The sequence below is a fragment of the Paenibacillus sp. PL91 genome, assembly GCF_012935325.2.
Lineage (GTDB): Bacteria > Bacillota > Bacilli > Paenibacillales > Paenibacillaceae > Pristimantibacillus.
Map to the genome: position 1 here is coordinate 1 of NZ_JABBYG020000030.1, position 47,531 is coordinate 47,531.

At 44.7% G+C, this 47,531-nt stretch carries 47 protein-coding genes and 2 pseudogenes; 32 read left to right on the plus strand and 17 right to left on the minus strand.

Annotation, left to right across the window (positions count from 1 at the left end; genetic code table 11):
• Window positions 1-173: 173 nt before the first annotated feature.
• On the plus strand, window positions 174-503 hold the full coding sequence (locus tag HI950_RS33030; protein WP_169086662.1) for a hypothetical protein: 330 nt from the start codon (window positions 174-176) through the stop codon (window positions 501-503).
• Between the two features lie 35 nt (window positions 504-538).
• On the opposite strand, the gene HI950_RS33035 is transcribed toward HI950_RS33030, so the two are convergent.
• Together HI950_RS33035 and HI950_RS33040 are read right to left on the minus strand one after the other, a co-directional pair.
• The gene (locus tag HI950_RS33035; protein WP_169086664.1) at window positions 539-1,171 is read right to left on the minus strand and encodes an NAD(P)H oxidoreductase; all 633 of its coding nucleotides are present in this window, start codon (window positions 1,169-1,171) and stop codon (window positions 539-541) included.
• A 43-nt stretch (window positions 1,172-1,214) separates the two neighbouring features.
• Window positions 1,215-2,204 (minus strand): hypothetical protein, encoded by a 990-nt coding sequence (locus tag HI950_RS33040; protein WP_169086666.1) that lies wholly within the window; start codon window positions 2,202-2,204, stop codon window positions 1,215-1,217.
• Window positions 2,205-2,380: 176 nt separating this feature from the next.
• Here HI950_RS33040 and HI950_RS33045 point away from each other — a divergent pair, with 176 nt between their 5' ends.
• From HI950_RS33045 to HI950_RS33050, 3 genes and pseudogenes are all read left to right on the plus strand, one after another.
• On the plus strand, window positions 2,381-2,722 hold the full coding sequence (locus HI950_RS33045) for a winged helix-turn-helix transcriptional regulator (protein ID WP_169086668.1): 342 nt from the start codon (window positions 2,381-2,383) through the stop codon (window positions 2,720-2,722).
• 158 nt (window positions 2,723-2,880) lie between these two features.
• Window positions 2,881-3,009, plus strand: a pseudogene (locus tag HI950_RS37320) (DUF1569 domain-containing protein); the annotation flags it as partial.
• 204 nt (window positions 3,010-3,213) lie between these two features.
• Complete coding sequence (locus HI950_RS33050; protein ID WP_169086670.1) at window positions 3,214-3,525, plus strand: hypothetical protein; 312 nt, start codon at window positions 3,214-3,216, stop codon at window positions 3,523-3,525.
• Between the two features lie 509 nt (window positions 3,526-4,034).
• On the opposite strand, the gene HI950_RS33055 is transcribed toward HI950_RS33050, so the two are convergent.
• Window positions 4,035-4,919, minus strand: coding sequence for a pyridoxal phosphate-dependent decarboxylase family protein (locus HI950_RS33055; protein ID WP_223285657.1), 885 nt, complete (start codon window positions 4,917-4,919; stop codon window positions 4,035-4,037).
• 1,149 nt (window positions 4,920-6,068) lie between these two features.
• Here HI950_RS33055 and HI950_RS33060 point away from each other — a divergent pair.
• From HI950_RS33060 to HI950_RS33090, 7 genes are all read left to right on the plus strand, one after another.
• On the plus strand, window positions 6,069-6,431 hold the full coding sequence (locus HI950_RS33060) for a GntR family transcriptional regulator (protein ID WP_169086672.1): 363 nt from the start codon (window positions 6,069-6,071) through the stop codon (window positions 6,429-6,431).
• Complete coding sequence (locus tag HI950_RS33065) at window positions 6,431-7,306, plus strand: ABC transporter ATP-binding protein (RefSeq protein ID WP_223285658.1); 876 nt, start codon at window positions 6,431-6,433, stop codon at window positions 7,304-7,306. Before HI950_RS33060 ends, HI950_RS33065 begins: the two co-directional genes overlap by 1 nt.
• Entirely contained in the window at window positions 7,303-8,019 is a 717-nt protein-coding gene (locus tag HI950_RS33070) for a hypothetical protein (protein WP_169086675.1), read from the plus strand. Before HI950_RS33065 ends, HI950_RS33070 begins: the two co-directional genes overlap by 4 nt.
• Before the next feature lie 326 nt (window positions 8,020-8,345).
• Entirely contained in the window at window positions 8,346-8,675 is a 330-nt protein-coding gene (locus tag HI950_RS33075) for a hypothetical protein (RefSeq protein ID WP_169086677.1), read from the plus strand.
• Window positions 8,676-9,249: 574 nt separating this feature from the next.
• On the plus strand, window positions 9,250-9,516 hold the full coding sequence (locus HI950_RS33080; RefSeq protein WP_169086679.1) for a hypothetical protein: 267 nt from the start codon (window positions 9,250-9,252) through the stop codon (window positions 9,514-9,516).
• Between the two features lie 142 nt (window positions 9,517-9,658).
• The gene (locus HI950_RS33085; protein WP_169081375.1) at window positions 9,659-9,868 is read left to right on the plus strand and encodes a hypothetical protein; all 210 of its coding nucleotides are present in this window, start codon (window positions 9,659-9,661) and stop codon (window positions 9,866-9,868) included.
• 319 nt (window positions 9,869-10,187) lie between these two features.
• Window positions 10,188-10,469, plus strand: coding sequence for a YolD-like family protein (locus HI950_RS33090; protein WP_169086681.1), 282 nt, complete (start codon window positions 10,188-10,190; stop codon window positions 10,467-10,469).
• 65 nt (window positions 10,470-10,534) lie between these two features.
• On the opposite strand, the gene HI950_RS33095 is transcribed toward HI950_RS33090, so the two are convergent.
• The 6 genes from HI950_RS33095 to HI950_RS33120 form a co-directional block, all read right to left on the minus strand.
• Entirely contained in the window at window positions 10,535-10,870 is a 336-nt protein-coding gene (locus tag HI950_RS33095) for an SDR family NAD(P)-dependent oxidoreductase (protein ID WP_169086683.1), read from the minus strand.
• A 280-nt stretch (window positions 10,871-11,150) separates the two neighbouring features.
• A complete protein-coding gene (locus HI950_RS33100; RefSeq protein ID WP_223285659.1) occupies window positions 11,151-11,372 on the minus strand; it encodes a hypothetical protein in 222 nt (73 codons plus the stop codon).
• 107 nt (window positions 11,373-11,479) lie between these two features.
• Window positions 11,480-12,133 (minus strand): NADPH-dependent F420 reductase, encoded by a 654-nt coding sequence (locus tag HI950_RS33105; protein WP_169086685.1) that lies wholly within the window; start codon window positions 12,131-12,133, stop codon window positions 11,480-11,482.
• Entirely contained in the window at window positions 12,130-13,107 is a 978-nt protein-coding gene (locus HI950_RS33110) for an SDR family NAD(P)-dependent oxidoreductase (RefSeq protein ID WP_169086687.1), read from the minus strand. The genes HI950_RS33105 and HI950_RS33110 overlap by 4 nt, the downstream gene beginning before the upstream one ends.
• A 32-nt stretch (window positions 13,108-13,139) precedes the next feature.
• Window positions 13,140-13,298 (minus strand): hypothetical protein, encoded by a 159-nt coding sequence (locus HI950_RS33115; protein WP_169086689.1) that lies wholly within the window; start codon window positions 13,296-13,298, stop codon window positions 13,140-13,142.
• A 21-nt stretch (window positions 13,299-13,319) separates the two neighbouring features.
• Window positions 13,320-14,081: an SDR family NAD(P)-dependent oxidoreductase gene (locus HI950_RS33120; RefSeq protein WP_169086691.1), complete on the minus strand. Its 762-nt coding sequence runs from the start codon at window positions 14,079-14,081 to the stop codon at window positions 13,320-13,322.
• A 465-nt stretch (window positions 14,082-14,546) separates the two neighbouring features.
• Here HI950_RS33120 and HI950_RS33125 point away from each other — a divergent pair, with 465 nt between their 5' ends.
• Both HI950_RS33125 and HI950_RS33130 read left to right on the plus strand, forming a co-directional pair.
• Complete coding sequence (locus HI950_RS33125; RefSeq protein ID WP_169086693.1) at window positions 14,547-15,158, plus strand: TetR/AcrR family transcriptional regulator; 612 nt, start codon at window positions 14,547-14,549, stop codon at window positions 15,156-15,158.
• 431 nt (window positions 15,159-15,589) lie between these two features.
• Entirely contained in the window at window positions 15,590-16,225 is a 636-nt protein-coding gene (locus HI950_RS33130; RefSeq protein ID WP_169086695.1) for a hypothetical protein, read from the plus strand.
• Between the two features lie 302 nt (window positions 16,226-16,527).
• Here HI950_RS33130 and HI950_RS33135 read toward each other — a convergent pair whose 3' ends face one another.
• Window positions 16,528-16,989, minus strand: a complete 462-nt coding sequence (locus HI950_RS33135; protein WP_169086697.1) for a MarR family winged helix-turn-helix transcriptional regulator — start codon at window positions 16,987-16,989, stop codon at window positions 16,528-16,530.
• Window positions 16,990-17,141: 152 nt separating this feature from the next.
• On the opposite strand from HI950_RS33135, the gene HI950_RS33140 reads away from it, so the two are divergent.
• From HI950_RS33140 to HI950_RS33150, 3 genes are all read left to right on the plus strand, one after another.
• Complete coding sequence (locus HI950_RS33140; protein ID WP_169086699.1) at window positions 17,142-18,200, plus strand: WD40/YVTN/BNR-like repeat-containing protein; 1,059 nt, start codon at window positions 17,142-17,144, stop codon at window positions 18,198-18,200.
• A gap of 2 nt (window positions 18,201-18,202) precedes the next feature.
• Window positions 18,203-18,967: an SDR family oxidoreductase gene (locus HI950_RS33145; RefSeq protein WP_169086701.1), complete on the plus strand. Its 765-nt coding sequence runs from the start codon at window positions 18,203-18,205 to the stop codon at window positions 18,965-18,967.
• Window positions 18,968-19,459: 492 nt separating this feature from the next.
• Window positions 19,460-20,236 (plus strand): class I SAM-dependent methyltransferase, encoded by a 777-nt coding sequence (locus HI950_RS33150; protein WP_169086703.1) that lies wholly within the window; start codon window positions 19,460-19,462, stop codon window positions 20,234-20,236.
• Between the two features lie 702 nt (window positions 20,237-20,938).
• Here the strand turns inward: HI950_RS33150 and HI950_RS33155 are convergent.
• Complete coding sequence (locus HI950_RS33155; RefSeq protein ID WP_169086705.1) at window positions 20,939-22,249, minus strand: ankyrin repeat domain-containing protein; 1,311 nt, start codon at window positions 22,247-22,249, stop codon at window positions 20,939-20,941.
• Between the two features lie 326 nt (window positions 22,250-22,575).
• On the opposite strand from HI950_RS33155, the gene HI950_RS33160 reads away from it, so the two are divergent.
• Window positions 22,576-23,142: a hypothetical protein gene (locus HI950_RS33160; RefSeq protein WP_169086707.1), complete on the plus strand. Its 567-nt coding sequence runs from the start codon at window positions 22,576-22,578 to the stop codon at window positions 23,140-23,142.
• A gap of 123 nt (window positions 23,143-23,265) precedes the next feature.
• On the plus strand, window positions 23,266-23,616 hold the full coding sequence (locus HI950_RS33165; RefSeq protein WP_169086709.1) for a hypothetical protein: 351 nt from the start codon (window positions 23,266-23,268) through the stop codon (window positions 23,614-23,616).
• Between the two features lie 106 nt (window positions 23,617-23,722).
• Here HI950_RS33165 and HI950_RS33170 read toward each other — a convergent pair whose 3' ends face one another.
• Window positions 23,723-25,516 carry a hybrid sensor histidine kinase/response regulator transcription factor gene (locus HI950_RS33170; protein WP_169086711.1) on the minus strand — a complete coding sequence of 598 codons (1,794 nt, stop codon included), beginning with the start codon at window positions 25,514-25,516 and terminating at the stop codon, window positions 23,723-23,725.
• Window positions 25,517-25,811: 295 nt separating this feature from the next.
• Between HI950_RS33170 and HI950_RS33175 the strand changes: the two genes are divergently transcribed.
• The 8 genes from HI950_RS33175 (at window position 25,812) to HI950_RS33210 (ending at window position 36,928) form a co-directional block, all read left to right on the plus strand.
• Entirely contained in the window at window positions 25,812-27,971 is a 2,160-nt protein-coding gene (locus tag HI950_RS33175; protein WP_169086713.1) for a serine hydrolase domain-containing protein, read from the plus strand.
• A 231-nt stretch (window positions 27,972-28,202) separates the two neighbouring features.
• The gene (locus tag HI950_RS33180) at window positions 28,203-29,984 is read left to right on the plus strand and encodes a cache domain-containing sensor histidine kinase (RefSeq protein ID WP_169086716.1); all 1,782 of its coding nucleotides are present in this window, start codon (window positions 28,203-28,205) and stop codon (window positions 29,982-29,984) included.
• A gap of 4 nt (window positions 29,985-29,988) precedes the next feature.
• Window positions 29,989-31,179, plus strand: a complete 1,191-nt coding sequence (locus HI950_RS33185; RefSeq protein ID WP_169086718.1) for a helix-turn-helix domain-containing protein — start codon at window positions 29,989-29,991, stop codon at window positions 31,177-31,179.
• Window positions 31,180-31,205: 26 nt separating this feature from the next.
• On the plus strand, window positions 31,206-32,486 hold the full coding sequence (locus HI950_RS33190; protein WP_169086721.1) for an ABC transporter substrate-binding protein: 1,281 nt from the start codon (window positions 31,206-31,208) through the stop codon (window positions 32,484-32,486).
• Between the two features lie 168 nt (window positions 32,487-32,654).
• Entirely contained in the window at window positions 32,655-34,121 is a 1,467-nt protein-coding gene (locus HI950_RS33195) for a glycoside hydrolase family 68 protein (protein WP_169086723.1), read from the plus strand.
• Between the two features lie 171 nt (window positions 34,122-34,292).
• The gene (locus tag HI950_RS33200; protein ID WP_169087058.1) at window positions 34,293-35,789 is read left to right on the plus strand and encodes a glycoside hydrolase family 32 protein; all 1,497 of its coding nucleotides are present in this window, start codon (window positions 34,293-34,295) and stop codon (window positions 35,787-35,789) included.
• Between the two features lie 183 nt (window positions 35,790-35,972).
• Complete coding sequence (locus HI950_RS33205; protein ID WP_169086725.1) at window positions 35,973-36,233, plus strand: aldo/keto reductase; 261 nt, start codon at window positions 35,973-35,975, stop codon at window positions 36,231-36,233.
• A 158-nt stretch (window positions 36,234-36,391) separates the two neighbouring features.
• On the plus strand, window positions 36,392-36,928 hold the full coding sequence (locus HI950_RS33210; protein ID WP_169086727.1) for an AAA family ATPase: 537 nt from the start codon (window positions 36,392-36,394) through the stop codon (window positions 36,926-36,928).
• 180 nt (window positions 36,929-37,108) lie between these two features.
• Here the strand turns inward: HI950_RS33210 and HI950_RS33215 are convergent, their stop codons facing one another.
• Window positions 37,109-37,852: an MBL fold metallo-hydrolase gene (locus tag HI950_RS33215; RefSeq protein ID WP_169086729.1), complete on the minus strand. Its 744-nt coding sequence runs from the start codon at window positions 37,850-37,852 to the stop codon at window positions 37,109-37,111.
• A gap of 106 nt (window positions 37,853-37,958) precedes the next feature.
• On the opposite strand from HI950_RS33215, the gene HI950_RS33220 reads away from it, so the two are divergent.
• Window positions 37,959-38,834 (plus strand): LysR family transcriptional regulator, encoded by an 876-nt coding sequence (locus HI950_RS33220; RefSeq protein WP_169086732.1) that lies wholly within the window; start codon window positions 37,959-37,961, stop codon window positions 38,832-38,834.
• 339 nt (window positions 38,835-39,173) lie between these two features.
• Here the strand turns inward: HI950_RS33220 and HI950_RS33225 are convergent, their stop codons facing one another.
• The gene (locus tag HI950_RS33225) at window positions 39,174-39,377 is read right to left on the minus strand and encodes a hypothetical protein (RefSeq protein ID WP_169086734.1); all 204 of its coding nucleotides are present in this window, start codon (window positions 39,375-39,377) and stop codon (window positions 39,174-39,176) included.
• A gap of 63 nt (window positions 39,378-39,440) precedes the next feature.
• Here HI950_RS33225 and HI950_RS33230 point away from each other — a divergent pair.
• The 3 genes and pseudogenes from HI950_RS33230 to HI950_RS33240 form a co-directional block, all read left to right on the plus strand.
• Window positions 39,441-39,784, plus strand: a pseudogene (locus HI950_RS33230) (DUF1569 domain-containing protein); the annotation flags it as partial.
• Between the two features lie 241 nt (window positions 39,785-40,025).
• Entirely contained in the window at window positions 40,026-40,421 is a 396-nt protein-coding gene (locus HI950_RS33235; protein ID WP_169086736.1) for a VOC family protein, read from the plus strand.
• Between the two features lie 210 nt (window positions 40,422-40,631).
• Entirely contained in the window at window positions 40,632-41,024 is a 393-nt protein-coding gene (locus tag HI950_RS33240; protein ID WP_169086739.1) for a DoxX family protein, read from the plus strand.
• A 231-nt stretch (window positions 41,025-41,255) separates the two neighbouring features.
• Here HI950_RS33240 and HI950_RS33245 read toward each other — a convergent pair whose 3' ends face one another.
• On the minus strand, window positions 41,256-41,888 hold the full coding sequence (locus HI950_RS33245; protein ID WP_169086741.1) for a TetR/AcrR family transcriptional regulator: 633 nt from the start codon (window positions 41,886-41,888) through the stop codon (window positions 41,256-41,258).
• A gap of 123 nt (window positions 41,889-42,011) precedes the next feature.
• Between HI950_RS33245 and HI950_RS33250 the strand changes: the two genes are divergently transcribed.
• Window positions 42,012-43,217 (plus strand): MFS transporter, encoded by a 1,206-nt coding sequence (locus HI950_RS33250; RefSeq protein WP_169086743.1) that lies wholly within the window; start codon window positions 42,012-42,014, stop codon window positions 43,215-43,217.
• 540 nt (window positions 43,218-43,757) lie between these two features.
• Here HI950_RS33250 and HI950_RS33255 read toward each other — a convergent pair.
• Window positions 43,758-45,068: an amidohydrolase family protein gene (locus HI950_RS33255; RefSeq protein ID WP_169086745.1), complete on the minus strand. Its 1,311-nt coding sequence runs from the start codon at window positions 45,066-45,068 to the stop codon at window positions 43,758-43,760.
• A 157-nt stretch (window positions 45,069-45,225) separates the two neighbouring features.
• On the opposite strand from HI950_RS33255, the gene HI950_RS33260 reads away from it, so the two are divergent.
• Window positions 45,226-45,654 carry a MarR family winged helix-turn-helix transcriptional regulator gene (locus HI950_RS33260; RefSeq protein ID WP_169086747.1) on the plus strand — a complete coding sequence of 143 codons (429 nt, stop codon included), beginning with the start codon at window positions 45,226-45,228 and terminating at the stop codon, window positions 45,652-45,654.
• A 540-nt stretch (window positions 45,655-46,194) separates the two neighbouring features.
• Here the strand turns inward: HI950_RS33260 and HI950_RS33265 are convergent.
• Entirely contained in the window at window positions 46,195-46,809 is a 615-nt protein-coding gene (locus tag HI950_RS33265; RefSeq protein ID WP_223285660.1) for a helicase-related protein, read from the minus strand.
• Window positions 46,810-47,531: the final 722 nt, after the last annotated feature.

Below are 47,531 nucleotides of genomic sequence, written 5' to 3' on the forward strand. Positions count from 1 at the left end.
TTCATTGGACATCTGACGATTACGCTAACGGGGAACGATAGTTCAATAAAAACACGGAAGCAGCCGACCACAATGATTGGCTGCTTCATTACGCTAACGGGCAGTATAGAGCAACTTATCAAGGAATTTTCCCGCCATATATATGGTAAAATCTGCATATAGGAGGGGGGTCCATGAGAAAAGCTCAAATTACGGGTTTTCTTCTGTTTTTAATGATTACTTTAGTGTCTTGTGACCAAAATAAACCATCTTTTGAGCAAAATCTTAATTTACATTTTAGCAAGCCTGAAGGTCAGGGCTGCTCAATTTATAAGAAGATTGAAGATAAAGAAACAGTAAATTTGGTATTGGGTATTTTTAAAAATGCATCCTGGGAAAACGCAAAAGTATCAATGTCACGGCAACCTGATTATAAAATTCTAACTGTCAATATAGAACCAACAGTTTCCTATGAACCAGTAACTTATGCTCTGTTTGGCTATCACCAAACAAAGAAACTTTAGAAGTTTTAGCGTGAGCTACAGACCCTTTCGATACTTTATTGCTCGTACATCTTAGCAGACTGGGATTCGTTTTCTTCATTAGAAACGTCTCCTTTCAGCTGTGTATAATGTAGTCCCAGATCATACGCATGTGACAGTAACTTATCCAAATTCCCCTGATTAGCATCAAGGGTGTCATACAAGATCTCAACCTTGGTATTTAATATTCCAGCGTAATTAGCCATTCCTACGTTGAGGTGATGTGCGAGCATCTTGTCATAGTTCCTTTTCTCAAAATGTCCTAATGAAGCGCCTGCGAGACCAAGCCACAATACCTGCCTATGATGAAGCTTGCTGGATCCGTATGCAAAGCCATTGTTCCATACACGGTCGATATACCCCTTTAGCATGGCTGGCATACTGTACCACCAAATCGGGAAAATATAGGCCAGTGCATCGTGCTTCTTCATTCTATTGATTTCCGTCATCACTTCGGGTGAATAGCTTTTATGATCATCTGACCAGTTCGGCTCGTCTTCTTCCCACAAGACAGGGTCAAACCCGCTTCGATGTAAGTCCAGCACCTCGGTCTCATGTCCAGCATCATGAAGACCTTGTACGAACCGGTCGGCAATTGCAAAGGTTAAAGAATTTGTTCTTGGGTGGGTCACAACGGTTAATACTTTCATCTTGGAATCCCCTACTTTCCTTATTTTAATGAGAGCTGATCGTTCAAGAATGGTCAAATATTCGTACACCGAACTGCTCGAAACGTGCGATAGCCTCATCCACTGACACCAACGTCTCAGGCAGATACACCCCACCCGCTGCGGCGGGCTTGCCGTCCAAACCAAGAATACGCTCAATCGAGACCAGCACGCCGAGGGCGGTAAGGTGCGCTTGACCCTTCGGATCGGATACTACCGTTCGGCGCTTGCCCGGTTGGCCTGATTTAAGAATGCCCTCAATCTCGATGTAAAGATCCTGGGAGGCCTGACCTCCAGCACGAGTCCCAATGGATTCCCCCTGTATAAAATCAAACCGAACGTTTGGTGCGCCAGTGGAAGCTGCTAAGCTGGGTACATCGAGCAATCCCATCGGAAGTCCCTCCAAAGTGCTTCCATCGGTAATCTGGACATGTCTCGGGTGTTTAATCGCGTCGATCCAGATCCATTTCCCGACTTTTCGAACGAGTGCGCGGTCAATGAAGCTATCTGAATCGCCAACCGTCATTGGCCCCATCTCTTCACAATCATCGTAGAGACCCGCCAGTTCTATCGAATCAATCTGGCTGAAGGATTCAGCGGTTTTTAAGGCAACGAGCGTCATGACCCCGGATTGCGAATGACCTAGCGGGACAATCGGACGCTTCGGAGGAGTCCTCAGCGCAGCAAAGGTAAAAGGTGCAACTTCGTCGGCAAGCTTTGTTATGCCGATATGGGCAATTCCCTTCTCCAATGCGAGTTGAATCAAGTTGTCGGCAGGATCCTGCAAGGCAGCGACGATGAGATCGATCTCCCCCAGATTGTCTAATCCATTGAGATTCTCCAAGTCCAAGTAGGCTGTATTGGCATTTCCCAGTTCTTTAGCGAGCGCGGAACCACGATCCGGATTACGTCCTGCAAGCACGATTTTTACATCCTTGTTGATTCTACGGACATGCTGAGCGATGGCGCTGCCGACAATACCGTATCCACCGGCGATTAATAGGCGTTGTGTCATTTTGTACCCCTCCACTTTATTAGTTTCAATACTGGTTTATAGAGATTATGTCGCATATAATGGCAATAAGGAAGAACGCACTTTTTTGTACCATTAACACCAAAAAGTTATATAGGTACCAAAAAGTACCTATTTTCAAGTTGAAAACCACGTTAATCGACAGTAGGAGTGATCCCATGGAAGCACGACCAAAGCATACGTACAACATCCCGGCTGAAGCCACGCTCGATGTCATCGGAGGCAAATGGAAAACGCTGATTCTATGTCACTTGTCATATGGACCCAAACGAACGAGTGAACTTAAGAAAGCAATGCCGGGCATTACTCAAAAAATGTTAACACAGCAACTTAGAGAATTAGAGGACGACGAAATTATCTTAAGAACAGTCTATAATCAAGTACCACCGAAAGTGGTCTATGAATTGACTGAAATAGGAGAGTCGCTCAAAGCGATCTTAGATCAGCTGTGCGAGTGGGGAGAAAAATTCATTCAGGGGCAATTTCACCGCACTAATTAATTGAGCATGTTGTTGATACTCCTTTTGTGTGACAGATTGATTCCAAGAAGAGAACTTTATTTTCCTTGAACATCCGTACTCCTGTAACCTTATCCGACGAGAGGAATGTCAGAAGCCGTGTTGAAATGTGTTGAAAGAAAATATAGACGTAGACTGCGTTCCAGAACAATGGCCCAGAAAAATGTACCTCCTATCCACACCTTTTTTTTGGGAAACTCAATCCTGAGCAATGGGGCAAAGGACTATATAAGCATCTAGACCATCATTTAATGCAGTTTGGTGTGTAGTCATTAACTTGAGTACAAAGGTCTGCCATGATGGCAACCCTTTATTGCGCTAACGGAGAACGATAGTTCAATAAATAAGGAGCAGTTTGCTACGGCAGCTGCTCCTTTCTTCGTTAAACTAACGGGCAGTTATGTGGAAGAAGAAATGTGTTAATTTTTTGTGATAAAGTTAGGATATACACTGTTTAAATTTAGGGCGATAACATGAAGAAACCAGTTCTAATTATATTGATTTTTACATTAAGTTTTATGTTAACAGGATGTAATTTCATCGAAGAACAGAAAGCGGAAGGTATTATCAAAGATTATTATCAAGCTATTATAGATGAAGATTATGAAAAAGCGTTTGAACAGTTACAGCTATATGATTATGATGCTGAGACTGGAGATGGTCATTTTACTGAAGGAACTACATTATCTCATGAAGAAGCTAAGGCGTTCTATTTAAAGAAAATAAATGTCTTGAAGGAACAAAATTATAAATTAAAGGGTTTTGAAATTATAGAAGTTGAGTAATACCCCCTTTCTCTTCTTAACTGACATGTAACTATAGCTTAACAATCAACAGGACGAGGCTGCCGACATGGAACGGCAGCCTCGTTGAGCTAACGGGCAGATGTTTAAAAGGCAACGGAAATATTCCGTTGCCTGAAATTGCTCTACTCGATGATTTCAACACTTAGACTGGGGTGAATTTTCTGGAATTCTGCTATACGATTCAATAATTGAGTTTTATCAAAGCTGGATGCAATAATATCTTGATTCGGTCTAAAGGTAACGCTGGTACCTGTCTCCTTTGTTACCCCGATTACTATTAGTTCAGATTGCTGGATTCCATGTTTGAAATCTTGACGAAACACTTTTCCTTCACGGCGATTTCCTTTTTTCACTTTTGTTGTACGTTTTAAAAACTTTGGAAAGTTAACGGCATCATCGATTGTTAGCTGTTTCGGGAAAAATCTAGCAATATCATATCGAATTTCTGCTTTTTCATCTAAAAATCCAAGGAGTTACGATTTAAAGACTTAAACGGAGGCAATTAATGCATCCCATATAATCTCTAAGTCTTTTTCTGCTGTACGCCAGTTGCTAAAAGCAGCACGTATTGCAGGAACACCATTGTATATAGTTGGCGTCATGAAAACTTTTCCTTTTTGATTTAAAATTGCAAGGAATTGCTTAATCATTTCAGTTGTTATTACTTCTTTATCTAAAGTAAAGCAAACGACGTTTAATCTTACTGGAGATAAAAGTTTAAAGTGACTACTATTATTTATTTTATTTCCAAGTTGCTTAGCTAACTCTACATTTTGTTCGATAAGATTTTGATATCCTCTTTTTCCATATGCCTTCAGCGTAAACCATGCTGGCAATGCACGAAATCGTCGAGAATTTTCAGGTGTAAGATCAAAAAAATCTGGATTTTCAATAGAACCTCCAAGATAAGCTGCGTTATTTTGAAATACTTCTACTTGAAGTTGCTTATGACGAGTAAATTGCATGGCAGAGTCGTAGGGAACATTAAGCCATTTATGTGCATCAATCGTAATAGAGTCGGCATAATCCATTCCTTTTACTAATTCTCTATGAATAGGGGAACAAGCAGCAAAACCACCAAAGTCAGCATCAACATGTAACCAAAAGCGATAATGCTTTTTAAGCTGCCCAATAGCAACTAAATCATCGAAGTCTACCGTATTAACAGTTCCAGCATTTGCAACAACAATGCATGGTGCACTTTTATTTTGTACAAGAAATTCAGTTAATCTTTCGATATCGATCGCTTCACGATTTTCCTGACAAGGTATTAGATGGATAGTTTTTCTACCTATGCCTAGCATAGAAGTTGCTTTAAAAATGCTTGAGTGAGGTGCGCCACTCAAAATTTTGATTTGTGGAATATCGTACAAGCCTTAAGTTCAAATAGAATGCATACACATCTAGAAAAATTACGTATTGCCCTTTAAATAAGAAGAGATAGAACAATTGCACCGTTAGATAAATATGCACCTAAAGGCGTTACGTGGATAATACCTAAGGGAGGACTAAACATTTGGGTGTCTTTGCCTAGTAGTAGAAATACAGATGAACTACTTTTAAAAGCACAACAGTCCAATATTTTATTTTTGCCTAGTTCAGCATGTTATCCAGGTGAACCACAGTATAACCATATGAGAATTAGTTACTCCTATCTAGAGGATCAGTAACTTGAAGAAGGCATTATTGAGCTCTGTCGAATTATGGAATTATATTTTCATGAAATGAAACCCAATTAATCATTCAGGCTGTGGCGTTAAATCAATACTTTCTCACTACCGATACACAGCACTCCACATGAGTTTTTGTATATTACAACTTATTATTGTATAAAGAATGAATAGAGATATAAGATGTATGACACTAAATACAAAACCTTTTAAAACAAGAACTTGCATTGAAATATAGACATATGTATAAAATAGGATATTTGGTACAGATGTACTGCTGAGCGTTAAGCTAACTGGCAGGATAGTGTAATCACTGCGCGAACACTTCAGATAGGGGTCCCGCGAACGAAACGCGAAAAACGTACGCTAAGGAATCCGGCTAATGTGCAAAGTAATACGGGAATCAACTTTTAGGGTAATGCCGTCGAAGCTATTATATTGATGCATCCGAGCAAAACAAAATTGAGAGCAAGTCCGGTGAGACCAAGCGAAGGTTCGGGCTTGGTCGTATTCAAGCACGCCTTGCGAAGACCAGCCAAACCGTAATTGTTCAACTGGAATTTGGAGCGCAACCTCCTGATTCATTTTTGCTTCATTTTAGTATGGTTTCAAATCTACCAATATAAACGCAGGGTGTGTTGAATTGATCATTAAGTAAGGCCTTATATATCACATCACCGATTTAGCGGCGGGTGCATTCGGTAACCTTCTGCCTCTTCATGAGGCAGATTTTTTTTTCGCTTATTTGGGCCACGGCGGTTATAGACAATTAGTTCGAGTTCATGTATAGTTGTATACATGAGTAACCAACCGTTCAACATCGCAATCGTTCTTAGAGAAAAGAGGTCCTTGATGAAACCGACATTGGATGAATCCCAACCAATCTTTCAACAGATTGCCCAAATGATCATGGACGAGATTGTGGGGGGCGAATTGAACGAAGAGGAACAAATTCCTTCCGAAAATGAATTGTCGCGCTTCTATAACATCAATCGGGCGACAGTACGCAAGGGTCTCCAGGCTTTGGTGGATGCAGGGATTATTTATAAACAGCGAGGGATAGGCATGTTTGTAGAGAGTGGAGCGAAGCTGCAATTGTTGAAGGAACGTCAGCGTCACTATCGCGAACAATTCGTCCTTCCCTTGTTGGAAGAAGCGAAGAGAATCGGATTAAGCAAGGAATCGGTCGTTCAGTTGATTCTGGAGGAGGAGTAATGATGATAGACGTAAACGAAGTGGCGTATTCGTACGATAACGTTCCCGTTCTCGATAAAGTATCGTTCGAGGAGAAGGAGCCGGTGATCGCTGGGCTGTGGGGGCGCAACGGGGCCGGCAAAACAACGCTGATGAGACTACTGGCCGGTCATCAACGGCCTCACGGCGGAACGGTTCAAGTTATGGGCTCGGCACCTTACGGTAACCCGGCGGCAGTTCGGCATGTTTGCTACATGCAGGAGAATCATCCGTTCAGCACGATCTGGACGGTACAGGATGCGCTTCGTTTCGGTCGATATTTCAATGCCAACTGGGATCAAGCTACGGCAGACCGTCTGGTCGAAACTTTCAAATTGGACCGCAAGAAGAAAGTACGCATACTGTCCAAAGGGATGAAGTCTGCGCTTCAGTTTATTATCGGGTTATCTAGCCACGCCGACGTAACGATACTCGATGAGCCGACGAACGGCCTGGATGCCGGGATGCGGAGAAAGCTATATGAGGCATTAAGGGAAAGCCATGAGGAATCGCCTCGTCTCATTCTGATTTCGACACATCATATTGAAGAAGTCCAAACGCTCTGTGAATCGTTGATCGTTATGCACAAGGGCAAGTTGCTGCATAATCAACCGATCGACGAGTTCCGCGAGCAAGGCATATGGTTGGCTGGGGAACGGAACGCGGTGACAAGCGTTATTGACGGTCATAAAGTGCTGGAACAAAGCGCGATAGGATCAAAAATCAGGGTGATGCTCGACGCCCCATATTCGAAGCAATGGAAAGAGCAAGCGCATGCCTATGGACTTTCCATTGAGAAAGCGGACTTGCAAAATTATTTGCTGAATATAACGGAAGATGCGGAGGTAAACGTATGAACGCACAGAGCGCGGTATTCCGATTGTTATACGAGGATGTGAGCTGGTACTTTGCCAAACTTATGCTGCTGTTCATTACCGTTCCGTTGACGATCGTATGGATCATCGTCGGCTTGGTCTTTGACCTCGATCGGGAAACGATAGCCGCGATATCCGGGCCAGCGTACTTCTTTATCGCCGGTTTCGGACTCTTAGGATTCAAGTCCCTCTTTTCAATATCGATCGGAATGGGAAGCACGCGCGAGCACTTCCTTAAAGCTTACTACGGCGTGGGAATAGGGGGCGTTATTTTCAGCGTCTTGTGTCTGAACATCTGCCAATACGCGTTAGTCACGCTCTATCAATGGAATTCGGTAGAAGCCGGCATTCTGCATGCTGCAAGGTTGTTTCTGGAAGAGTACCATTTCTTCGGCTATTTGTGGATCGATCTGATGGTGGGCATGGCATGCTTCGGTCTTACTTTTTTCGGCTATGCCATCGTGTATCGGGTAGGATTTATCCGCAGCGTCATTATGCTCATGATCGTAACGGTCGCAGGCATATTTCTTTATTATGGTGGCACTATTTCCGCCTTGTTCGACTGGATTTCGAATTTCAAGATGAGTGCGATGGCGACCGCTTCATGCGTCGGGGCGGTGAGTCTGGCCGCGTTATTCGCCACGTATCCGATGCTGCGCCATGCGCCATTGCATCCGATGCCGAGAAAAGGATAACGAATAAATGGTTGGACCGCTATCTACAACTTAGCGTCCGGATCGGGTGTACGAGCGGCATTCGACCGGACCGAAGTTGAAGCGGATTCGAGAAGAAATGGGCAGAAACATGGAAGTGGCATCAGCCGGATTTCGGCATCATCCATTACGCTAATGGGGAACGTTAGTTCAATAACATCAGGACGAGGCTGCCGGCATAGTACGGCAGCCTCGTTGAGCTAACGGGCAGTTATCTTTAGTGAGAGCAAATGGTACAATAAGTGAAGAAGGACATAATAATTCAAAGCTAATTAGGTTGGTTAGCAACCAACGGTGATTGATTTAATATGAAACGAAGGCAGCGTAAAAAACAGCATTTAAAGCATTTAGCGGATATTGTTTACGAAGTAAGTGTATCTTCAATGTGGAGGGCTAGACTCTTCCAGACTCATCTAGGTAAGAAAATCATCATTGATATAACATCAGTAAATGGACTCAATGATTATTTCGTAAAACAACTTAGAAGGAAGAACTTAAAATATTTTGTTTCAGTTGTACCTCATTCTGAAGCCAAAGGATGGGAAGATTTGGATTCAAGTCTAATTTATTTAAAGTTCGATTCAGTTGAGTTTCTGGATTTAGCTTCTTATTCAGCGAACAACCCTCTAGTTTACTGAGACGACAGATTAAGCTAGCGGGTAACTATAGCTTAACATTCACAAAGACGAGGCTGCTGGCATAACGGCAGCCTCGTTTAGCTAACGGGCAGTATAACGCAGCAAATATACATAAATAAAGGTATTAACACATAGTGCGCGAATATAAGCTGAATTCCAGAATGGAGAACAGTTTATCATTCAATAAGTAACAGAATTAGTCCATGGTTAGGTCATGATCCATCTCCAGGAATCACTTACTATAATAACTATATTAGAGTGTGGGCGGATGACCCCGAATCAGCTAAGAAAAAGACTCTTCAATTTATAGATTTCACATATAAGGAGATTATTGAAAGTTTAGAGAATACAAGAAATGACCTAGTTGGTTTTATAGACAATCCACTGTTTCTATGGATTTATAAAAGAGATGAAGAACTTGCCGGAAAAATGAAACAGAAGATGTACCAGTGGTTCATAAAGGAATAAGCTGAAAACAACGGTAGCCTCGTTGAACTAACGGAGAACGATAGTTGAATGACACACATGGATTAGCAGGCCCTGCAGTGGCCTGTAAGACTAGGGAGGTGGTAACGTGTCGAACTTGGACAAGGAGAAAAAGGATCTGGAAAGAGCGGAAACAGTGTTTGTAACAACCGAGCCCATAACGACGAATGTTTACAAGGTCAGCCCGGAACAGAAAGAGAAGCTCGATCGTCTGGCAGAGGAGAGGATCAAAAAGGCACGTGAGGAGGCAATACCGAAGATCCGTGAGCAGTACGAGCTGCGGGTTAAGGAGATCCGGCAGCAACAGCAGTCGAAGGCCGACGGCGAAGGAAGGACACCTCCGTCAAAGAAATGAATAAACAAAGTAATTAATAAAACGGGCTATTATTTTCTATATCTTGTCATTGAACTAACGGGAACTATAGTGTCTCAGAACATTTAAGAAAATGGTGAATTCAATAAGCATTCATCATTTTGAAGTACTAGTAAGTCGGTTTATGAACAAGGAGTTTGGAATTGAAGAACTACAGAGCAGGCTATATACCGCTTTGATACCGGACAAGTTTTATAAAGAATTTTCAAATGAAATAAGTGAGTTAATTAATGAATTAGAACTTATTTTATATACTCAGTTAGAGTCTGACCATTTTCATTTAGCAAGCAAATTACTGGAAGCCTTTATTGATTTTTTAAAGAAATACGATTGAACTAACGGGGAACGATAGTACAACGACGCCAGGCTGCCGGACGAACTGCAGCCTGTTTAGCTAAATTATTTGGATAAAGGAGAGGTTATTTAAAACGATCGTAGCAGATGAAATCTTTCAGAAACTAGGTATGCAAAGAGACGAATTTATTCGCCTCATGAATGGAAAGAGAAAGAATACAGCTATGCAGACGCTCGAGATCGAGTAAATGGAGCTGGCGCCCGACCGAGTAGTAATGACGATGCCGGTCGGCCCCAAAACTCATCAGCCAGGATCGCGCAAGAAACTTGAAGGAAACGGAATGTAGGAGAGCAGCAGAATGATGCTGCCAGGGCATAAAGTGGCTTTGAATGTATGGGATCGCGAACGGCATAAACGGATGCTAATCCATCTTGATGAGCAAGAGTGGGAAGACGTTTCTCGAGCCGTTGCTCAATCGATGAAGCAGCGCGAGCCGATCAAGCTTAAGATGTATCATGAATTTGAGGAACTCGAGATTATCGGTATCGTAGATAGAGTGAACCAGTTAAAGTGCCAGTTCATGGTCGATGGTGAATGGTTCCTGATCAAAGATTTCGAAGGTGCCCAGCTTGAGAATTGATCGTAAAAAATTAATTGAGCATCTTGAAGAGAACGCTGAACAGCTGCGGTTGAGAAGAGGTATTTCTACTTCACTACAGTTTCTATTGCAGTACCAGGATACCGATATCCGCAGGATTTAACGTCAGAAACACTTCCACTATGTGGGCTAAACTCGACAACGTCAATTGTACCGTAGATGTTCTTAATTTGTTGAAAAGCCCTTGTAAGCTGCATTTTGTTTGTTATATCAGCAGCAAACCCTTTAGCTTCAATACCCAATTTACTTAACTCCACAGCATATTGATCCAACTTCTCTTGTGTTCTTGAAACCATAGCAATACGGAATCCGTGCCCTCCAAAAGTTTTGGCCAATGAAAAACCAAGACCAGGTCCAGCGCCAATTACAGCAATAGTCTTCAAATACTTTCCTCCTCTTCTCTTAATTAACAATAAGCTAAATGTCGGCTATTCAACTCGTTTAGTCAGCCTTAGCTTAAGGCCCTATTCATGTATTGATGTCTTTAGCACGTTCTTGCGTACATTTCTCACCCTACTTTCGGCAGTTCAGCCAAAAATGGGGTGAGAATGGATCGTCAGCGCATTCAGTAAATCAGGGCGATCAACTTACCGTGTGCGCGACAACCTTCACGACGCAACGCTTATCAATTCCTCGCTTTTCGCCCAAAGCTGCTTATCTTTGTTAGAGCGCATACGACCTTACGCCGTCGGCAAACAGGTTGGTCGTGTCATCGATCGGCGCGACCGCGCAATCTTTGAGATAGTGTCCGTCGATTTCGTCTTTGTTAGCTACTACTACGGCCCAGACCGACGTTGCGGCTGCCTGCGGGATTTCTTTCAGCTCTGCTGGCGGAAGACCCGCTTCGGCGCGAGCTTTGCCAACAGTCTCGAAAAGACCCTGCAAGTCTTCCTGCTAGAGATGGCGCGGGAGATCAGTGAAACTATTTCCGGGCATCTCAGCAGCCAACCTGGACGACCTGACTACCTGCGGGTCGTGATGTGGGGCTTCACTCACGCCAAGATGATCCGTCGCGCCCTGGCGAGATTGGCGATCAGCTCAGCACGAGTCTGGTGCGCGTGCGCAGCCCAAGCTGGCTGGCCGGGACCGCTGCGCCATGACTCGCTGAGCGGACTGTTGTCGACAGTATCGAAACCGAACTGGTCGTACAGCCGCGTCACGAGTTCCGTGGCCTCAGGAAAGTTGCTCGAGACCGACAACGCATGGCGGTCGGGGGCGCCAGCTGGTCTGCTCGAAATGAAGAGGCGGGACGCTTGGATGTGGGTGAAGGCCTTCGCCACCTTCGAGGTAGGAAGGTGCTTCTGCCGTAGCTCATGAACTGTCTTCTCACCAGAGTCGATCACGGGGAAATGGCCATCGCGCCAAGGCATGTAGTTGTTCGTGTCGAGCACGATCTTGCCCGCGAGCTGCTCCACAGGCATGTCGTTGACCAGCTTGAGGGGGACGGCCACGACGACGAAGTCACCAGCCTCGGCAGCGCCGGCCGCAGTCGCGGCGCGCGCTGACGGGCCGAGCTCGTCAATGAGGTCCTTCAACGTCTCGGGTCCTCGTGAATTGGCAATGACGACCTCATACCCGTTCGCGATCGCCGCACGCGCGATCTGGCTGCCGACCTCGCCCGCGCCAATGATGCCGACTACTGTCATGAGTACGTACCTTTCGCGCCTACCATTTCCTCGCTTTTCGCCCAAAGCCGCTCGGCTTTGTTAGCGTCGAGCGCATACGACCTCACGCCGTCGGCAAACGGGTTAGGCGTGTCATCAATCGGCGCGACCGCACAATCTTCGAGATAGCGTCCGCCGATTTCTTCTTTGTCAGCCACGACTGCGGCCCAGACCGAAGTTGCGGCTGCCTGCGCGATTTCTTTGAACTCCGCTGGCGGAAGACCTGCTTCGGCGCGAGCTTTGCCAACGGTCTCGAAAAGACCCTGCAAGTCTTCCTGCGAGAAATGGCGCGGGAGATCGGTAAGACTATTCCCGGGCATCACCGAGGCAGCTCGGATGCCACGATTGCGATACCGCTTATCTAATTCCACTGCGAAGAGAGTAGTGGCCGTTTTCGATCGGCCATAGGCGACAAATGGGTCGTATGCCTGTTGCTCGAAATTCGGATCGTCCAGGTCAACATCGGCGGCGCGATGAGCTTGGGACGATAGCACCACCAAGCGCCCGTTATCGACGAGTAGCGGCTCGATCCGATTAATCAAAGCGAAATGACCAAGATAATTCGTCCCGAACTGGACTTCGAAGCCGTCGGCCGTCCGACCGAACGGGGTTGCCATGATGCCAGCGTTGGCGATGACGGCATCGAACCGCTGACCGTCGGCAAACAGCTTATCCGCGCATGCGCGAACGCTTTGCAAGGATGCGAGATCGAGATCGATCAACTCTAGGTTGCCGCCTCCTCGCGCCGCGGCGTCAAGGACCGATGCAGTGGACGCCTCGGCTTTTGCTAGATCCCTGACCGTGCCGACGACGCTGGCGCCGTGAGAGACCAGTGAGCGGGTGGTTTCGAGGCCAATGCCCGATGATACACCCGTAATGAGAAGACGCTTTCCTTTGAGATCAATGCCGGAAAGCACCTGATCGGCAGTTGACTTTGCACTGAATTTTCTAGTCATATATTTTCTCCTTTAAATGCGTATTTTTTAATTTAGAAGCTTTGCTCTTTATCGGCCAGGTCTTTGACATACCGATGCTGAGCGCTCAGCTGCATCAGATCGGCAGGTTCAAAGATCACAATACAGTCCTTGGTCGGTTGACTGCGATCACGATTAGCGCACGTCAGAAAGCTAGGAAGGTGCCCATGCATGGGCACCTGCTCCGGACGGCCTTAGTTTCCGATACCACCGGCCATATTGATGGTCTCACCGGTGATGTAGCCCCCATGTGGTCCAGCGAGGAAGCAGACGGCTTCTGCCACCTCTTCAAGGGTTGCAAAGCGACGGATCGCATGCATGTCCAAGATGGTTTCAAGGGGTGGAAGATGATCAGCCACATCCTTGTTCATGTCCGTAGGCATGACGCCCGGCTGCACGACATTTACAGTGATATTACGGGGACCGAGGTCGCGCGCGATGCCCCTCGCATATCCTGCGAGCGCTGCCTTTGTTCCGGCGTAGTCGGCGACTCCTCTAAAGGGTACGTAATCGCCGAGCCGAGAGCCGATAAAAATAATGCGACCTCCGTCCGCTAGTTTGGGCGCCGCCGCGCGGGTATTGGCGATCGATCCCATGACATTGACTTGCCACTGACGATTGTATTTTTCTTCGTCGAAGCCGGGATCATCTACCATTTGGCCCTGGATCGCGATGCCGGCGTTGTTCACGAGGATGTCGAGCTTGCCGAATTCGGCAATCACCGAGTTAATTAGGGGCTTGGCGGAAGAAAGGTCCGCTTGGTCGCTTTTGATTGCCAATGCACGAACCCCCTTGGCCTTCAGCTTCTCTACGACAGCCTCCGCCTTTTCGGCCGAAGCTGCGTAGCTGATCGCAACATCTGCTCCGTGATCGGCAAACGCTTCCGCCGTAGCGGCGCCAAGGCCGCGTGAGCCGCCCGTAATGAGGACGACCTTGCCCTTCAATGATTTCTGCATGAAAAAACCTCCTATAATGATTTCAGATGAAAATAACATCTTTGTACGTCGCTGGACGCCCTCGCCCTGGTGATCGGCGAAATATCATAACGATCATTACGTTAATTTATATTATACATTTTGTCGCTCGCTGTCAATATATCATAACGATCATTACGTTAAGTTGTTTTATACATTTTATCGCGCACTGTCAATGGGTCAATTGCAGGGACGTCAGGTGGCGTCACGTTAGGATGATGCGTCGCGCTCTGGCAAGATTGGCCATCAGCTCGGGCCGGGTTTGGCGTCTGATGTGTGACACAAGATCCAGACGGCCGAGTATTTCGCCGTCGTGCGCTGCCGCAGGTCCTTGTCCGATGGACTGGCAGCGATCTGTAACGTGTGTTACGATAACGTATAGTATGAAAATTGGACATGAACCTTTTTAATATCGGCCGTTACAAAAAAAGCGAGGTGATCTGACTGATGGGACGTAAGCGCGAATTCGATGTGGATCAAGCACTGGACGCGGCGCTTTGCGTGTTTTGGAGTAAAGGCTACGAGGGCGTGTCGTACACCGACCTGACGCAGGCCACGGGTGTCGAACGACCCGCGCTCTATTCGGCATTTGGCAACAAGGAAGCGTTGTTCCGCCGAGTTCTGGCGCGCTATTATGAGCAGTACCTGGATTTCATCCCGGTGGCGCTGGAGCTGCCGACCTCGCGGGAGGTGGCCGCACACATCCTCCTTAGGGCGGCCGAATTAAATACTCGTTACCCGGATCGCAAAGGGTGTCTAGGCGTCCACGGCGCCTTGGCTGGTACGGACGAAACCGAACCTATTCGGCGTGCCTTGATCGATGCGCGTGCAGACGGAGAAGCGTCGCTGCGCAATCGCTTCGAACGGGCAAAGCAAGAGGGAGATCTGCCGGAGACTACTAACTGTGCTGCGTTAGCTGTATTCGTGCTGACGGTGCTCCACGGTATGGCTGTTCAAGCCAAGGCCGGCTTCAGTCGCGACATGTTAGAGGCTGTTGTTGAGCAAGCGCTCTCGACCTGGCCTGCCGGCAGTTCCACACTTTCTGGAAAGTCATCCTAATCCTTGGTTCAGAAGAATATGAAACAACAAACCGGCAGCAGATCAGAGATCCGCTGCTGGTTTGTTGTTGAAGTAAAGGGTAGGATAGTTCCAATGGCCCCTATCATTAATTCGCACTACATGTTCCGGAAACATCATTTTGCTGCTCTCAATCAATGGCTTCATATATCCCAAAATTGATCAGCTCGAATTGAAGGATCTATTTCCCAACCAGCCTCAATCATGGTCATGACAAGTAGGGGTGAACATTATAGCGCTCGGGATCAAGTCCCACGGGCAGTTGCGTTCAACCCGGCTACTCTAATCCTCGAAGCTAATGCAAAAAGGATCAACCAGAAAGAAATGGTTGATCTCATAATACGAACGGGCAGTATAGCGTAATGATTTTCCTCATTAAGGGAAGAATATCCCAAAAACATTGAGGTGGAATAGTGATAAGTAAATTGTCCATAATGTTGGTTCTCTGCCTTCTGGTAAGTGCCTCCACTGCTTTTGCTGATTCATCTCCTACTGATGCACCCTCAAAAGGTTACGTTGAAGCAATTATGTGTTTTAAAGTATCTTCTGTTATCGACGGATACGGAACGAAGAAGAAACCGTTTAATGATAAATCTTTTAGACCTATACCTAATGCGCGTCTAATTATAATTGATTACAAGGGAAATATTGTTGCAAATGGTTTAACAGATAGTAAAGGGCAGTGGAGCATCAAAATAAATACTCCGATCGATCCGCGTTTTCCAACTAAGAATATGGGGCTAGTGACTGTGATTACGGTGGCAGATGGGTTTAATGAATTTATTAATTTCAATGTCCCAGTAAACGAGCATGGAAATAGAAAAGGTAAGGTAGCAATTACACTTAGACCGATTAAACCTGACGCTCGGAATGAACCGTCATTCGATGCTGGGTTTCATCGGTTTACGGTATTTGAAATGTTAGATTACTATGCGAAGCAAATTGGACTTGTAAAACAGAAACAGATTCAAGGAGCAGAAGGCTTCGGTGAGGTGGATATGCCATGGAGTGCAACATCGAAAAAGAGCACCGTTAAAAAGGAACAATAGTTTAGCTGGAGTAAATACTTTTGCTCTATATTCAAAGAGGCACGACACGTTAAGCTAACGGGACACGATAGTTCAATAAAGACACGGAGGCAGCCGACCACAATGATCGGCTGCCTTTTCCACGCTAACGGGCAGCATAGTTTAATCTAGAGTGAAAACAGGCGAGCCCGCGCGGTTCAGCCCCCATAGGCTTGCCATACATTTTCGTTAGCCATATGCACTGGTATTTTTTATAAATGATAGGTTAGTATTTCTTGCTGAAAGGGTGGCGACCCGTTTGGCTTTCTCCGTAGATACACTCTTTACCTACCATGAGTAAGCATAGTAAGTTGTTGAATCAATTCCTTCCGTGAGTCAATAGATATTCCTTCAAATATTTTTTCTGCAGCTTGTTCCATTATAATTCGTGCTTTTTCTATGATCGGAAATGCTTCATCCGTCAATTTCACAAGCGTTGCCCGGCGATCAGTTGGATCTGCCGTCCGCACAAGTAAATTTTGTCCTTCTAACGTATCTACATATTGTGTCACGACCCGAGCTTCAACCCCCAGATTTTTTGCTAAATCACTCATACGAATGCTTCCATATTGTGAAACATCCAAGAGGACTCGCAAACGTGATCCAGTTAGGTATGATGGCAATCCCAACGTTGATAACAGCCTCTCGAACTCACGTTGAACTTGGTGAGTGGTCTTAATTAGGGTTTGTAATACAAAAGCAGCTGAAGCAGGATTAGCTGGAAAAGGAAATTCTGAATTGCTCATACCTATTCTCCTTGACAATTATTAATTTACTGATCATAATCACTATATACCTATCAATAATTGATATGATCATTTTAATTAAGATCTGTATCTCTAGTGTACCCTAATCAGAAAAAGGTGGCAAACAAATCTGTCGGTAAGGAGAGAATGAGATGAATCGATTTTTTTTATGCATGTCAGAAGAATTAATTGTTTTGGATGAACTGAAAACGAAGTACAAACTCAAGTCTTACTCAGAAGTTTTAAATCCTGTATGTATTGCAATCGATCCATTCATGCACAACCGCCTCTATTGTGGAACCGATGGACATGGCTTATGGATGAGTGATGACAGTGGAGACAGTTGGAAAAGGAGTGGAGAAGAGATTCCGGAATCAATCTTTACCTCGGTTTTTGTTAGCAGGACCAGAAAAATCGGAGATTATGGAACGGTCTACGCAGGAACCGATCGGAGTGCTTTATTTTACTCAAGCGATGCCGGACAAAGTTGGAGCGAATGGGAAGCGATCAAGGCTTTACCTTCTTATTCGAGTTGGTCTTTTCCGCCAAATCCCCAAACCCATAATGTTCGTATGATTGCAGAAGATCCGTCCAATGGGCATATATACGCTTCCATCGAGGCAGGGGCAGTGATTAGAACTCAAAACGGAGGCGAACACTGGCTGGATACAAAAGAAGGAGACCCTATAGACGCCCATACACTATTAACTCATTCAAAGTCACCTAATCGAATCTATGCGGCGTGTAGTGACGGTGTAGATCAACCAGGCAAGAGTGTGTTAGTGAGTCGCGATGGCGGCGATACGTGGGTACCTTTTAGCGATGGATTAGAACATCGTTATATGCTTAGTATGGTGGTCAGTAGAGATGACCCGGACATGATGCTCGTTTCTGCTTCTGCCGGAGCGAGAAATGCTTATGACTCTTCCGTTGCTGAATCTTATATTTATCGTAAAGAAGAAGATCAGCTATGGAAAAGAGTTGAACAGGGCTTGCCCGTGGCGAAAGGAACAATGATTTCCAACTTAGCAGTTGATCCACACGATTTGAATACTTTCTACGCTTTGAATAATCGAGGGCTTTATCGATCTACGGATAGAGGAAAAACTTGGTCTGCATTGCCTATCGATTGGAACAAGGAGCATTTACAACATGCACCTCAAAGAAGACATCGCAGCGCTTTGTTAGTTATCGGTCGGAAAGGAGAATAATTATGAATCGATTAAATGGAAAAGTGGCACTAGTTACTGGAGGGAGCAGGGGGATCGGTCGAGGGATCGCATTGCGACTAGCAAGAGAAGGTGCATTAGTTGCCGTTCACTATGGAAGTCAACAGGATGCCGCAGAAGATGCGGTGAAGTCCATAAAAGCGAATGGAGGTGAAGCATTTTCAATTGGTGCGAATCTCAACACAGCCGCCGGTGTCAATCAGCTCATCCAATTACTTGATAAGGAACTAATGCTTCGAACCGGTGAAATCCACTTTGACATACTGGTCAATAATGCTGGTATCGGAATACCGGAATCTTTTGAAGAAACGACGGAAACCGCTTTTGATGAGATCTTTGCGGTGAACGTCAAAGCACCATTCTTTATAGTTCAAAAGTCGCTTTCTCGCTTGCGCAATGAAGGGCGTATCGTCAATATTTCTTCGGGTGTTACAAGGGTTGCTTATCCACCCATTATGGCTTACAACTTGACCAAAGGAGCAATCAATACCTTCACGCTACATCTTGCAAAACTACTAGGTCCTCGAGGAATCACAGTAAATGCAGTTTTACCCGGCATGGTTAGAACCGACATGAATGCGGACCTTCTTGATTCTCCTGAAGCACAAAAACTACCCGCTGACATGGTCGCTCTTGGCCGAATGGGTGAACCCTCCGATATTGCCGATGTTGTTGCGTTCCTTGCATCCCAAGACGGCCGTTTCGTCACAGCTCAAATACTTGATGTTACGGGAGGATCCCATTTATAGCCATTGAACTAACGGAGAACGTTTGTTGAATAACACACATTAATGAGCAGGCGCTGCGGTGGCATGCTCATTTTATTAAGCTAACGGGTAGAATTGAATGAGATAAAAAAAGTAATAAACGAATTTGGGTTACCTCAAATGTGGAATTTCGATGGTAATAAAGGACCAGAACGATATATAAAAGTACAAATTTGGGATGCAAACCCTTATGTAATTGGAAAGTTACTAATCAATTGTTCAACTAACGGATAACGATAGAGGGCTGCCAAATGGCAGTCCTTCGCTACGATAAATGATTAATAAGGCCTGAAAAATTCCTATTGTCAAAAATTCTCCTATGGTGTAATTTGGAATTATTCTTCCAGAAAGCGAGTGATTATCGTGAGAACCATTAAATCAGTTGGCGACGCAGTTATTTTCGAGGTGCGGAAGGGATAGTTGCTTGCGCCGATCTCTTCCGTGCAAAAACCAAACCACGGAGGGAAAGCATATATGTCTTTTAGTAATTACGGTGAACTCTGTACGGAGGTCTATGACCTAACCAAAAAAATTGGGCAATCACTCAGCGGAGATGTTGAGTATTATCACGAAAAACTTAAACATTGCAAGGGACGTATTCTGGAGGCCATGGTTGGCTCAGGACGCGTGATCATTCCTCTTCTTGAATCTGGCCTGATCGTAGACGGAGTGGACTATTCCACGCAAATGTTGGCTTCTTGCCGCAGCCGATGTGATGAACGCGGATTAACTACCAACTTATATGAAGCAAACTTGCAGGAACTTTCTTTGCCGCATAAGTATGAGGCAATCATCATTCCTGGGGGTTCGTTTCTGTTAATCGAACAACGAGAAGAATCACTTCGAGTTCTAAAGCGGTTGTATGAACACTTGGAACCAGGCGGACAGTTGTTACTTGACCTGTTTTTGCCAGACAACAATGATAACAGTTCCGAATTAGGGCGATGGGGCGGAACGGCAACATATCACTTGCCTAATGGTGACATCATCACGATGGAAGGCAAGTGTGTGGAAGCTGATTTATTTTTCAATCAATACCGAGTGAGCTACTTGAAATACGAAAAGTGGCGTAACGGGGCATTGGTCCAAACGGAATTGCAGCGATTTGCATTGCGCTGGTACGGTGTCGAGGAATTCAAGTACATCCTTGAAAGTGTTGGTTTTTCCAATGTCATTGTTTGTGCAGATTTTGAGGATGGAAAAATACCAACAAGCGGCAATCAGAAATTCGTTTATCAAGCCACTAAATAATAAATCACATAAGCCCCCGTACTTTACTGTGCGTGGGGCTTGTTACGCTAACGGGCAGTATTGTTCAATAAAAAGAGCAAACGGATAATATAAATATAGTTATTTATTCCAACAAAACACAACAAGCAACTGTTACAATATAAATGATGTACTAGACCTTGAAGGAAGGAGAAAAGTGTTATGATAATTGAAGCTGAGAAAGTTATTGCACTATTCCTTCATTGAGCCGATCATTGAATTACGAATACATAAACCAATATCTGAGAGGCTTTCAGGTATACAACATACTCGAGATGGGTTACGCTCAGAAATGGTTTTTCTTCGAGGTTTAGATCGAAAAAACATACTGAAAGTTCAGAGACCTGTTGTAAATCAAGTAGGTGAATTGGTTACTGAATATATTTCTGATCAATTTGGTACCAGTTTTGCAGCTCTCCCAGAATGGGGTCGAAGGCTCGACTCTTACCTTAAATGAAGACAACATAGATCAAATTATCTATAGATTAGGGGAAAACCTCGCCAGTTTACATGGATTTTCACAAACTTTAAAGCCAATGGAGTTACATAGACCAGTCTACAACGCCAAAAGAATTGAAGAAGCGTTAACAGAACTTCGACAAGGTACAAAGAATGCTGTCCTCAATCAGGAGGATTATGATGATTTGAAGGTGTTTTTAGCGGGCATTAACCCTGATTGGAGGATCAGTCCGTTACTCCGTGCTCGATAAGTATCTTCTTAACGACATCGCTGCCCGTCGCTTGATCAGGCAGTTTCGCTCCAGCCTCGATAAGGCTTTCTGTTACCGCCGCGTAATCTCCAGAAGGATCTTGGATATGCAAAGACCCCCAGATACAGCTATTCAATGGCGTTCCGCCAAACTCGTTTGTTGCGTGTACAGATGCGCCTTGTGCAAGCAGCAATTTAACGATTTCGTAATTCCCTCGACTAGCGGATGAATGAAGTGCTGTCGATGATTGGGGGGTGCGTCGTGCATCAACATTGAATCCAACCTCCAACATTGTGCGGACCGCATCAAGTCGGTTATCTCCCGCCGCATCAACAATCAAACTTTCATCCATTGGCTGCAGGGAGGTAACAATTTTCGGATGTTCAGATGTTATGGATTGGAGGATTGCCGTATCAGCTTGTAAACAAGCAAGCAAAAATTTGTGCTCGGTAGAACTATATCTCAGCATCATTTCGATTACTTCACAACGATTCAATTTTTGAGCGTGAAATAACGGCCGAGCAGATGCACCAATTTTATACTCGTAAATATGTCCGCCGTCTGAATCGCCAGATGTAAAGTTTCCTTTACCAACTTGAGCATTAAGAGCATTCGGATCAGTCTCTAAAATACGGTAAACCATCTCAATATCGTCCAGTATACATGCTATAAAGATATCCGTTTCAGCGCCTCGCTCAATGAGATACCTGCATTTTTCAGGTGCATCCACAGCCCATTGAGCGGGTGTGCTACCGTGATCAATATCACGCATATCGATCTCCGCACCGTGAGTAAGGAGAAAATCGATGATCTTGTGTTCTATAGCAAAGTGCAGGGGAGCTTGACCGTCAGGACCGCGTTGATTAACGACAGAAGGATCCTCTTCCACCATCTTTGATAGCATCTCCATCATTCCTAATGCAGCTGCTGCATGGGAATCGACATGAGCACCGCGGTCAATAAGATAACGTGAAAGATCATAATGGTCATGATGCAATACTCCAAATCCTCCAGCCCACCACTGACTTTTAGCATTAATGTCCGCACCATACTCAAGCAATACATCGACCATCTCACGATTTCCTTTTGAAGCTGCTATAACAATAGCCGGACTATCAAAAGCAAAGCATGGTACATCTATCAGAGATGACAGCCATGAATGAGATTTAAAAAGACGCGCTACAGTCTCTACATTGTCATTGTTAATAGCTTGTGTTACCTGTTCTATGACTTCTTTGTCTTGTTCATTCATTGCAACGAGAAAATCCCAACTCTTTTCGTCCATAGCAATTACCCTCCTCCACAACAAACTGTTTCAATTGCTGCCGAATCTCTGTTTGTACTATTCGTCAACGGATTCTGTACTCCTTTAAAATCGATCTCTGTTGGCGAGCCTTCAACCCGTATTTTTAACATTCGGGATCTCAGCTCCTTTGTTGCCCCAATTCGGTGGGTATTATGGATTAATTCATAGGGATCTGCGTCAAGGGAATATAATATTTCATTTGCCGTTGTTAATTGAAGTAACGGGCAGTTTAACGCAACTTTTTGACTGCTGGTGAAGTCAATAAAGGTGTTATGAAATAGAAATCATTAGAGTAGGTGGATAATTTGCAACTTCGATTACTCATCTTGATATTCACTTTTACAATGGTCTTCTTTTTTTCAAATGAACAAGATGCTAAAGCTTTGTCATGCGTTGAGGTGGGAAGTCCCCAAGAAGCTTTAGAGAGATTTGATGGAGCTGTTTTCGGTGAAGTTAAGCAAATTAAGGTGGACTTGAAGCAAGAAGGGTTTACAGGAACAAAGGAGAAAACCAGGTATATATTAATGGAAGCGGAGCGAAGTTGGAAAACGGAGGTAGACTCTCAAATAATTGTCGCAGCTGATTACACTTGGGGTTATGAATTTAAAGAAGGCAATGAATACTTAATTTACATTAGCGAATCGGATGGCGAATTAAGCAGTAGCCCGTGCAGTCAAACAATCGAAATGGATAACCTTAACCAAGCAACTGAACTATTCGGTGAAGGATTACGCCCTAAAAATCAAGTAAACATAGAACACAAGATGTGGTTTATGTTTGAACAAGATATTGATGTGTACATTGTTTTAGTTGCATTAGTGTTCGTAGTTATCACTATTCGTTTCATGAGAATAAGAAAGAAAAAAAGTTAAGGGTACGAACGTATCAAGTCTGAGTAACGAATTACAACTTAGTGGTGGAACCGGTCCATCGCTTTTTCTGCACTCCGCTCGGCCGCTCAACTATCGGGCCAGACGGTACTGGTTGGATTTTCGTTGAAAGAAAAAGCGAAATCATCTAAGATTTTTATTGATGAGCTTTTTTATAAATTAGATGATGTATCAACAGGAAGAATAATCACTTTTTCATCTCCACTTAACAACGGACAGTTCATATTTGGTTTAGATGACGATAATGTTCCTGATTTGCTTAAGGAAATGACTAATATTGAACGGATTCATGAGCACATTAAATTCCTACACTGGTATACCCCTGAGTCTATAGTTGAACATATATGCAAAGAATTAGTTGGAATTGAAAATAAGTACTTATCCTTGCTTTTTCAACCTTTGGAAATAGAATATTGGGATAATGCTGCGTTAGTCTTATCAAGAATAGAGCACTAGCTTAATAAAAGCAGCGGCAGTCTAAGACTTTTTTCTTCAAGTCCTAGAGCGCCGCTGCTTCATTTTTGCGTAAAGATAACGAAATGATCTATATCGCGAGTACCATCTACACGATATTCTCCGTTCGCGCCATATTTATTGCTTCTTCGCGGTTGTTGACTCCGAGCTTCGAGTAGAGAATCGAGCAGTAATTGCGGATCGTTCCCTCCGATAAAAATAACTTGGCGGCGATCGACTTGTAGCGCAGTCCGCCCGACAGATGCTCTAGAATCTCCATCTCGCGTTTCGTAAGACCGTACGGATAGTTTTCCAGACTTGAGCCGATCTTTTCCAACTGCTCACGTTGACGCTTCATCTCTTCGAAAACTCGCGTCGCAACCGATTGGTCGATCCAGGTTCCTCCGTTATAAATAAGTTTTAAGGCTTCTTTCATCTCCCGCGGATGAATCGACTTCAGCATGTATCCTTCCGCCCCGCGCTCTAATGCAGTTGCTGCCTGTAAGGAATCCTCGAACGTTGTCATGAACACAACCTTCATATGAGGCCATCGTTGTTTTACCTCAAGTAAAGTTTCAAGCCCGCCCATTCCCTGCATACGAATTTCCATTAGCACAATATCCGGTTGGGATCGCTCACAATGTTCTAATGCTTCTCGCCCGTCCCCTGCCGTACCAACGACGATAAAATCAGCATGCTGATCCAAAATTTGCTTCAAACTGTCGGCTATGATCAACTGATCATCAACGATCAACAGGCGGATCGCGTCATGTACAGGCTCGGTCTGCAATGGAATATGACATATGACGAAAGTTCCTTGTCCCGAACCGGAATGCATCGACAGTGTGCCGTGAAATTGTTCTAGCCGTTCCTTCATCCCATCCAGCCCAAATCCGAATTGGATTTCTTCCATTCCGATGCCATTATCTTCGATCTGTAACCGGAGCTGCTGACTATCGAAATGCAGTTGAACAGATATCACGCTCGCCTGGCCGTGCCGAACTGCGTTGGTTAGAGATTCCTGAAGGCAGCGATGTAGACAAAAGTTTATTTTTTGCATCACGAGCGTCTCACTGCCGATAACACGGAATTTGACCGTTGTACCTGTCGACTTCATGAACTCTTCGGTTAACTGCCGCAACGACTCACTTAACGAATGGCTGAACGGAGCATGAGAGAGCTGGTGCAGATGTTTTCGGATATCAACCAAACTGTGCTGGGCGATACCGACAAGCGAATCGATCCTCTCGATCTGCGAATTCGGTACGGTCGATCGCAGAGATTCGACACCGATGATGAGCGAGGTAAGCGAATGGCCAATCGTGTCATGCAGCTCATGTGACAGCCGGCTGCGCTCCTCTAGCAGCGTAAGTTCCTCAATCCGCTTAATGTGCTGCTCCAGCAACTGCTTCTGCTCTTGAATAATTCGGGCTTGCTGATGGGACTGAATTAAGATATTGAACGCAAAGCCGATAGCAAAACCTAGGCTACAGCTAAAGATAAATTCAAACGGGAGAAGATCAGCGATCCAACCGTTCAATACCGGGAATACGATCCCGCAGAGGATCCCTGTCCACACATAAGTTGTTCGACTGCTCGCCAGGCCGATCGTTATCACGAGCAAAACAAAAGACCATAGCAGTTCCGGAGCTGCGTAGGCTAAATAAAGATAATAAAAGCCCGCTGCCATGACTTCGACAGGAAGATACCAAGCTTCTTTTCTATAGCGGACGATGAATGGAACGAGGTAAACGACGAGAGCGAAAGAAAGTACTATCCAAAGCGACCCAGCGATCAAGGACGGATCGACAAAACCAGCGCTTGCGATAATGACCAGCCAAATTGTTCGTATGGCTACAAGTATCCAATCATACCATAACCATTTTTTCATGATAGAGAACACGAATTATGCACACCTGCTTGTATTTTTTTGATCATCGATTTCCGATTGATTCAGACCCTATCATGCAACATTACATCTTGACTCGTCAAGCGAATGAGGGGGAATGGTTGGGAACCTGGCTGCAGCAAGCACGTCACATGAGATATTGACGATTTGTCATACGGCTGATGTGACAGATTTAAGTGCGATGTCATCAAAAGTTTGGCGGTTTCATCAATAGCTGATTTAACAATTTCGAGGGTAAGGTGAAGGAGTGAACCAACACAACATACTAACAGTATAGGAGCGATGCATTATGAAATTATTCACCCTGCACAGAGGAGTTGCACTTACGTTAACAGCGATATTGGCGGTTACACCGATATTCCCGGCTTATGGAACGCTGCACGCCACGGGTCACACGGCAACCTATCAAGCGATCGATAAAGCTGCCAATAGCGACAATATTCCAGGCGTTGTCGTTACCGTGAAGAAAGGAGATGCGAGCTGGTCCTACGCTTCCGGTGAAGGGAATATCGAAAGAAACCATAAAGTGGACGCCGACTCCGCATTCCGAATCGGAAGTACAACGAAGACGTTTGTCGCTGCGGTTGTCTTGCAGCTTGCCGGTGAGAAGAAGCTGTCCCTTGATGATACGGTGGAGAAATGGCTGCCGGGGCTCGTACAGGGTAATGGGCACGACGGCAATAAGATAAAGATTCGTCAATTGTTGAATCAAACAAGCGGACTTCCAGACTACTTGACGCCAGAGTTTAGAACGAAATTACTCACGAATCCAGACGGAAATTATACAGCCGAACAGTTAGTCGCCATCGGCTTGGGGCTAAAGCCGGTAACGGGGTGGGCATACTCGAACACAAATTACGCGATTACGGGTCTCATTATCCAGAAAGCTACCGGGGAAAACTATGCGGAGCAGATTAAGAAACGAATTATTGAACCGCTTCATTTGAATGAAACGTTCCTCCCAGGCAACTCGATGGATATTCCGAAAAAAAATGCCCGCGGCTACTTGGACGTGGGAAATAAATTAGTAGATATTACGCTGCTTAACCCATCGTTTGCTAATGCCGGCGGGGATATCATCTCGACAGGGGAAGACCTGACGACGTTTTTCCGTGCCTTATTGGGCGGCAAGCTGTTGACACCGGAGATGAAGAAGGAGATGATGACCAGCACAGCCGATTCTCCATTTGGGCAGTATGGACTTGGCATCTATCAAACAAAGCTGCCTAACGGCACCAACGTATGGGGACATGGCGGCGGTATTCCCGGATTTACCAACTTTGCGGGCGGAACGGAAGATGGTCAACATGTCATCTCGATCAATATCAATGTACTGGGAGATGCGGTTAAACATATTAACACTATTATAGCATCGGAGTTCGCAAGAGAACCCAAAAAAGAACTCACGGAAAAGGAAAAGAAAAGCAAACATCGGGAAGATGTCAAACGCGTCATGGATGAAGTGGTAACAAGCAAACGCGTCCCAAGTGTCGTGGCTGGCGGGCTGCAGGATGGGGAACGCTGGTCCTACGCTACAGGTACAGCCAGTTACGAAGTACCAAGCCGAGTAGAACCGGATTTTTTATTCCGTATTGGAAGCATCACGAAGACGTTCACCGCTTCCGTTGTATTGCAGTTGGCTGAGGAGAAACAATTGAGTCTGGATGATTCGGTCGAAAAATGGCTGCCAGGCGTCGTAAAGGGGAACGGGTATGACGGCAACAACGTTAAGATTCGTCAGTTATTGAACCATACAAGCGGGCTTGCGAGCTATACGGATGAGAATATGCGGGATATTATCTTGCCTCAAAATCCTTTCCGTTACTATTCCGTCGACGATCTTATCGGCTTGGCACTTGCAAAACCGCCTGTATATGCACCAGGGAAGGGCTGGAACTATTCCAACGTCAATACGATACTCGCCGGCAAAATTATTCAGAAGGTAACCGGGGATACGTATGCGGAACAGATCAGGAAACGGTTCATCGAACCGCTCGGGCTGACGGAGACATTCGTCATGGAGAATAGTTCTCATATTCCGGGGAAGCATGCCACAGGATATAATATGGACAGATCGGGCCATTTGTATGATTTGACCGAAATGAATCAATCCTGGGCAAATGCAGCCGGAGATATGGTATCAAACGTCAAAGATTTGACCACCTTCTTCAGTGCGCTGTTAGGCGGAAAGCTACTAAATCAAGAGATGATGGACCAGATGCTCACAACAATAGATTCACCTTTGGGCAAAGTCGGACTAGGGATTTTTGAAGGGAAAACGCCGGACGGGCAATCCTATTGGGGGCATGCCGGCGGTACTTTCGGATTTGAGACGAGAGCCTTCGGACCTCTAGGTGGGAAGCATATTTTGGTATCGGCGATCAACTCGGTAGGACCGGACGCCACAGATGCTCATACTAAAATACTCAACAAGGAGTTTGGCCGTTAAGTTTAATGCCGACATCGCGCTGATGATTTTGAATTTGCTTAATCGTATAAACGAATAACGATTACCTGTTCATTTAGGGGCTGCCCATTAAGTAGAATCATCTACTTAGGGGACAGCCCCTTCATTTTGCTTTGTTAGTGCGAATAGTGTTTACCAGCTATTGGTGAATCCATTCGCAATACTAGAAAGTTATAATGATAGCTAAGCTACTAAGAAAAAAGGAGCATTTTTGTGAAAAGCATTCAAAACCGCTTAATAATCATGCTGCTTCTTTTTATTATTGTTCCGTATTTTCTATCCGTGCTGTTGATCTATTGGCAGACGAAAGAGAATGTGGAGCGGCATGAGCTTGAGAACAGCAGCGAACAAATGCAGCAGGCGTCCGAAGAGCTAGAGCAATATTTGGATGACATCGTTAATCTGCCGTATATATTATATCGAAATCCAGACTTATTCAGAGTTTTTGAGCAGGGCTTTGATAGGTCCCACTATTTCAACCAGCTTGAAATGTATAAAGGCATGACAACCTTTTATCTGATGAGGAGCGAGATTCGGCAGGTCCGGTTCTACATCGACGAAGGAAAAAGCACGTTTACCGTCTATAATACGTTGTTAAGCTCCCGGAAGCTTAAGCCGGATTTTATGAAGCAGGCTTCGATTCAGAAGCTCGTAAACTCTGAAATGAACTATTTGGTCGAACCGCCTCATCGGATTGAGAATTACAACAATACATCGAACTTGCCCCAATCGGATAAAACGGTTGTGTTGACGGTTCATCACAAAATCATGGATACACTATCGAATGAATTTCTTGGTGTCATCACGATCGACATTGATTTGAGCAAAATCGCTCGCATAACGGATCATTTTCTTCAAAAAAATAAAGAAACCGTATTGCTTTCCGATTCGAGTGGCCAAGTCATCTATGCAAGCGATGAAGGTTTGATAGGCAAGGCCGTTCCGTCCGGATTACAGAAGAAAATAAATGTGTCGGCCGAAGGCGCACATTCTCCAGATGGCGATATCGTTTTTTCCAGAACGCTGCATGAGCCGATAAAGGATTGGCATTTTGTTAAGATCACCTCAAGCAAATTTTTATTTGAAAATGTGAGGAAAACCGCCTACACGAATATTATCGTTGGTGTCATTGTGGTCGTCCTTGGCTTGTTAATGATCGCTATTATTTCATATAAGATTACGCGCCCCATCAAGCTGCTTAGCCGAAAAGTGCTAAGCATTGAAGGCGGGAATCTGAATGCCCCGTTTGACGATAAGCGGGAGGACGAAATCGGCAGTTTGGAAAGGCATATCAAGGAAATGATGAATCGGATCAACCGTCACATTGACCGGGAGTACAAGCTTGAGATCGAGAATAGGAAGAATCAGCACAGGGCGCTAAAGTCCCAGATCAACCCGCATTTTCTATTTAACTCCCTGCAATCTATTGCTGCGGTAGCCCTATTCTCAGAATCTCCAAAAGTTTATAAACTGATTACCTCCTTGTCCAAAATGATGCGCTACTCCATTCGTGTGGATCAAAAGGCGACGGTCCGGAGTGAAGCGGATTATGTAAAAGCGTATTTTAACCTGCAAGAGGAACGTTTTCAAACCGATTTTAGTTATTCCATCGATTTACCGAAGGCGATTCTTGCTTTTCCGGTTCCGAGTATGATTTTGCAGCCGCTCGTTGAAAACTTCTTTAAACACTGTTATGACGAGGGCTGCGAGCATGCCACATTGCGAATTTACGGTGAAATACGAGGTGATTATATGAATCTGGTCGTGGAAAATAACGGAACCAGCATGACGGTTGATGAGCTGACTTCATTAAAAAACAAAATCTACGCGCCGGTGAACGAAGGAAGCTATTCGCTTGAGCATATAGGCTTAAAAAACATTCATGATCGTTTGGTTCTTCATTATGATCAGACAGCGGGAATTGAACTGGATACGATGCAGGGACAAGGGTTCTCCGTGCGGTTGGTAATTCCACTCTACTTTAAGGAGGACTGACGCTATGAAAGCTCTTATTGTGGATGATGAGTCCAATGTTAGAAAAATTATTCGTTTTTTGGGACAGTGGGAAGAACACGGGATTACCGAGGTTTTGGAAGCCAAAAATGGTGTAGAGGCTAAAGCTTTGATTGAACGGGAATGTCCGGAAATCATTATGACAGATGTGAAAATGCCCAAAAATAGCGGGATTGAGTTGATCGAATGGTTGGATGCGAATGCCTACCCGGGAAAAGTGATTATGATTTCAGGGTTCGACGACTATGCTTTCATGCGTACAGCGTTCAAGCACGGATGCTTTGATTATTTGATGAAACCGATCGAAGAAGAATTGCTGAATGAAACTTTGGCGGGAGCGGTACAAGCCTGGGAAAAAGGTGAGGAAGAACGCCGCCATTCGGAATCGGGATTCTATGAAGAGGTTAAGACGTATCGCTTAAATAGGGAAGTAACCTCTGCCAGCAAGGGTGAGCTTTTTGATTCCGAAGAAATTGCCATGTCTTTGCCGCAAGCGGATGCTTACGATCTTACGATGATGTATTTCTACCAGACCCATCACTCAGGTCCCTATCTTCAGCTTTTGTCCGATGAACTGGTTTCACGGGAGTGGGGAAATGCCTATGCCCTTCAGAACGACCCTAATGTCTGTGTGATCCTTTCTGTTCATGGCCAGTTCTTTCCGATCGAGGAATGGATTACCCAGCGCTTTGATATTCCCGTTCGTCTCGTTAGCGGCCCTTCACTCGAATCGTTGGAAGAGCTCCCTCAAGCTTTTCAAGCTGCACAACAGGCAATGGCCGAACAAAAGTTCAGAGCCATCCATCGTTTGGCGGATTTGGATGATGCGAGGCGCATGCATGACATTGTCGCTTTTGTAGATGAGCATTATATGGAAGAGTTGAGTCTGGATAAATTATCGACTCGGTTCTTCTTAAGCCGTGAACATATCTCGCGCCGATTCAAGCAGGAAATGGGGATGACCCTGTCCAGCTACGTCATTCAATTGCGAATTAATCAAGCTAAACGGTGGTTAAGCGAAACGGATGAGAAGATGTACTCGATTGCGCTAAAGCTCGGGTACCAGGATGAGAATTATTTCTCGAGGCTGTTTAAGAAAAATGTCGGCATGACGCCGCTGGAATATCGGAATGATGAAGACAATCAGCGAATAACGAATGTCGAGCAGCTACATTAATGTTGTTAATCGAAAGGGGGGAAATCATGAAAATCAAGGTTTTCCAATGGATGTTAGCCGTGCTGCTGACGTTATCGCTTGCTGCTTGCGGGGCGGACAAGCATGTGGTCAAGGAAAAGGATATAGTATCTGCGGATCAGACCATCACTTTGGAGGTGCTAAATCCTAAAGTGGAAATTTCCACGCAGTTCGAGCAAATGGCAAGGGAATACGAGAAAGAAAATCCGAACGTCAAACTGAATGTGTTGACCTTTGGCGGCGGAGCAAACTACCTTGTCGAATTGAAAGCGAGATTTGCGGCAAACAAAGGCCCTGATATTTTTCCTAACGGCGGCTATGAAGAAGCGGTTATGTGGAAAAGGTACCTGGAGGATTTGTCCGATCAACCATGGGTGAAAAATACCTATGATGCGGCGCTTGAGCCGATGAGGCTGGATGGGAAAATATACGGGATGCCTATCAACTTTGAAGGCTATGGCTTTATTTATAATAAGGATTTATTCGCCAAGGCTGGAATCGATACGCCGCCAAAAACGTTTACCGGATTAAAAGCAGCCGTGGAAAAACTGCATTCCGCAGGAATTACCCCGTTTGCAGTCGGCTATTCGGATAGCTGGTTCTTCGTTCTGCTGCTCAATATTGCTTTTGCCCAACAGGATGATCCGGACGCTTTTATTCATGGATTAAAAGAAGGGACGGAAACCATCGTAGGCAACAAAAAGTTCGAAGATGTCATTCGGATGCTGGATTTGACGGTTCAATACGGCAATAAAGATTATCTGACGACAGACTATAATACGGAAGTTGAGTTGTTTGCAACTGGGAAAGCGGCCATCCTGAAGCAAGGAAACTGGGTACAATCCAAGATTGATCAAATCACACCGAATATGAACATCGGTTTTTTACCCATGCCGATTAATGATGATGCCGGAAACGATGCCCTGCCGATAGGCGTATCCAATAACTGGGCCGTAAATAAAGCATCTTCGCCAGAGAAAAAGAAGGAAGCTAAGAAATTTTTAAACTGGATGGTTTCTTCGGAACAAGGAAAGACGTTTATGAAAGAACAATTCCAGTTTATTTCAGCTTTTAAAAATATAGAAACGGAACGATCAGGAGCGCTCGTGAATGATCTTATTCGTTACAACGATGAGAATAAAACGTTGTCCTGGAATTGGTTTAAATTTCCTACGAGAGTAAGAGAGGAGCTTGGTTATGTCATGCAAGCTTATGTAGGCGACCAGTTTAGCCGCGATCAGCTGCTTCAGAAGCTCCAAAAGCTGTGGGAACAGTCGGAGAAGCCATAACTGGATCAATATAAACCCATAGATACATCAATATACAACATGTCCGCAGCGATGCGTCTTCATTAAAATAAAGGGAGCACAGAACAAGGGGGGAGAGCGGTAGAACATGGTCAGAGGTTTCGATCTGATCTTGAGGAAACCAAATACAAATTATTGAGGAGTTAGATTATGAATTTCAAAAGAATGATGAAACAAGCAACAGCAGTAACGTTCACGGCCGTATTACTGGCAGGAGGCGGAACGCAAGCATTTGCAAAAGAAATAAACAGCAGCGACTTTAATGAAAGCTATGGTTTTTCCCATATCACACGCGCTGATATGTTGAAATTACCTGAGCAACAGAACAATGAAAAATTCAAAGTGCCCGCGTTCGATGCTTCAACCATCAAGAACATTCCTTCCGCAGTCAAGTACGATGAGAATGGGAACAAAATCGAAATGGATGTTTGGGATACTTGGCCGCTGCAAAATGCGGATGGAACCGTCGCAAACTATAACGGCTACCAAATCGTATTTGGTTTGGCGGGAGACCCAAAACGAGGATCGGACACGTTTATTTATTTGTTCTATAAGAAAGCTGGAGATACATCCCTTAGCAGCTGGAAGAATGCCGGCCGGGTATTTAAGGATAGTGACAAATTCGTGCCGAATGATGCGATTCTAAACAATCAAGCCGAGGAATGGTCGGGTTCCGCAACAATGACTTCCGACGGCAAAGTTCGCTTGTTCTATACCAATCGTCACCCTTGGGATCCGGCTCGTGGATTTTACGGGAAACAAACCTTAACAACGGCTCAAATCAATGTGTCTCAGCCAGAAGGCGATACGCTGAACGTGGATGGCGTGGAAGATTTCAAATCGATCTATGACGGCAACGACGGCAAGCTTTATCAAACCGTTGATACCACCGGTTTCAGTAAGGGCGATTATAACGATAATCATACCTTAAGAGATCCTCACTATGTGGAGGAGAACGGCCGTAAATACCTTGTTTTTGAAGCGAATACCGGTTCGGAAACGGGTTACCAAGGAGAAGAATCCTTATTTAATAAAGCATACTATGGCGGAAACAAGGCGTTCTTCCAAGCGGAGAAAAACAAGCTGCTGCAAAGCCCGAACAAACCCTATGCGGAAATTGCGAATGGCGCACTCGGTATCATTGAATTAAACGACGATTATACGTTCAAAAAAGAAATGAAGCCGCTGATCGCATCCAATACCGTAACCGATGAGATTGAACGCGCAAACGTATTTGAGCTGAATGGCAAATGGTATTTGTTCACAAGCTCAAGAGGAGCGAAGATGTACATTGATGGAATCGATAAAGAAGACATTTACATGTTTGGTTACGTTTCAAATGATTTGAACGGTCCGTACAAACCATTGAACGACACAGGGCTTGTCCTTCATCAGGATCTTAATCCTTATGATATTACTTGGAGTTACGCTCACTTTGCGATTCCGCAAGTCGAAGGCAATAATGTGGTCATCACGAGCTACATGACGAATAGAGGTTACTTTGAAGATCATCATTCCACTTTTGCGCCAAGCTTCTTGATGAACATTAAAGGCTCCAAGACTTCCGTCGTGCCAAACAAGATCCTGGAACAAGGGCAATTAACGATTAACAAATAACCGGTCCCTTAACTAACAAAGATAGAAAATGCCAATTTGAAATTGGCGTTTTCTTTTTTTTATTGAAATAGGGATTAGCAGCATAAAAAGCGAGGTGTCGACTTGAACGAAAATAAGACAAAAGCGATAGGAATCGTTGTTGTATTCATCATAGGTATTAGCTGTTTGATCATGATAGTCTCAGCGGTATATCACATAGGTAAGAACAAGAAGGAGGAAACGATCGATTTGCAAAATAAACCGTCCTATCGGGCTGCCTATCATTTCACTGTACCCGACAAGTGGAAAAACGACCCGCAGAGACCAATTTTTTTGGATGGAAAATATCATTATTATTATCTCTATAATCGTGATTATCCAGATGGAAACGGCACGGAATGGCGGCATGCCACATCAACGGATTTGATGCATTGGACGGATGAAGGGGTGGCCATTCCCAAATATACAAACCCAAACGGAGATCCATGGTCGGGATCCGTCGTTGTGGACGATAAAAATACGGCAGGCTTCGGAAAAGGGGCTCTTGTCGCGATTGTAACCCAGCCCTCTGCGGAAGGTGGGAAGCAGGAACAATATTTATGGTACAGTACGGACAAAGGTCAAACGTTTAAATCCTACCGCGACGATCCGATTATGCCCAATCCGGGCACAGCCAATTTTCGAGATCCTAAAGTGATCTGGGACGACGAAGCGCATAAATGGGTGATGGCCATGGCGGAAGGAACGAAAATAGGATTTTACGAGTCTGACAATCTAAAAGATTGGCGCTATACGAGCGGTTTCTTCACGGAAAATATCGGCATTGTGGAATGCCCCGATCTTTATATGCTGCGGGCGGATGACGGCAGCTTGAAATGGATTCTGGGTGCCAGCGCAAATGGCAAATCGATTGAAAAACCAAACACCTACGCTTATTGGACGGGCAGCTTTAACGGAAAGGAGTTCGCCACGGATCATAATGAACCGCAGTGGTTGGATTACGGCTTTGATTGGTATGGGGCCGTAACGTTCGAAGACGGAAAGGACAGCGATAAATACAATGATCGTTATGCTTTGGCCTGGATGAACAATTGGGATTACCCTCACAATACGCCAACGCTGAAAGAAGGCTTTAATGGAACGGATTCCATTGTTCGTCAGATTCAATTACAAGATGCAGGGGATGGTGCGTATCATCTGGTTTCACAGCCAATCGAAGCTTTGGACCAATGGACAAGCAAGGCGGATTCCTTTCAACAAATGAAAGTAAACGGCTCTGCAACACTTCCGGTAACAGGCGATACGTACCAGCTTGACGCCGATATCTCTTGGACGGAGAGCAAGAATATCGGATTAAGGCTTCGTGAATCTACAGATAAAACCCGCCATGTAGATGTCGGTGTTTTTGTAGATGGCCAATATTATTACGTCAATCGAGCTTTTACAGAGCAGCCTGATACGAGTAGAAGATATCTTGAAAGCAGAGCGCCATTTGATGTGAAAAAGAAAAAGGTACACGTAAAGGTCCTGATAGATAAAACAAGCATCGAAGTTTTTATTGATGATGGTAAAATCGTTTTCTCCAATGAAATTTTCCCGGAAATGGACGATAAAGAAATTAGCCTTTTTTCAGAAGGCGGTACCGCGATTTTTGATAATGTTGTAATCAAGCACTTCAACAAAGATTAGTTAAGCAGATATAATCGTGCTCCCCGCCCATCAAAAACCCTTCTAACGCATGCAAATGTTTCCATAGATTGACTTATGAGGAATAATAGGGGGTGGGTCGGGCATGAGAATTGTTTATTATGCTGCGAGGATATTGAGAAAGAAGAAATAATTTGATACGCTTTGGGAGCCGCTCCCTTTCTTTTGGAACAAGCAATAGGTTTTCCCGAAACGGGGTCACAGGAACGAAAGGTATTGGAATCAATAGGCGCCAAATATGGTAAGACACCATATCAAGTAGCGATAAACAGGGTGTTAAGGCAGGAAGGATTAGTTACTATTCCTAAGGCCTCGAACAAGGAACACATTGTAGATAATTTAAACGCCCTAGGCTGGGAACTGGATGAAAATGATCTTGATGAGATTGAGATTAACTTCCCAAGCGGGCAAATAGGATTAAGCTAACGGGATACGTTAATTCAATACATACAGATTAAAACCTCTCATTAGATGCAAACCTAGATTTATTAGGTATAATGGGAGGTTTTATATTTCAAGTTTCAAAAAGATAGCTGAATGATATTACATAAGCTGGGTAATTATTAGGCTTGGGAGGTTTTTGAATGCAAGAGATAAGCCGGAAAAACGTGATTTATCTCCTATCTGGTCCGCTAGGAGTTGGGAAATCAACAGCTTCGAGAGAACTTGCTCGAAATGTTGAGCAATGCGTTCTAATTGAGGGTGACAATATACTTCATATGTTTAAGGGAGAATCGCAACTTTCATGGGAGGAACGTCTTTGTCTGACGTGGAAGAATATTCTTGCTTTAACGAGAAATTTTATTCAACATAATTTAAATGTAATTATAGATTTTGTAGTAGAGGATGAACTTGACTGGTTTTGTAAACAGATATCGGATTTAAATGTAAGAGTAAAATATGTCGTACTTCGAGCAGATAAGGAAAAAATAGTCGAACGTCTAACGATAAGGGGAGATATCGATTCCTTAGAACGCTCTCTGTTTTTACTGAACAAAATGGAAATGTCCTCATCAAATAACTCATATATTTACGACACTACGTTAAAAAAACCAGCCGAGATTGTAGAAGAAATCATCAATGACCCTCGTTTTAATGTTAGTGTTGAAGCCAGTTCTTAAGCTAACGGAGAACGATAGCTTAATAAAACAGCGGCGGTCTAGGATTTTATTTTGTCCATGGCTGCCGCTGTTTCTATTTTTGATACGACTATAATATTTATTTTACAATATCTGACGGTTTAATAACTCAAATAGCTGCTTGGGATAGACACTTTCAGTCTAACCCTGTATTTTAACAATTCAGCTGTACGCCAGTTGCTCGATACGATGTAAAACGTTTTCCTCGCAATGCCCCCCGTGATAACAGATAACGGTTTGGATGTCATAAGAAAGGAATTTTTTTAGCGATGATTTTGCCAAATCCGCATCTACGCAGTTGTCGGGTTCCACAAAACACCCGTTATCGATCATCATGGCGTCTCCGGCAATAAGAAGCTTGTGCTGCTTCAGATAGAGGCTGATATGTCCGGGTGTATGGCCCGGCGTATGAATGACTTCGATCCCGCCAAAGAGAGGGAGTTCCTCTCTGTCAGTTACTATTTGATCCACTTTGGCCGTCGGCGGATGTTCCAATAAACGAAGGATTGCATCCCGTCTTTCCGAAGGCAGTTCGGCGGGGAGCGCGGCGCGAAACTGGTCGATGAATGCCGGGGTAATCTTCAGATGCGGCTTCTCCCCCTGAATATAAGGTTTTTCATCTTCGGTGGAGAGTACGTCGATTTTATGGGGAAAAGCGTTCAGAATCTCCGTCAACCCTCCGATATGGTCCAAATCATGGTGGGTTAAAATGATTTTTTTGAGCTTGTAAAAGGGGATTCCCGCTTGAGCCATAGCTTCTTGAAATACGGGCAATCGGAATGGAATTCCGACGTCAATCAAGACGGCCTCCCGATTGTCCCAAATCAGTACGGGATGCAGTACTTCCCGCTTGCCTCGGAAATTCGTTTCGATGTCAATCGTCTTTAAGTTTACTGTCGTTTTCATCTTCATCATCTCCTTTGCTCTAAGCTTACGCTTGATCATGCATAACGTCTAATTTATTATAATAATAAATACTATGAATTTAACTAATGAATTGGAGATGACAAAAATGGAGCTGACTCAGCTCGATTATTTTCTTACTGTCGTTCGGTTTCAACATGTGACGAAGGCGTCTGAAGTGTTGGCGATTACGCAACCGGCCTTAAGCCATTCCATATCCAAATTGGAGGAAGAATTGGGGGTGCCGCTGTTCGAGCGAAGAGGCCGGAATATCCAGGTTAGCCGTTATGGGCGAATGTTTGCCGAATCGGTGGAACGCGCGTTGTCCGAGCTGGAGAGGGGAAAGCAAGCGCTTGAAGAACAAGCTAATCCCGATTCCGGGGTCATCCGTGTCGCCTATCTGAATATACTTGGCGCGGAGCTCGTACCTAAGCTTATTCGCGGGTATCATCAACGGAACCCGAAGATCCGGTTCGAATTGGTGCAGGGGAATCATACGTTCATCAGCAGGTATATGGAAAGCAGCGAATGCGACCTTATGATTTCATCCGCAAAGCTGGAATCGGACGATTATGAATGGTTACCGATGGTGAAGGCACCCTTGTATGTCGTGGTTTCTCCTACTCATCGACTTGCGCAGCGGGAAACAATCGAATTCATGGAATTGACCGGCGAACCGTTTATCGAAGTGAAACATTACTGCGGGCTTAAGTCGACACTGGAAAGCTGCTTCAGCCGGGTCGGCTTTGCTCCGGCCGTTGCATACGAAGCGGAGGACTTGATGACAGTGGCGGGTTTTGTAGTTGCCGGACTCGGGTTATCGATCCTTCCCAAAACGAGCGGATTAATGCTCGACGGTTTGGTGTGGTTGCCCATCAAAGACGAAGGGAGCATCTGCGAAATCGGCCTCGTTAAGAAACGGGATAAATTTCTCGCGCCGGCGGCGAAACGTTTTTCGGAGTATGTGACGGCAACTTTTCCCTGAATTTCAAACAATAGGTGAGACGCGACCGCTTGCGTAGTTCTGCGGGAATGCGGAATCTTGAACCTAGCAAAGCTGAAGGAATTTTACGATCCAAATCTCATACGGCACAAATGGCCATCTTATGCATCCTAGATACGTTGCCTGGAAAGGCAAGGGATAAGACGAATAAAAAGCAGCGCGCAATTAATTATCCTTAGTTCTATCCGAAGGGGTAAGCTAAAGGGAAACGTTAGTTCAATGAAGGACTCTATACAAACGATGAAGGAGCTGCCGCGGCAACTCCTTTTACATTTTCACAAAATATAATATTTGAAGCATATGTCCAAACTTTATAAGCTTCTAGCATCCGGAATTTGACGGTAAATCCGTATTACGTCTATATTTTTTCTCAAACTTTTCATCTTTCATTAGAGGTATTTTGAATTCGACTTCTAGCCTGGTCATCAATCTAGCATATTGATAATCCTTCTGATCTTGCTGTATATCCTTTAGAAGCAAAACTTTTGAAAACTCTTTTCTAACCTCGATTAATAAATCGCTCACTTAACTTCCACTCCTTCACAAAATAAGGAATTTAGTTGTCCTTAACGATCCTCGATCAGTACGGAGATTGCTCATTGCTCATCGTTCCAAGACATTGCAATGGGAACTTCCTTTGCCCCAAGAGGTTGGTTAGGCATATTAATTGGAAGGTTTGTGAAACCAGTTTTTATAATGACAAGCCACTTGCCCGTAACATGTCCACTATCCCGACCATTTTAATTGTAGAAGAAAAAGAATTTGAAACCGAAAAAGGAAAACTAAAACAAAAAATTATAACATTCCAGAACAATGGTCTAGAAAAATGCACGTCCCATCCACATCCTTTTTTTGGGAATCTCACTCCTGAGCAATGGGGAAAAGGACTATATAAGCATCTAGACCATCATTTAATACAGTTTGGTGTGTAGTCATTAACTTGCGTACAAAGGTCTGCCATGATGGCAACACTTTGTTGCGCTAACGGGAAACGATAGTTGAATGCAACACGGCAGCAGCCGGTCTTATGGATCGGTTGCTTTTTTCATTCAACACCAATTATTCAAGCTAAAAAACAATAAAAAAAATAATTACTTCCTTTGTCGATTTCACTATTGTTCACTCGTCGTGTTCATAGAAGGATAATTTCAAGTGGAAAGGTTGTTGAACTTTATGGGAGCACAAATTCACTCTTATTTGATGTCGGAGGATGCAAGAGATCAGGCGGATTTTTACGTCGAGTCACTGGGTGGCGAAATTCAGTCTCTCACCACATTCGGCGAGATGCCGGGGACACCCGAGGCGATGAAGGATAAAGTCATGCATTTGGCTTTGACAGTGGCGGGAACGAATACGTTAATGATTTCCGATTCTTTCGCACCGGTTTCGTATAACCGCAGCATCATTCTTGCTTTAAACTATGACGATGAGTCAGAAGCCAGAACGGCTTATGCCAATCTAAGCGAGGGCGGCGAAAGCAAGTATCCTCTCGCTCTTCAGCCATGGGGTGCTTATTATGGGGAAGTCGTAGATAAATTTGGTGTCACGTGGATGATTACCAAACAGTAAGCTGCCGGTCACAAGGTGGAATTTCATTATTTTGAGGGCCGAGCAACGAAAACTATAGTTGAGGGGCTTGATTTCGCGGCAACTCCAACTCTTTTCCTACCATTTAGTGGTTATTCAACAGACGCGATAAAAGAAGTAAGTATGCGTCATTTGTGTTTCTATAGTTTTGTAATCAAACAATAGGGAGTCAGTTAAAAGGAGAGATGGACGATGACAAGAACAAATTCTAAAGGCCAACAATGGACGGCAAGAGTGATGAGTGGAATAGCCATTTTGTTTATGCTGCTTGACAGTATCATGAAATTATTTAAACCTGCATTTGTTGTTGATTCTGCCGCATCACTTGGCTTCCAGGAACATCATATTTATTTAATGGGCATACTCGGACTTCTTTCTACTATTCTTTATGCATTACCTCGTACAACGATCTTAGGTGCAGTGGTGTTGACCGGTTATTTTGGAGGCGTGATTGCGACACAGGTTCGTCTAGACGCCCCACTTTTTTCTACGATCCTGTTTCCTGTTTATCTTGCTGTGTTGGTTTGGGGAGGCCTTTGGCTGAGGAATGAGCAAGTACGCAAATTCTTTTCTTTGCAAAAATAGATGAGAGACTTTTAGTGAAACCAAGTCGGAGCGAAACATTCGCCTTAACAGATTTATTGAAATATTAAGCAAGGTCATTTAACTAACGGGTAACGATAGCTCAATAAGCTTGAAGAGACGGCAGCCGGTGGAGTGGCTGCCGTCTTCTCAACTAACGGGCGGTTATCCGTAACTGGTTTCCTAAATCATGGATTATTAGGTCTTCCCCATAGATAATTCCCTAACTTCTCCTCACTTAAACTCTCCCCGATCCCCCGTCTTTGCAGATAGCGCATCCCATACACTCATTAGCTGCGTTATGGCAGCATCAATTGCCTCAAGCGGAATACCGTCCCTGGCTTGTGATGAAATCCCTCGAAGAAAGGTGTCAAACAAGGTAACCAGCATGGGGATATTCGTAGAACCGGGCAACTCACCATTTGCAATGGCCCGTTCTATACAATCTTTCTGCCAACCGCGTACCTTTGCTCGTTCCTTGGAGAGCAACACTCGGATGTGCTCTAGCTCAGGAGAACAGGTTACAGCAGACAAAACCAACAGACAACCTAGAGGGTGGGACCTATCTGTCTGCATCCGTGCCGATCGCCGTAATCCCTGCTCGATGGCTGCTTTCGGTGTCAAACTTTGATCCCTGAAATTTTCCGATACCTGTCCATATGTAGAGATATACTGATCCACCGCTTCGCTGAACAGCGCTTCCTTGGATTTGAACGCCGCGTAAAAACTAGCTGCTGATATATCTCCCATCGAAGCGCGCAGCTGAGCAAGTGAAGTGGATTCAAAGCCATGTTCCCAGAACAGAAGCATCGCGGCAATAACTGCCTCGTCACGATTAAATGCGCGGGGGCGTCCCGTTCGTGGCATAAGATGACCTCCTTTAATACTTATATACTAATCGATCCAGAAGTCCTTGACAAGTGAGTATCGTTAGCTTAACATGTGGAATGATCGATCCATAATTAAACTCATCTCAAGGAGGAAACTAATTTGTCTCAATTTTCATCATCCACCAGTGTGATCCAATCGGCCAACATCCCTGCCAGGCTTCCCTGGCTTGCCCTGCTGGCGCTAGCGATGACAGGGTTTATCTGTATTCTTACAGAAACAATTCCAGCTGGGTTGCTGCCGTTAATCGGAGAAGGGCTACATATTACGAAAGCGATGGCCGGGCAGCTCGTAACCCTTTATGCCATTGGCTCGCTTGTGGCGGCGATTCCATTCGTCATGTTTACCGGAGGGGTGCGACGGCGTCCGCTGCTGCTTGCCATTATTGCGGGATTTTTAGTCTTCAACACGATTACCGCCTTGTCGACCAGCTATGCTCTGACGCTTGCCGCGCGATTTCTCGCCGGTGTTGCTGCCGGCGCTGCTTGGGGGATGATCGCCGGTTACGCGAGACGCATGGTTCCTGAGGCCCTACGGGGGCGCGCTCTTGCTGTCTCAATGGTAGGAACACCGATTGCGCTAACCTTTGGGGTGCCGGCCGGAACTTTGCTCGGCGACCTGGTCGGTTGGCGCGCGGTATTTGGGCTCATATCTCTTTTGGCTCTTGTGTTAATCGTTTGGGTGCTATGGAAGGTGCCGGATTATCCCGGACAGCCGGCAGGGCAGAGAATGACAGTGGGTCAGGTGTTTGTTATGCCGGGCATCCGTCCGATTCTAATGGTTGTGCTAACCTGGATGCTGGCACACAATATTTTATATACGTATATTGCGCCGTTTCTTGAGCGTTCGGGACTTGCAGAGCGCGTCGATCTTGTTTTGCTGGTCTTTGGAGTAGCCGCTCTTCTCTCCATCTGGATTGTCGGCCTGCTAATAGACCGCAAGCTGCGCCTGATGGTATTGCTCAGTCTGTTCGGTTTTGCGCTGGTGTCCGTTGCACTGTGGGCTGGCGGTACATCGGCGTCGGTCGTTTATGCGGCAGTTGTGATATGGGGGCTTACCTTCGGCGGTGCCGCCACGATATTGCAAACCGCGCTGGCGGATGCTAGCAGTGAAGAAGGCGTTGATATCGTGATGCCCATTAATACGACGGTATGGAACCTGGCCATAGCCGGCGGAGGCGTTGCGGGTGGAATTTTGTTGGAACTGGGTGACGTGAAGGCTTTCCCGGGAGTGCTGTTGATTCTCCTGCTTATGGCGCTGATTATAGCGTGGAGTGCGAAGAGACACGGCTTCCCCCGAAAACAATAAACATCGCTAGGTTCCTGATTCGTGAAATATGGTCATGCGGTGTGTATAACGAATCGGCTTTCGCCTGAATGACAAAAGCCGACGGGGTATTTGCATAATAAAACATCGGCAGTCTTGGATATTGTTTTTCAGTCCAGGGCTGCCGTTGTTTCTTTTTTGGATGTCAGTCTAAAACCTATTTCACGAAAGCTAACTATGTTGTAATTCTAATACTGTGTAGAATAGCAGCTCGGACTAAAACTTTATTTTCTGCGTACAACTGACGATTTGCCATTAAGCTAACGGGCAGGATAGTTTAAGATCATTCGCTGAGAGCTGTATCACAATTACCGTGAAAAAAAGCATAGGAAAACATGGAGACCGGGTACGCAGACCGGAAATAACCGCCCTCTTCATTCGCTTAGCATGTCGAGGGCGGTCAATGTTTTATATGGTTTATAGGGGCGGCCGGATAATTATTTCGTTTACACTGGCATCGTCTGGTTCGTTAATGGCGTATGCAATCGCTCTGACGGCATTGTACGGGGATATCGACTCTGATTAACATAGTTGTTGCACACCTTTGAACCATACGGATTTGATCGACAAGGTATCCGAGATGTTGGTTGTCGGATCACCGTTTACTAGTATAAGGTCAGCGCGCGCACTTTCGGCAATACGGCCGCGATCGATAAGACCAAAGCAACGGGCCGGTTTCGCGGTAGCCGACTGAAGCGCTTCTATCGGAGTGAACCCGGCCTTAACCAGCAATTGCATTTCATGATGGACGCTGGCTCCATGAGCAAGGCCGCCAAGATTCGGAACGGGAACCGGAGCGACATCCGTCCCTACCAGAATATCAACTCCGGCACGGTGAAGGTCCATCACATTCTTAAAGCTGTTCTCCATATTGCCTTGCGGAAACGTATTGAAGCTTGAGTTCAAAATATCGATCCAATCCGGACTTAATTTGGAATGAACACGCGGATCATTCGCCAATTCCGATGCCGGATTTCCAATAATAGATGAATTCAAAACCAAGCACGGTGTAACAAAAGCGCCTGAACCCGCTATGGATTTCACTAACTCGGACGTATACTCGGGTCTGTCGATAAACAAATGGCCCAAACCGTCGACTCCAAAATCGATGGCTTCTTGCGATGAAAGAGCCGTCAAGACGTGGGCGATGACCAGCTTATCGAACTTGTGGGCTTCTGTCACGGCTGTTTTTAGAATCTCGTCGCTTAGTACAGGCAGGCCAGGTGCACCCATGACCGTTCCTTCTTCAATCATGATCTTAATATAGTCGGCTCCATTCTCCACTTGGGTATGCACATGTTTAATCGCTTCTTCCACCGTCGTCACTTGCGGTATTTCTTCGTGATCGTGAGCGTATGCGGCCAACATCGCTTCCCGGTCTTCCTCCGATAACTTCTCTAGTTCCTTTAATACGAATTCCGGTATTTCATCTCCATCCGGCAGTAATTCATCTGGGTGTCCGCCCGGAGCGGTGATCGCTGTGCCAGCAGAACGGACGTCTGCTACGTCATTCACATTTTTCAACTGAATCTCGCGCCCTCTTTTAGTAAAATCGCCGTTCATTTCGAGTTCTGTTGTAACGCCGAATTTTAAGGCATCTCGTAATCCGCCGATTGAGGTGTGGACATGTGCATCAATCAGACCAGGCATTAGAGTCGCATTTTCTCCATCGATAATCGTTGCATCGGCCGGAAGGTCTCCGCCCACTGAAATAATGGACTCCCCTTTAATGACAACATGTCTGGGCGCAATAATTTGATCTCCATCAAAGATACGTACATTTGTAATCGCCGTAACTTGTTCTAACGCAGCATTTTGAGTTACCTTCTCCATTTGAATTCCTCCCAAGTGTTTGTTGTCCAACAATTCGGAGTATAACTGTTAGTCATCTAACTGTCAATAAACTAATATTTATTTGACAAGCCTATAGGATCACTGTATAGTTTAGTTGCTTACAGTTAGATTTCTAACAATCACAGGGGGGACGATCATGCAATCCCGAAAGGATACGCCTTATCTGGATTTGTTTCAGATTATCGGTCTTAAGTTAAAGAAAAGAGCGGACGAGAGTATAAAAGAGCTGGGGTTAAACGCTCAACAAGGAAAAGTAATCGATTATATTTACGAGAACCAAAATAATCATATTATTCAAAAGGACCTTGCAGATCGGTTTCATCTACGTGGGGCCAGCATTACAAGCATGCTTCAAGGTCTAGAGCAAAAAGGGTTCATCGAGCGCAAAATCCCGGCCAATAATGAACGGCAAAAAAATATATATGTATTGCCAAAAGCGATTGAACTGATTGAAGACTTTCAAGACTCATTCCAAAAGGTGGAGGAAGAAATCGTTCATGTCCTTACCGAGGAGGAGAAGCAAATCTTAAAGGAAATGTTGATCAAAATTAATGAACGCTTATAATGGAGGAAAAAATCTACCCAACGGCTGTCAAAGAAATACCGAAACGGCACGGGATAAGTTAATTACAGGAAATCAAAAAAATCATTGAACAAACGGGGAACGATAGCTGAATAACAACACCGCGGCAGCCTGCCAAATACGATCGGCTGCCTTTTTGTTGCGCTAACGGGCAGAATTGTTTAATGTTGATTATGGTTTTTATGGTAAAATCAGTACGGAAAGGGGAAGGAATATGGAGCAAAAAACTAAAGTTAATATTAAATATATCAATAGTTTTGAACATATTACTAATCGCATTTGTAGTACTAAACGGAATTTGGCTTGGTATCACAACTGGAGGACAATTAGGAAATCTCTCAAAAAATGATAAGGAAACTCTGAATAACTTGTATTATAAGTTAAATTAATTTCCTAATGATGAAATATATAAATTTGCAACTTATTCCCTTACAGGAGTATAAACAAAGAAAGATTGAGTAGGATCAGACAACAGCATGAGGCTGCCGCGGAATTGATTGGCAGCCTTGCTGCAGCGTTACACTATGGGTTCCGGCACTCCCGATATTCGAACTCGTCGATTTTGCCCGACGTTAGGAGATAATATATGGTCGCTTCTTTATGATATGAAGTTTGTCTCGATATGCGGTTGTTGCGCTGCAGAATATCAGAGTAGCGGGCCGGATAATCATAGTGCACAAGATGATTTGCCGCCGTAACGTCGAGACTGGTATTGACGGAATCCGTAATAAGCAGAACGGTGGATTCCGGAATTTTATTAAATCTGTCAATCATCTCATTGACCTCATGGATGGAAAGCTGTGTCGTAATAATAAAAACGCCCTTGATGTCCTCGTCCGCAGAAAGCTCGTCTAATAACAGGGCGGTGACGGCATTCGATTTGGAGATGACGACCGCCTTTTCCCTTCTGTCACTCACATCTCGGATGATGGACCTCAGCATGTTCATTTTTTGCGGATTCTGGTTGCACATAAGCGCCATTTGCTCTTTAATCGCCATGAGCTGTTTTTTTTCATGAATGGAGGAGGCCCGGCTATTTCGCTCGGAAGCCGTAAAGTAATTATTCAAAAGCTTCAAGTATTCGGTTTCATATTCGGGCTCCAAGGATACGACGATCTGTTTTTCAGTAATGTTCATGATATCAGTCATCCTTCCTGCTCTCTTATTCTTTGAATAATAGCAACGTAACTTATGATACGGTTCTCTCGACGAAACGGCAAGCTTCATAAAATGGAATTTTACAACGCGACGGCACTGGCTAATGAAAAATATACATCATTGGTGTACTTGCTGAACACATGGTACGCCCGGTTATGTGCGGGACCGGAACGCAAGCGTTTTATATGGCAGGGCTGCGTATGATCCAGGAGATACGCAAGACCGGTGTGACTGTCTCCTCATTCCGCGCATCGAACAGACACTACGCTATGCAGTACAGTATGAGGACGAAAGTACCCGGCTCCATTACAACACGACCGCATAAGAGAAGGCTTTCGGATACTTCGGTACATTGAAGGAAACACGTTATGATAGGCATTCATTGAGCTAACGGGACACGATAGTTGAATAACGCACATTGTTAAGCAGGCGCTACGGTAGCCTGCTTTTTGCATTAAACTAACGGACAGTTTACTGCAATAAATCATTTGAAAAAAAGCAGGCACTGTGCTATCGTATTATCCATCATAAAATGCGATGAAGAGAAAAAAATATGAAGGCTCTTATGTCCAGAGAGCAAAGGAAACGCTGAAACCTTTGCCATAATCCCTTTGTATGATGTCATCTCGGAGCTTTTGATCGAAAGTTGAATCGAGATTTGGTTCGATGAGTAGGCTCAAACGGAATGGCACACGTTATCG

Coding starts and splice junctions, on each gene's coding strand:
- HI950_RS33030 (WP_169086662.1), top strand. CDS start 174: ATGAGAAAAGCTCAAATTACGGGTTTTCTTCTGTTTTTAATGATTACT.
- HI950_RS33035 (WP_169086664.1), bottom strand. CDS start 1,171: ATGAAAGTATTAACCGTTGTGACCCACCCAAGAACAAATTCTTTAACC.
- HI950_RS33040 (WP_169086666.1), bottom strand. CDS start 2,204: ATGACACAACGCCTATTAATCGCCGGTGGATACGGTATTGTCGGCAGC.
- HI950_RS33045 (WP_169086668.1), top strand. CDS start 2,381: ATGGAAGCACGACCAAAGCATACGTACAACATCCCGGCTGAAGCCACG.
- HI950_RS33050 (WP_169086670.1), top strand. CDS start 3,214: ATGAAGAAACCAGTTCTAATTATATTGATTTTTACATTAAGTTTTATG.
- HI950_RS33060 (WP_169086672.1), top strand. CDS start 6,069: ATGAAACCGACATTGGATGAATCCCAACCAATCTTTCAACAGATTGCC.
- HI950_RS33065 (WP_223285658.1), top strand. CDS start 6,431: ATGATGATAGACGTAAACGAAGTGGCGTATTCGTACGATAACGTTCCC.
- HI950_RS33070 (WP_169086675.1), top strand. CDS start 7,303: ATGAACGCACAGAGCGCGGTATTCCGATTGTTATACGAGGATGTGAGC.
- HI950_RS33075 (WP_169086677.1), top strand. CDS start 8,346: ATGAAACGAAGGCAGCGTAAAAAACAGCATTTAAAGCATTTAGCGGAT.
- HI950_RS33085 (WP_169081375.1), top strand. CDS start 9,659: ATGAACAAGGAGTTTGGAATTGAAGAACTACAGAGCAGGCTATATACC.
- HI950_RS33090 (WP_169086681.1), top strand. CDS start 10,188: ATGATGCTGCCAGGGCATAAAGTGGCTTTGAATGTATGGGATCGCGAA.
- HI950_RS33105 (WP_169086685.1), bottom strand. CDS start 12,133: ATGACAGTAGTCGGCATCATTGGCGCGGGCGAGGTCGGCAGCCAGATC.
- HI950_RS33110 (WP_169086687.1), bottom strand. CDS start 13,107: ATGACTAGAAAATTCAGTGCAAAGTCAACTGCCGATCAGGTGCTTTCC.
- HI950_RS33115 (WP_169086689.1), bottom strand. CDS start 13,298: ATGCATGGGCACCTTCCTAGCTTTCTGACGTGCGCTAATCGTGATCGC.
- HI950_RS33120 (WP_169086691.1), bottom strand. CDS start 14,081: ATGCAGAAATCATTGAAGGGCAAGGTCGTCCTCATTACGGGCGGCTCA.
- HI950_RS33125 (WP_169086693.1), top strand. CDS start 14,547: ATGGGACGTAAGCGCGAATTCGATGTGGATCAAGCACTGGACGCGGCG.
- HI950_RS33135 (WP_169086697.1), bottom strand. CDS start 16,989: ATGAGCAATTCAGAATTTCCTTTTCCAGCTAATCCTGCTTCAGCTGCT.
- HI950_RS33140 (WP_169086699.1), top strand. CDS start 17,142: ATGAATCGATTTTTTTTATGCATGTCAGAAGAATTAATTGTTTTGGAT.
- HI950_RS33145 (WP_169086701.1), top strand. CDS start 18,203: ATGAATCGATTAAATGGAAAAGTGGCACTAGTTACTGGAGGGAGCAGG.
- HI950_RS33150 (WP_169086703.1), top strand. CDS start 19,460: ATGTCTTTTAGTAATTACGGTGAACTCTGTACGGAGGTCTATGACCTA.
- HI950_RS33155 (WP_169086705.1), bottom strand. CDS start 22,249: ATGGACGAAAAGAGTTGGGATTTTCTCGTTGCAATGAATGAACAAGAC.
- HI950_RS33175 (WP_169086713.1), top strand. CDS start 25,812: ATGAAATTATTCACCCTGCACAGAGGAGTTGCACTTACGTTAACAGCG.
- HI950_RS33185 (WP_169086718.1), top strand. CDS start 29,989: ATGAAAGCTCTTATTGTGGATGATGAGTCCAATGTTAGAAAAATTATT.
- HI950_RS33190 (WP_169086721.1), top strand. CDS start 31,206: ATGAAAATCAAGGTTTTCCAATGGATGTTAGCCGTGCTGCTGACGTTA.
- HI950_RS33195 (WP_169086723.1), top strand. CDS start 32,655: ATGAATTTCAAAAGAATGATGAAACAAGCAACAGCAGTAACGTTCACG.
- HI950_RS33200 (WP_169087058.1), top strand. CDS start 34,293: ATGATAGTCTCAGCGGTATATCACATAGGTAAGAACAAGAAGGAGGAA.
- HI950_RS33210 (WP_169086727.1), top strand. CDS start 36,392: ATGCAAGAGATAAGCCGGAAAAACGTGATTTATCTCCTATCTGGTCCG.
- HI950_RS33215 (WP_169086729.1), bottom strand. CDS start 37,852: ATGAAAACGACAGTAAACTTAAAGACGATTGACATCGAAACGAATTTC.
- HI950_RS33220 (WP_169086732.1), top strand. CDS start 37,959: ATGGAGCTGACTCAGCTCGATTATTTTCTTACTGTCGTTCGGTTTCAA.
- HI950_RS33235 (WP_169086736.1), top strand. CDS start 40,026: ATGGGAGCACAAATTCACTCTTATTTGATGTCGGAGGATGCAAGAGAT.
- HI950_RS33240 (WP_169086739.1), top strand. CDS start 40,632: ATGACAAGAACAAATTCTAAAGGCCAACAATGGACGGCAAGAGTGATG.
- HI950_RS33245 (WP_169086741.1), bottom strand. CDS start 41,888: ATGCCACGAACGGGACGCCCCCGCGCATTTAATCGTGACGAGGCAGTT.
- HI950_RS33255 (WP_169086745.1), bottom strand. CDS start 45,068: ATGGAGAAGGTAACTCAAAATGCTGCGTTAGAACAAGTTACGGCGATT.
- HI950_RS33260 (WP_169086747.1), top strand. CDS start 45,226: ATGCAATCCCGAAAGGATACGCCTTATCTGGATTTGTTTCAGATTATC.
- HI950_RS33265 (WP_223285660.1), bottom strand. CDS start 46,809: ATGAACATTACTGAAAAACAGATCGTCGTATCCTTGGAGCCCGAATAT.